Below are 54,299 nucleotides of genomic sequence, written 5' to 3' on the forward strand. Positions count from 1 at the left end.
CGTTGAAGGCTGGTTTCGGCACGAGGTTATCGCCGGGCAGGGGACGGGAGACCTCGTCGGGCGTTGCGCCCCAGCTGCATGTCCCCGGCGCCTGTGCTTCCTGGAACCAGGGCATCGGCGCTACTATCTCCCAGCACGCCGCGACGCAGCGGCGTGGGCCAGCGGGTGAGGGGAGCGTGGACGTGGGCGGAGGCAGGGGAACTAGCGGCCCGCACTGGCGGCGTGTGCTGGCGACGCTTGGCAACAACGATGCCAGGACCGCGTACGCCCAAATCGTGCTTGGAGCTGCGGCGCCAGACGTACTGCCCAACGTGAAGGAACAGCGGCGAAACCGGGCCATCGATAGTCTGCTTGAGTCCGGACTCGTGGAACAGCACGCGCCCGGGCGGCTGGTGGCGGCCCAGACGATTTTTCGCGACCTTCTCGCCCAACAGCCCAAGCGTCAACCACAAATCGGGACAGATCGGTTCATGCGGCTTGGACGCATCGAAAGGTACCCGTCAAACTTGGCGCAACGGCGGGAACTCCTTGCCAGGATCGCGGACGAGGTCATGGCGCCTGGGGAAGAACTCACTGAGAGGCAGGTCAACGAACGGCTTCTCAGTTACACGGACGACGTGGTGCTGCTGCGAAGGTACATGGTTGACTTCGGACTGCTGCAGCGAACCCCCTCGGGCTCCTCCTACACCCGCCACGTCTAGTTCCGCCTAGTGTGGTGCTCCTCACCGGATTCCTGCCGTGCCGTAGGTGCAGGAGGTGGTAAGTTCGGCCGCATGGAATGCGTCGTCATCTACACCGTCCGTGAAGGCATCGACCGCTCGCGTGTCATGGAGACGTACCCGCGCCACAAGGCCTACTACGAGGCGTTCCACGCGGAAGGCGGGGGGCTCGTGGCCCTGGGTCCATTCCAAACGGCTGACCCGGAGCTTAGTTCCATGGGCATTTTCACTTCCCGACGGGAGGCCGAGCGTTTCGTCGCTGCAGACCCTTTTATTACCGAGGGACTGGCCGAATGGCGGCTCTTGGAGTGGAACGCTGTACACCTCGGGTAGTGGCGCTCCATGGCGTGTCGCACGCAGCCACATAAGAAGTCGCAGAGTCACCCGAAGGAAGCATGCCCAATGAACAAGAACCGGCTGGAAGCGTTCAGCGACGGTGTCCTGGCGATCATCATCACCATCATGGTGCTGGAACTCCATACCCCGGAGGAACCAACGTGGGAAGGTGTGGCCAGCGTCCTGCCCACCCTCTTCAGCTACCTGTTGAGCTTCGTGTATGTCGGAATCTACTGGAACAACCACCACCACATGATCCATTTGGCGAGCCGCGTTAATGGGGCCATCCTGTGGGCGAACCTCCATCTGTTGTTCTGGCTGTCGCTGTTTCCTTTTACAACCCGATGGATGGATGAGTCCGGCTTCGCGCAGGTCCCTGTGCTGCTGTACGGGATCAACCTGCTGTGCGCAGCAATCGCATACTTCATCCTGGAGCGCCGCCTGATTGCTGCTCAGGGCAAGGACGGGGCCCTCGCCAGTGCTGTCGGCCGGGACTGGAAGGGCAAAGCGTCGCCGCTGATCTATCTCCTTGGCATTGCGCTAACCCCTGTCCAGCCCCTGCTCGGGCTCGCCGTTTACACCATCGTGGCCCTTATCTGGCTGGTGCCGGACCGCAGGGTCGAACACTTTGTAACCCGGTCACATCAGAATGGGGCCCACGATTAGCCCGATGGAGATTGGCGCCAGATTCGATGGCCGCCTCCACCATTGGAGCCGTCATACCTCCGTGGTGCGCCTTGCCGAGAAGACGGCCGGGCCGGGTAGGCGAATTCCGCAGGGTCGTGGTTGATTTGAACCGCGGGCGTGGCCACCGTGGAACCGTGGAAACGAAAGGCCTCCGGCGCCGGCTCGCCTTTCCCCTGTGTGTGCTGGTAACGGCAGCCGGCACGGCAGGGTGCTCCTATGACTACCCCGATCCGGCACACGCCCCGGCAGCCGAAGCTGACCGCACGGCCGCACCTGAACCCTCCCGGATGACGGCATCCGCTACCCGCCCCACTGACCCCCTGATCCTTGAGCGGGAGGCCAGAAACTACCAGGACCTGGACAGCTTTCTCCTGGCCGTGCAGGGCCCGGTTCTCCTTTTTCAAAAGGGTCCGCTGGACGGCCCCGGCAGGGGCTTTGGCACGACGGAAGAAGTCCCCGCGGCGGGCACGTACACGGTCACTGCTGCGTGCGTCGGTGCTGCCAACGCCAAAGTCTTCATCCGGCAGGAGAATCCCAAGGTCATACTCTGGCCCGTCGAGCTCACAGTGGATTGCCCAGGGTCCACGTCCCAAGTCATCACGCTTCAACAGGGCTACGTTTCCGCACACCTGTCCCTGCCCGCGGCGGGAGACGCACCCTGGACGGGAGCTGTTGCCGGAGTACGGGTGACCGGCTGAGGCTGTCACCCCTGCCCGCCGTCAGCATCCCCGGCCTCCCCCGGGCGCCGATCCGTTCGGCTGGAGCGCTGCCCGGTGAGAGCTAAGAGCCTTGTCAGGCCATGGAGGCGCCTTTTATCTTCGAGCGGATGAAGTCGTGATCCTCACCGGAGACGAGCGCCTGCCCGTGCTGCCCTGTGGCCAGGTCCTCCCCGGTTTCCTTCGAGATCACCGCCGTGATGGTCCTGGGCAGCATCTGGCACCCCGGGTTGTCGATCAGCCACTTCTGCGTGGCAGGGTCAAGGCGGTCCCAACGGTCTTTGAGGTTCATTAGCGGGGCATCTCCGTGCTCGGTCCTGCAGAGCCACATCGCTCTGCAGACAGGCTTCGCCTGTCCCAACGCACCAGTAAACCCCGCCCTTCACCCGGAACACAGGGACCAAAGTCCCCACCTCAGGCGGGGCTTCCGGAACGCCTCCTTGTTGCCCGGCCGGTGCTGCTGTGGATACCCATCACTTGCCAACCTATTGGTAAGCATGCTTATTATGAGCGAAGCCGAATGCGAACGGCTGCCAACCAGAGGAGGAGACACCATGGGACTAGGCGACAAGATTGAAAACGCTGCCGAGAAAGCGGGCGGAAAAGGCAAGGAAGCTGCCGGTAACGCCACGGGCGATGACAGCCTGAAGGCGGAAGGCCAGGCGGACCAGGCCAAGGGCGATGTGAAGCAGGCCGGCGAAAAGGTCAAGGACGCATTCAAGCACTGACACCTTTTACGGGAAGGGCGCGCTCAGCGAACGGGGCGCGCCCTTCGTCGTGTCGGGGTGCACTCCAGCCACCCCTGATTGACCTGCGTGCTCGCCCCCTACGTGTTTGGTGCCGCCTGGCTTGCCTTGTTTCTTCACGGCCCGCCGGCTCCACTTGGCCAGCCGCGCACCGCCCCGAACCAGGCCGCCCCAGCTCCGACCCATGGGTGGCTTGTACAATCTTTCGGCTCTTCGGTGCGGAGTTGCTTCCGCAACTCCCAGTTGCGCCGTCCTAAACTTTGGCCATGCACCCCTTAGCGGCAATAGGGCTGGTTTTTCTCGCCGGGCTTGCCTGGTTGGGCACCGTCCTGACCCTGCTCGTTGCCTTGGCCAAAGCCCGACGCCGGCTGCCGGCTGACGTCGGGCAGGCAGCCCAGAGCGTGGAGACGCAAGGCTCCGCTGGCAGTGGGGCCATAACGTAAACGGCATGGCACATTGCTGCCGACGGCGACCTGTCGCCGGCCTGACGCGACCGCCCGGTATTACCTGGCGGCCGCGGCCCAGCAGTCAGCCATGCCCCGACGGTGGACCGGCGGGATCCCGGGGCTTCAAGGAGCCTGGGAGTCAATGGCCTTCCGGTCGATGGACTTGAGGGCGGCCAGACGTGCTTCCACTTCGGTCTGCTCTCCGAGGTCTTCCAGGGAGGCGAACTGGGCATCGAGGGATGAGGCTGCGAGTTCCTGCTGGCCGCGAACGGTGGCCTCTTGGCGTCGGATCCGCTCCTCATACCGCCCGATGGCCGACGTCGGATCACCGGCGTCCAGGGATTTGAGGGCATCGTGGACCTGGGACTGCGCGGCCGCCGTCCGGGATCTGGCTACCAGCTCGTTGCGCTTGGCCGTCAGCTCGTGCAGCTTGCCCTTCATCTGGTCGAGCCCGCCCTTGAGCTTGTCGACCACTTCGTTCTGGGCCGCAAGCCCGGGTACGGCGTCTTTCACGAGCTTCTCGGCGGCCATCTGCCGCTGCAGGGCAACCTTGGCGAGGTTGTCGAACTTCTGCGCATCGGCGAGGTTGCCGGCGGACCGGAACTCGTCGCCCTTCCTGGACGCGGCCAGAGCCTTGCGGCCCCATTCGTTGGCGTCGGCGACGTTACGTTTGTGGTCCTCCTCCAGCATCCGGAGGTTGCCTATGGTCTGGGCGATCGCGGCCTCGGCTTCGCGGATATTCTCCGAGTAATCCCGGACCATCTGGTCCAGCATTTTCTGCGGATCCTCCGCGGAGTCCAGGAGGGCATTGAGGTTTGCCTTGGCCAACTGGGCCACGCGGGCGAAAATACTCTGCTTCACGGGATTCTTTCTATCAGTAGTGGAATTCGCATCCTATGTGTTCGGCACCGCAGGGGACCAGATTCCCTACGCTATGCCTGCCACCCGCCCCGCCTACTTGGTGGCCAGGTCGTGGCGGCGGAAGGTTCCGGCGATGGAGAGTTTCCGGCCGTATTCGATGGACCCGTACCGGAACAGGTGGACAGCCAGCCGCAGGATAATAAGGCCGACGACGAAGAGTTCGACGATGACGATGGCGGATTCAACTGGGTTCAGGGTGCCGAACCCGTTGCGGAGCAGGGCGGTCACCGGAGCGGTCAGCGGGAAGTAGGTGAAGATCTGCACGACCAGCGCGCCCGGGTTGGAGATGATCAGGCTGAATGTGTAGAAGGGGATAAACATCATGGCCACAAGCGGGCCGAAGACGGTCCCGGCTTCCTTGGCGGTCGGCATGATCGCCCCTATGGCCACCAGGACCCCGGTAAAGACGGCGAATCCACCCAGCGTGAGAAGGGCCCCTGTGATCATGGGGCCGGGTTCGAAGACCAGGGATGACAGGTCCACCTCGGGCAGGGCAAGGCGGTTCCGGAAAAACAGGTAGGCCAATCCGACCGGGGCCAGGAACACCAGGATCTGGACCAGGCCGACGGCGAACAGCGAGATGATCTTGCCGGTGATCAGGGTGGTTGGATTCAGGGTGGTCAGGATCATTTCAGTGACCCGGTTTTCCTTCTCCTCCAAGGTGGAATTCAGCATCTGGTTCGAAAGAAGGATCATCGAAAAATAGAAGATGACCAGGAACAGCAGTGGTGGAATGATCCCGCCGACGCCCGCGGCGGCCTTGCCGTCCTTGAATATTTCGGAGTCAAATTTTACGGTCCCGGTCAGGGCCGCCGTCAGCGGGGGTGAGCCGACTTGGTGCTGGGCCGAGACCGCGAGCAGCTGCTTGGCCACGGCCTCGTACTTGTCGTTCTCAAACGTGCCTTTGTCAGCACCGTACACCTTCACCGGCTCTTTGGCCGGATCGGCAGGGTAGGCGAAGTATGCCTCCGAGGCGCCGTCCTTCACGGCAGCGATCGCGGCTTCGGGGTCGCTGGCAGTTGTTCCGCCGGCCAACTCGGCGGCAGACGCCATGATGATTCCAGAGGCGTCCGTGTACATGAAAGCGAACGTCGCACTCTTCTGGGCGGCGGCGCTGTCCTTTGTGCTGGCGTTGGACGCGTACACGAGGGCGAAGATAATGATGAGAATGACCGGCAGCGCCAGGGTTGCGATGACGAAGCCCCGTTTCTTGATGGTCCGGAAGAACTCGAACGCGATCACGGTCCCAAGGTTGTGCTGTCCCAATGCCCTGTTCAGCCTTCCGCCAGTTCGTGCTGTTCGCCGTACACCTTGATGAAGATCTCATCCAGGGAGATCCGGGCCGGCGTGAATGACCGGACCACGGCCCCGGCTTCGACCAGCTCGCGCAGCACCGCGGCCTCACTGGACCCGGGGCGCGGCGCCAGTTCGGCGACCCCGTCCACGTCGTCGACGACGTCGAACAGTGCCGATGCGGGCAACGGTCCGTCGTGGGTGACCCGGTAGACGGTGCCGCCGAACTCTTCCTGGACCTCTTCCACCGTCCCGTAAGCGTGGGAGACTCCGTCCTTGAGCAGGATTACCCGGTCACACAGCCGTTCGACTTCTTCCATCTGGTGGGTGACCATGATGACGGTGGCGCCGGCCCGCTTGTGCTCTTCGATAATGTCCATCAGCAGCCGCCGGTTCACGGGGTCAAAGCCCTTGGTCGGCTCGTCCAAAATAAGGAGTTCGGGATCGTTCATGATCGTCACGCCCAACTGGACCTTTTGCTGTTGGCCGCTGGAGAGCTTGTCCAACCGGGACTTTGCCTTGTCGGCCAGACCCACCCGCTCCAAGTAGTGTCCGGACCAGGACCGGGCCGCGGCCTTGGACAGGCCCTTGAGCCGGCCGAAGTAGACCATGACATCCAGGACGTGTTCCTTTTTGTACAGGCCGCGCTCTTCCGGCAGGTATCCGAGACGGGCCCCGTCGCGGGGCTCAAAGGCTTTGCCCCCTATGTGCAGGATCCCCGCGGTGGGCTGGTAGATGCCCAGCAGCGCCCGCAAAGTGGTGGTCTTCCCGGATCCATTGGACCCCAGGAAACCGAACGTCTCCCCCGCGTGCACGTCGAAGGACAGATCCCGGATGACCGTGGTGTCCCCGAAGTCCATCCGGAAGTCCTGAATGTGAACCAGCGGCTCCTGCGCTGCGTCCCCCATCGTCATGGTTTCAGACTAGCGGTTACCGATCTGCTCGTGTCGCGCAAGTGCCCGGTTGGGCTCAGACTCCGGACCTACCGGATCCCCGCGGCACGAAGGGTCCGGGCCAGTTCACCTGCGGCTGAGTGGAGCGTCTCCACGGTTTTCGAGATGACGTCGTCTGTGGCAAGTTCCACCGGCATGGAGCAGCTCATGGCGTCCGTCCCGGGGATGCGGTACGGAACCACCACGCTAACGCAGCAAAGCCCCACCGTGTTTTGCTCCCACTCAATGGCATGGCCCGTCTTCCGGAACTCAGTCAGCTCGGCCTGAAGCGCCTCGAAATCAGGGACGCTGTTCGGGGTCAGCTGGGGATAGGGCCCGCCGCCAAGCCGCTGCCGGACCTCCGTATCCGTGTACTCGGAGAGGATGGCTTTGCCCAGGGCCGTCACTTGGGCCGGAAGCTTGCGCCCTACCCTTGAGGACAGCCGGCGCCGGTCTACAGCCTGCCGGGTTGCAAGATAGATGACGTCGGACCGGTCGATGCGGGCGTAGTGGGTAGTGAAGGTCGTGGCATTGCGGACCTTTTCCAGAATGGCCGAAACGTGTTCCATCACCGGATCCCTGTCCAGGTACGCCGTACCGCACAGCAGGGCATGCGTGCCGATCCTATAGGCGCCCTCCGGTGTTTGCTCGATCCAGTTGAGTTCCAGGAGCGTCAACAGCAGCCAGTGCAGGCTGGAACGGGGATACCCGGTCTGCTTGAAGATCTCGGCGGTGGTGAGCGGCTGCGGAGCGGACGCCAGGAGCTCAAGGATGGCGATGGTCCGCTCTGCGGACTTGACCAGTTTGACGTCGCCGGGCGCGTCCCCCCGCGTGCCGGCCTGTACATCCAGCGGTGCCATTACCGCTCCCCCTTTCGCCGCACCGGACTGCGGCAGCTCATTTCGCGGCCAGGTGCGGGTAGTTGTCCATACCTACCCTATGACCATCGCTGGCCCAAAACCCGCCAAGGAGTCCCGTTTCAGCGTTCCCCCCGGAAGTATCGACCTCATTGGCATAGAGCTCCGCGTCGTCCTGCGGGTCGTAGCCGATGCGCCGTCCTGCCTGGAGGTTCGCCCAGCCGCGGGTGTTGGCCGAGACAGCCCACACCACGTGATGGCCCGGGGCACCGAGGTCGTTCAGCGCCGCCTCCACGAGCCTGAACGAATCCGCCGGGGAAAGCCACGAACCAAGGGTCCTGGCGTTGCCCGGGCGCTGGCCGCCGGTACCTATCCGGGCACTGACCACTTTCATTCCGTACTTGTCCGCATACAGGCTGCCGAGCGCTTCCGCGGCCACTTTGCTGACCCCGTAGTACGTATCGGGCCGCGGCGGAAGTACAGCATCCGCCGCGGCATCAGCAAGGTCGTGGAAGCCCACGGCGTGCGTGGAACTGGCCAGCAATACGCGTTCGACGCCGTTGCGGCGGGCTGCTTCCAGCGTCACCTGGGTGCCGGTGATGTTGGTGGCAACGATTTCCTGCCAGGTCATTTCCCGGTGGAGTCCGCCCAGGTGGACAACCCCGGATGTGGCCCTGAGGGACGTGTTCATGAAATCTGGATCAGTTACGGATCCCACCAGGGCAACCTCGTTGGGACGCAAATTCCGGGCTTCCACCAGGTCCAGCAGCCGGACTTCATATCCGGCATCAGCAAGGTAGGGACGCAGCAACGTGGCCATCATGCCGGCACCACCCGTCATGGCGATCGCCTGTGCTTTCTGTGCTGCCGGCAAGTTTCCTCCAATGGTTGACAGCCTGTGATGCTAATCATACTCTCATGAAGTATGTTTCACATGATAGCAGATGTTTATATATGTAAAAGGAGAATCAGAGTGGATTCGAAGCTCAAGGCACGCTCCCGTGCGGCTCTGGCGTTGGCGGTGACCTCAGCCACCCTGCTGACGGGCTGTGGCAGCGGGTCGTCCGCCCCTGCGGCCAAGGATGACGGCCAGCCCCTCGAGGTCTGGGCGCGCGCCGGCACCGACGCCTCCACGACCTACGCGGCGCTGTTCAAGGAATTCACGGCAAAGACCGGTATCCCGGTCAACTTTCAGGGGGTGCCGGACCTGGACCAGCAACTGCAGACCAGGGCGGCCTCCAAGAAGCTTCCGGATATCGTCATCAACGACTCCGCGGCTCTTGGCAACTACACTTCCCAGGGCTACCTGCAGAAACTGGACAAGTCAGCGGTGGACGGAGGCGACAAGATCTCCGACTCCCTGTGGAATGAGGCAGTGGGCCAGGACGGGGCTACTTACGGGGTCCCGTTCTCTCGCCAGACGATGGTGACCATGATCAGGAAGGACTGGCGCGAGAAGCTGGGTCTCCCCGTTCCCAAGACGCAGGAAGACCTCGCGGCGCTGGCCACCGCATTCGCTACACAGGACCCGGACGGAAATGGCCAGGCAGACACTTTCGGGATGACCGTTCCGGGATCCACCGAACGTGGATACCTGGGTTGGTGGGCCTCATCGTACCTTTGGCAGGACGGCGGCGCCTACCTGAAGGACAACGGCAACGGAAAGTACACCGCTTCCGCCGCAAGCAGTGAAAGCCAGAAAGGCGTCACCTGGATCAAGCAACAGTTCTGCACGCCCGGCAACACGCAGCCGGGCGCACTGACGGCGGCCACCAGCGCTGCGTCACCCTTTTTCCAGACCGGAAAGACCGGGATCATTCTCACCGGCCCCTACAACTTCTCCTCGTTTGATACGGCGCTGGGCAAGGACCGGTACGAAGTCATCGAAACTCCCAAGGGTTCGGTGGACAACACAGTCCTGGCCGAAGGCGAGAACATCTATGTCACTGCCACCAACGGCAAAAAGGACCAGACAAAGCAGGTTATCGACTACCTCGTGTCCGCCGACGGGCAAAAGGCGGGCATGACCGCCGGCAAGCAGCCGATTGTCCGCGTACCCGTCAATTCCGACGTCGATGCTGCCGCCGTCTACAACGATCCCCGGTGGACCGTCGTCCAGGACGCGCTGAAGAACTCGTCAAAGTCCTTCCCCTCGGCCATCAACTTCGTGCCGATCAAGCAGGCAGCCGCCGAATCCCTGAACAAGATCTTCTCGGACTGCGCGGCGGATAACGTGGCGTCCGGCCTTAAGGATCTCGACTCGGCCATCACCAACGAACTGACAAGCCAGAACGCCAAGTCATGACCGCAACACCAACGAAACCGGCAGGTGCCTTGACGGCGGAGCCGGAGTCAGCGCCACCGGCCCCCCGCAGCAAACGCCGCAACGGCAGACAGACCATGGCCATCTGGTTGTTCCTGGTGCCGGCCGCCGTCCTGGGCCTCTACTTCAAATTCATCCCCATGGCCGAAGGCATTCGGCTGAGCTTTTTCAAAGTGCAGCCGTTCCTGGGTGACGTTTTCGTCGGCTTCGACAACTATGTTGGCGTGCTGACGGATGCACGCTTCTTGGAGGCCCTCGGACACACTGTGGTCCTGGGCGTCACCCAGACCCTCGGCGCACTGGTGGGGGGCTTTCTTCTGGCCCTGCTCCTGGAAGGGCAGGCACGGTCACTGTGGATCCTCCGCACCACCATTTTCCTGCCTGTCGTCACGGCGCTGGCTGTGGTGGGCGAAATCTGGCGCCTGTTGTACTTCCCCACACCGGACGGACCCCTCAACAGCATCCTGGGCTGGCTAGGACTCGGCCCGCTGCAGTTCCTCAACGGTACGGACACGGCACTGTGGTCCATCGCCGTCGTCGGCATCTGGAGCGGCGCGCCCTACAACATGGTGATCATCCTTGCCGGGCTCACCGGGGTGGACCGCTCCCTATATGAGTCTGCGGGCGTGGACGGAGCCACGGTCTGGCAGCGACTGCGGTACATCACGCTGCCGGCCCTTCGTCCTTCACTGGTGATCGTCCTGACGTTGGCAGCCATCCGCAGCCTGCGCAGCTTCACGGAAGTGTACGTACTTACCGGAGGCGGCCCGGCCGGCTCAACAGAGGTGTGGATGACCCGCATGTATTCCCTGGGATTCCAGCGGAACGATATTGGCGTGGCCTCTGCCGCGGCAGTCCTGCTCTTGGTGGCCACCCTGCTCCTGACCGTTGGAACCCAGCTCCTGGCCAAAAGGAAGGCAGCACGATGAGCCAGACACTGACCCGAAAGAACTCCCGCACGGCCAGGCCGTCGTCCTCCGCCAGGTTCGACACGGCCCTGGGATGGTCGCCCCGTTTTGGACCCAACATGGTCCTGCGGATGCTGCTCTGCGCACTGGTGTTCTGCATTTTCGCCCTGCCGTTCCTGGCCATCATCTCCGGCGCTTTTGACCGGAACTCCAGCCCGACCGAGATTTCGCTGCTGCCCAAGACATTCACGCTCCAGAACTTCCAGGCAGCACAGCAGCAGGGTCTGTGGGGTTACCTGCTGAACTCCCTGGTGGTGGCCGGCGGAGGGCTCCTGCTCCAAATGACCGTTTCCGTGTTCGCCGCCTACAGCCTCAGCCGCAGGAAATTCCGGGGACAGGCCCTGGTCCTCCTGCTGGTCCTGATGACCATGATGCTCCCCGAGGAGATCATCGGCATCCCCCTGTCCCTGGTGTTGGGTGACCTCCCGCTGCTGGGCATCAGTTTGCGGGGAACCGTCCTTGCCGTCATCCTGCCGGTGGGCATCTGGGGCTTCTCCATCTTCATCATGAGCGAATTCATGAAGGAGATTCCCGCGGAAATCGAGGAGGCTGCCCGGCTTGACGGGGTGGGTGAGTTCCGCATGCTCTTCACCATCATCCTGCCTCTGTGCAAGCCGGCGCTGGGCGTCATCGGGATTTTCGGCTTCATGATGGTCTGGGACCAGTACCTCCTCCCCCTCATCGCGGCCAATGACCCCGGAGACTACACCCTGACCGTGGCACTGGCGGTACTTCGCAACGACACCACAGTCGGACCCGGCGTGCTGCTGGCGGGTGCCCTGATGGCCATGATTCCCAGCCTCCTGGTGTACCTCTTCCTGCAAAGCTCCATGATCCGCGGCATCACCTCGGGCGCAACCAAGGGCTAGGGAAGGCCCGGCCTCCCCAACCCTCCACGAAAGAATTTCCATGAATATCAGCTCAATTGTTCCTGCCACCGCGGCAGACCTGACGATCAACGACATCACCATCACACCGATCGCTTTTTCCGATCCGCCGCTCCTGAACGCCGTCGGCGTCCACGAGCCCCTGGTCCATAGGGTGGTCATTGAAGTCCGCACCGCCAACGGGCTCCTGGGCCTGGGCGAATGTGCCGGCGGCCAGAGCCGCCTGGACAACCTCGCCGCCGGCGCCAATGCCATCAAGGGCGTCAGTGTCTTTGAAACCTCCACAATGGAGCGGCTCATCAACCAGGCGCTGGACCCAAATCTCTCTGCCTTTGAACGGGCTGCTGTCTTCTCCGCCTTCGAAGTCGCTGCCCTGGATATCCAGGGGCATGCAACGGGCAGGACCGTGAGCGAACTGCTCGGCGGCACTGTGCGGGACGAGGTCCCCTTCAGCGCCTACCTCTTCTACAAGTGGGCTGAACACCCTGCTCACGATGGACGCCCGGCCATTTCCGACGGCTGGGGCGAGGCGCTGGATCCGGAGGGCATCGTCCGGCAGGCTCGCCGGATGATCACCGAGTACGGATTCAAATCCATCAAACTCAAGGGCGGCGTCTTTCCACCCGCCCGTGAAATTGAAGCTATCCGGGCTTTGCGTGAAGCGTTCCCGGACCTTCCGCTCCGGCTGGACCCCAACACTGCCTGGACGGTGGAGACCTCGAAATGGGTGGCGGCCGAAACGAGCGGGCTGCTTGAGTACCTGGAAGATCCGACGCCGGGCCTGGAGGGAATGGGCCAGGTCGCGGCTGCTGCCCCCATGCCGCTTGCCACCAATATGTGCGTCGTGGCCTTCGACCACATCAAAAAGAGTGTGGAACTCGATTCCGTCCAAGTAATCCTCGGTGACCATCACTACTGGGGCGGCCTCCGCCACACCCGGGAACTGGGCACCATCTGCGAAACCTTCGGAATAGGATTGTCCATGCATTCCAATTCCCACCTTGGCATCAGCCTTGCTGCCATGGTCCACGTCGCCGCCGCAACGCCTGCCCTGACGTACGCCTGTGATACCCACTATCCCTGGAACGGGCACAACGACGTGGTCAAGCCCGGAGCCCTGAAGTTTGTGGACGGCAGCGTGCCGGTTCCCACCGGCACCGGCCTTGGCGTGGAGCTGAACCGGGAGAAACTGGCTGAACTCCACCAGCAGTACCTGGACGCCCGCATGACGGCGCGGGATGACACGGGCTACATGCAGCGTTTTGTCCCCGACTTCACGGCTGCCCTCCCCCGGTGGTAGGTCCGCAGGTGATGCAGGTTCCCGGCTATCTCTATCCGTGGGATGTACTGGGCGACCCGAAGGCGGTGTCATGGGTCAGGGACACCGGCGTTGACCGCGTGGCGCTTGCGGCCGCATACCACTCGGTGCGGGCCGGAACCCCACGGCATCCCACCCGGCGCGTCGTGGACGCCCGGTCGGCAGCCCTCTACGTTCCGGATGGCGGTGCTTTCGCAGGCCGGCAGCTGATACCCGGCAACGCGAGGGAATGGACCGGGACGGAGAACGGATTCGGCGAGGCCGCAGCGGCATTTCAGGCGGAGGGCCTTCCCGTGGACGCGTGGACGGTGCTGACCCACTCCAGCGCAGTGGGCGGAAACAGCCCCGGCCTCTGCGTACAAAATGCCTTCGACGAGGTCTACAGGTACGCGCTGTGCCCGTCGCAGCCTCAGGTCCGCTCCTACGCTGCGTCCCTGGTGCGCCAAGTCCTGGAGATGGGACAGCCGGACGGGTTAATCCTCGAAGCGGCGGGTCCGCTGGGTTTCAGCCACCAGAACCGGCATGAGAAGACCGAGGGAGCCGAGTACTCAACCTGGGTGCAGGCGCTGTTGTCGCTGTGCTTCTGCGATGCATGCGCCACCGGGTACGAGGCCCGCGGGTTGCCCGCCGCCGGGTATCAAAGCCGGGTCCGCTCTGCCGTCGCGCAGGCCGATGATGCCCGAATGACAGCTGCATTTGCGTCCGGGGCAGCGGCGTTCCTTCCCCTCCTGGAGGTCCGGTGGGATGCCACGGCGATGCTGCTGGATGAGTGCTTGGCAGCGATCGAAGCCACCGGCTCCCGCCCCCGGCTGTCGCTGCACGCCACGCCGGACCCCTGGGCCACGGGGCCCTTCGTTCCGGTGGAGGCGCTCCGCAGGAGCAGGCTCTGGGGGCACCGGGGTGACCTCACCGCCGTCGTACCTTGCTGGGGCGAGCCCAGCGAAGGCGCCGTGACGGTCGAAGCCATGTTGGCCGCCGGCTTGCGGGTGGGTGCGTATGTCCTGGCGCTGCCGCCGAAGACGGCCGACGGCGGCAGGCTGGCAAGCGAGTGGCAGGTGCTTTGTGCGGCGGGAGCCAGGGAACTGCACGTGTATCACCTCGGGCTTGCCTCCTCCCGGCGCCTCTCCGCTGTTGCGGGAGGACTGATGAGTCTGCGCTGAGGTTTTCAGCGCTGCCGATCAGGCTCACGCCGATGGAACGGGACCCCGGGAAGAAGTCGCCGAACGGGAAAGTCCGAGTGCCCATCCGCCGGCAACTCCAATGGCAAGAAGCATGGTGACGAAGCCGATTGCGGGGGCGCTCTGCCATGCCAGGGCACCGCCGTACCGCAGCAAGGCAAGCGCCTGCAGAATGACGAAGACAACGGAGGTCAGGGCCACGGGCCGGACGGTATGGAGGTAGCGGCTCGACTGGCCCTGCGCGGCAGACCACCCAAGACCGATCAGCCACGCCCCGATCGCCCTCGCAGTGAGTTCGGACAGTGGCCACGGCCACCACTTCGCGGCAGGAATGGGTGCCGCCAGGAGTGCCAGGCCGTAAATGAGCAGCACCCCGGCAATACCCACCATGAGCATTCGGAGCGCAGGCGGCAGTACTGGCAGTCCCGCCGTTACGGATTTGGGGGCAGGACGCCGGGACCGGATCTGTATCCAGCTGGTGACGGCCATTGCCACGGGCACGATGGCGTAGATTGCCAGCCACGCCGAGGTGGCTATTTGGGCGGTGGGGGCCGTGTCCGGTGACAGGTGGAAGCGGTTGAGATGCAGCAGGGTGACTCCCAAGGTCAGTGTCGTGAAGACGAACACGGGCCATACTGCCAGCCTCGCCGACTCCCAACCTGCCGAACGGGCGCCCGCCACCTCCAAGCCGGCGCTCGACCAGTATGCCGCCCCGAGGAAGACCGCCGTCATGGGCGGATTGACCGTCCATGCAAAGAATTCATCGGTCCGGAGCGGAAACACGAACAGCACGAGCCCGGCAAGAAACACCAGGAATGCAGCGACGTAGAGCAGCCACCGCATCGGTGCAATCAGTGGAATGGCCTCAGTTGAAGCGGACATCACCGGGCTGCTCCTCGGGTGCGGCCGGCCCGCCAGCGGCAGGGGGCGAGGCCGGGAGGGGGTTTTCGGCCAGGTAGGCGTGAAGCATTGAGACCACGGTGGCACCGTCCCCGACTGCGGTGGCCACTCTTTTGATGGAACCGGCCCGCACGTCACCGATCGCGAAGATGCCGGGCATGCTGGTTTCCAGCGCCAGCGGAGCCCTGTCCATCCCGGCGTCACTGACAGCCCTGGCACCTGTAAGGAGAAAACCGGCCGGATCACGCTCTACGGTGTCGGGCAGCCAGGAGGTCCGCGGCACTGAACCGATCAGCACGAACAAGCCGCCCGCTTCGATCTCCTCGCCCGCGATTGCTTCGGCTGCTCCGGATGCGGCGACCCTGACGGCGGCAAGGAATCCGTCCTGGTCCCGGGCCCCCACGATTGCGGTGCCAAAGCGGATCGCGACGTTCCGGGTGGCTTCAAGTTGGGAAATGAGGTATTCCGACATGCTGGCGGACAGGGTGGGTCCACGCACCAGCAGCGTCACCTTTTTCGCATACCTCGCAAGGTGCAGAACCGCCTGTCCGGCCGAGTTGCCGCCCCCCACGACACAGACATGCTTTCCGGCCATCGACGGCGCTTCGGAGACGGTGGCCCCGTAGAAGACGCCTCTGCCCACCAGATCCTCCAGTTGGGGTATGCCGAGGCGGCGGTAGTCCACACCGGTGGCCACCACAACTGCGCGGCACCGCACCGCACTCCCATCGGAAATCGACACAATGTACAGCGGGCCGTCCGCGCTGAGCCCCGCCACCTTCCGCAGGAACAGGAAGTCAGCGCCCAAAGTCCAGGCCTGGTGAAATGAACGGTAGGCCAGGTGGGCGCCGCTCACACCGCGTGAAAAGCCAGGGTAGTTGCGGATCAACGAGCTGGTGCCGGCCTGGCCTCCCACAGCCTCCCCCTCCACCACCATGGTCGAAAGGCCCTCGGAGGAGGCATACACGGCGGCCGCGAGACCGGAGGGGCCTGCTCCCACAACCACCACATCGAAGATCTTGTCCGCCGGAGGAGGCCGCGTCACCCCCATCGCTTCGGCGATCTCCAGGTCACTGGGGTTCTCAAGGACAACTGGTGAAGCAGTGAACTCCAGCACCAGGACCGGCAACGCGGGATGGCGCAGGCCCAGGCTCTCCAGCGTCCGTTCCGCCGTCTCGGACCCAACTGGGTGGAAGCCCACCGGGATGTGGTTCCGGCTCAGGGAGTCGCGCAGCGTATGCGTCCTTTCGTCGCCTATGTCCCCAATCAGCCGGACCGCCTCAAACCCCACCCCTTGGGCCAACTGCCAGTCATCAAGGGCGTCGGTTATCGCCCCATGGAATTCTTCGTCGCGTGAACGTTCCGGACGTATGATCACCAGCTCGGCGTACCCCTGCCCTACCGCCCGGAACACAGTCGGGGCGCTTTCGAAGTCACCCCATGTCACCACAACACCGCGTTTGGCGGCCGGGTGGAAGCCGTAGGCACGCCGCAAGAAATCAAGTCCCCCGCGGTCAGCCGGACCGTAGCACCCGAGAATGAGGGCGACCTGGCGGTTCCAGCGACGGAGCCCCTCCAGCACCGCCCGTCCGTGGGCGTGGCCGTCGCAGGCCACCACCTCGTAATCGGCACCGTACCGTCGGCGCAACTCATCTCCGAGCATGCGCCGGGAGGTCGCGTCGGTGGTGGCAATCAGCATGATCGGAACCGGGTCATCCATGGCCGCCGTCTTTCCGGTTCTATGGTTCGGTGGCGCTCACGATACTCGCGCAAGGACATTGGGGACAAGGGTTCTCCCTTGCCTCCCGGACGTTCCTTCGCCACCGGGGACGGAGTTGTCTGGGACCCCGTTTTACCTCGATTCTGTCATTCCGGGGGCGCGCGAATTCTGCCAGAATGGCTCCGACGGCAGGCAAGCAGGGACCCGAACTTGAGCAGTACCGGAGGGATGAAATGGAAGACCCCGAGGAAAACCGCCCTCCTCCTGGAATCAGCCTCGCCGCCAAGCCCAGCGGATCAGGGTGCCTGGACTGCCTCAACGGTGACGGCCAAGGCTGGTGGCTGCATCTTCGCCGCTGCGCCCAGTGCGGCCACATTGGATGCTGCGATTCATCTCCCTCGCAGCATGCCAGTGCCCACGCGCGCGCCACCGGCCACCCTGTCGTACGGTCTTTCGAACCCGGGGAGGAATGGTTCTACGATCACACCACGAAGAAGTTCTTCCGTGGTCCAAGGCTTCCGGATCCCCAGTCCAGGCCACCTGAGCAGCCAGCACCTGCACCGCCAGACAAGGTACCCGCAGACTGGCGTGAGCGCCTGCACCGGTAACCACGGACCGGGTATCACCCCTGCTGTCACCGGGGCCGGCGAGAATTCCGTTGAGGCTGGGTGGATGGCAACCTCTTTTGTGGCCCTCGAAAGGCACCAACATCGGCGATGCGCGGGTCGGCGGCGCCGCCGGGCAAACGGCGCACGAAGCCTGATGCGCCTAAACTACTGACATGCCCACACGTGTTCATGAGTTTGCCTGGCCTGACCGGGTCGTCATCGGCACCATTGGTGTTCCAGGGGCGCGAACGTTCTACCTGCAGGTACGTGCAGGTAGGCAAATTGTGAGCATCGCACTGGAGAAGCAGCAGTCTGCCCAGCTCGCCGAAAAGATTGACGAAATCCTCGACGAGCTCATCGCCCTTGACGGCAATCCCTTCAGTGTTCCCACGGGTACTCCCATCGAGCTCGTCGACAATGACCAGCTCGAGGCAGTCCAGGAGCAGTTCAGGGCCGGCGCCATGAGTTTGGGCTGGGACCCGACAACGGCGCAGGTTGTGATAGAGGCCTACCCGATCATTGAAGTCGGTGCTGATGAAGACGTCGAATTGCTTGCCGGGAACGCCGCTGACGTGGCCGAAATGTTGCTGGTGCGGATGCCGGTGGGCACCGCCCGCGCATTCGCCAAACGGACCCGGGAGGTAGTGGGTGCCGGGCGTCCGGCATGCCCGCTCTGCGGTTATCCCATGGACGCCGACGGGCATACCTGCACTCTTCCTGAAGTTTGATGCCAGGGAGCCTGGACGGTAACTGGCGGGTCTACCGCAAAGCTGTCCGCAGCCGTTCCTTGAGGTCTTCAAGTGATTCACGCCATTCCGGTTCGTCAGCGTTGTCCCACAGTTCAGCAAGGTCCGGCCATGGGGTGTAGACAATTCCGGGACCGTTCAGGGTCAGTGCGATGACCTGACCGTATGCTGCCACGTTTCAACCGCCTGCCCAATGACTGAAGTTGCCACCTCCTACGGTGCGCTCATCATCGTCCTTGCCGCACCGCCGGCAGCGCTTGTAGACACCACCGTCATCGGCGTGTTCGACATGCCAATCGTGCCGAATATTCAACCTGCACATAAGGGCCTGCAGCATGACACTTCTCTGATCCTCCACGGCTTTTCTTCGTACATTCAATAATGGCCTTCACAGATGAGATGAGGAACTGGCAGTTTTGACCTCCGGGCCGTTGATCAACCCCATCACGCCGCACTCAATGTGGGGAGAGGCGCTGCCGCCGCCAGGCCGGTAGCAGCGGGACGCTTCCGGGGACAACGAGGTGCTTCCCTTGTAAAAGGGTCGCTTGGCCGGTGTCTGCGCTGCGTGCTGGGCCGGGACTGCAAAGTTCTGGTCAGTCAGGGTGGTGCCTTTCGAGAGTGCGTGCTGTCATCGGGACACCCCCGCGCCCGCCACGGCGGCTATGCACGCGGCTCCTGTCGTGACGAAGGATCGTGGGCGCAGAGCGGCAGCCCGTAAAATGTCACACCCCCTTTGGATAATAAGTACATGGGAAGCGAAGAGGTGGTCGAGGCTTTTGAGGCGATCGACGCCTCGATTGCCCTGCTCCGCGCCGAGGTGGGTGAGTCCCGTAACGGGTTCCCCCAGCACACCGACCCCTTGGCCGCCGTCGCTGACGGGTGCCTGGACATCCTTGCCGGAATTTCACGAACCGAGGCCCGGGTCGCTGCGTTGAAGGCGGAGGCAACGGCCAGATATGCGGATTCCGCGCGATCTGCCGCGCCTCCTGGCATGCCCGTCCAGGCGCAGGAAATGGCAATAGCGGCCGAGGTGGGCTGTGTACTGGCCATCGGCGATCGGGCTGCGGGCATGCTGTTGGAGCAATCCCATGCTTTGGCTACGTTCTTGCCACTCACCCTGGCAGCATTGCAGGCGGGAACTGTCTCATGGCAACACGCCAGGGTGATGGTGGACGAGACCGCCACCCTTGACTGTGACGCAGCGCGGGCACTTGAGGCACACTTCCTCGGCGCTGACGCGGCCAATCCTGCCCGCGGCTGCCCGGCCGGCGAGATGCCCGCCTTCAGGTTCCGGAGGAAGGCCAGGACCTGGCGCGAACGGCACCACCCGGACAGCATCGAAAAACGCCATGCTAAGGGAGCGCGGGACAGGTGCCTGGAATATACCCCGGAGCAGGACGGCATGGCGCGGGTGTCTGCCTACCTGCCCGCGGACCAGGCGGTTGCTATCTGGAACCGCATTACCGCCATCGCCCGGGGCCTGCAAGGGCCCCACGAGAACCGAACTCTCACCCAGTTACGGGCAGACGTATTTGCTGCGGCAGTCCTGCGAAGCGACAACGGCATCAGCAGCGGCGGGGCTGGGGCCGGAGGACCCGGCATGGCCGATGTCCCTACGCCCCGGGCCGAGGTCCTGATCACCGTTCCCGTCTTCTCACTGCTGGGGCTGACAGAGGAACCGGCCACGCTGGACGGGTTCGGACCCATCCCTGCCTCCATGGCCCGGAATCTCCTAACCAATGGAACGGATTCGTTCCATCGGGTGCTCATAGATCCACGGGACGGGGCCCCGTTGGAAATCGGCCGCACGAGCTACCGGCTGACGAAGGCCATGCGGAACTGGCTACGAATGCGCGACGGCAGATGCCCGTTCCCCGGGTGCAGCAACCAGTCCCTGGACAACGAAGCAGACCACCTCCTGGCCTGGCATCACGGCGGAACCACCGGGATCAGCAACCTGGGACAGCCTTGTCCCCGGCACCACAGACTCAAACACGCCAGCGGCTGGACACCGACCCCCGCATCACATAACGAGCCGCCCGGCTGGATTTCACCATCAGGGCGGAGATACAAAAGCGAACATCAGGACTGGGAAGCACCTCACTGGCCGTGTTCGTTGGGGCAGCAGGCCACAGAACGGCAACATCCATATCCTCCTATGCCCACCGCAGTGAGGGGGACCGTGGACTATTTTCGGGAACCGCCATCTGCGGGAGAAGAATTCCCGCGCCAACGTACTTGGCCTTTTCTCTATAGGCGCGCTCCAAACTGACGTTCAGGAGGACTGCCAAAGTCTCCTCACCAAGGAAGTCTCGGAGGCACTCCAGCGGAGCACCCCCCTCCCGCCTTCTCCTGTTCCTTCATACCCCAAACTTAGCCGTAGGGCAGAGAGCAAGAAAGGCCGGTCCTCTCGGGGCACCTACCTACGGTTAGAGCAGGAGTGTCAAAGGTCCTAGGGTGTGGTTAGCGGAGTAATCGCGGCGTCGATGGCTGACTCGACTGAGGCCCGGCGCCCGTCGGTCGATTCGACAAGAAGCTCCTGAATTGCCTGGATCAGCGCCACAAGCTTGGGCGTTCGGATCGTTGCAAGGCGCCCTATCGAGGCGGCAATCGATTCCGTGACAAGGACGTCTGCGTCTTTTCCGAGGGCGCCCGTGTGAGAGCCACGCGGAGCCACGTAACTTCCTCCGATCGAGATGTCCCCCAGGAGTGCCAGGAGCTGTGTGCGGGTCACGTACGGCACATTTCCGGCCGCGACAGCCGCGATGTAAGGCACCGCATGGGCTGTTGCCTGATAGACAGTGCCCTGATGGCAGATGTTCGAGTACAGCGCGTGCATGGCCTGGGAATGATCGATTCGAAGAGCAGCCAGTGATCGCGAGACGTCACCTTCGAGGCCCAGCGGAACAACGCCTTTTCCATAGCAGTGCTCCACTTGGCTCCAATCGACCTGGCCGAGTTCGTTCAAAGCATCGAAGCCTGTCCATTTCGGCTGGTACAAAATATCCATAGGAGTGAGAGTAACCACTTAGCAGGTCACCGCATGGCGGACTTAGAAGAAGGGCCGGAACCCGTGCGCCACCCACATACGTTCGCCGCGGTTCTATCGTGGTCCTCGCGCTGCGCTGCTGAGTCGAGCATGGGGCACCTCGAGCCACTCGCAGTGCCCCATTTTTCCTCGAGCTACTCGAGGAGTTCGCAGACGTCCGTTACCTGGCCGCCTTCGGAGGTGAACAAAGTCCGCTCAGACCCATCAGGGTTGAGAGTCCAGTTGACCGTTCCACGAGTAAGGAACAATCCGGCGTCGTGGCCGTTAGCTTCGGGCACCAGAATCACGTTCAACCCTGTTGCCGTTACGGCGAAGCTGTCATCGGGCTGGGTTGCGACGTGGGTAACGCCCGTGATGAGGTAACGGACTGCTTCGCCTGTTTCTGGATTGGCGATCGTAACCCTCTGGTTCGGGGCGATAGCTTTGCTGCCACCAGGAAGCGAGATGGTGCCGCTCTTTCCGGTCACAGTCAGATCTGCCGTAAAGGTGGGGCACGGCCATTGAAAGGTTCCGCCAATTGGCTCTGGCGGCATGGCGGTTGCTGTGCCTGTTCCCGCTAAAAGTGCGGCCGCCAGGGCGAAGGGTGCTGCTTGGCGCTTCATATAAATCTCCCCTTTTGTGTTTTGCGAGTTAGTAGGTCCCGTGGACTATGCGGGACAAATAATCGGGACACAGTCCCTGACCGCGGGGCCCTGGATCCTGCAACGCGCTCCGCGTTGAGGGTGTCGGGAGCGTCTACCCTGCCTTGGGATCCGCTACTGCTCTTGAGGCTTTCCGCCTTATAAGCCCAGAATATTTACCTTGCTCATCGCGCCCTATACGCACAGTTACGTACACGGAGATCTACTACGAGGGTCCCCCCTAATGAGCATCTCGTTCTGTCACGCGCCTGCCTGCGGCTTTAGAATTCTGAGGTGGAGCGTAATGATGCGCAGTACCGCATGTGGCTCGAGCTGGTTGGGGAAATCCTTCAGCGGCCGCCAGGGCCCGCCGCGCGGTTCGAGGAGCAGCTCCTTGCGCTGATTACCGAGTCCTTCAATGGTGCATGCTCGACGCGAAACCATGTGGCACGGAAGTGGGACAATCGCATCATCGACTGCTGGCCTCCTAGGTACATTCCCAACGAACCGCCGGGGGACTTCGATTACAGGAACCAGCCGCTGTTGCGTTGGCATGCCTTCACAGGGCAGACCGGGCCGCAGTCGATCGGGCGGGTTCCTGAGGCTATAGCCGGCCGCAGCATGAAGCAGGCGTGGGACGACATGGCTCGGCCCTGGAATGTGAACCATGAGCTATCCATCCCGCTACAACTGGGCGGGGATGACATGGACTCCTATCTTGTCCAACGACCCGATGACTTCACCGAGCAAGAGTTCGAGTTGGCATCAATGCTTCAACCGGTCCTGACGGGCCTTGCGGCGCACCTTAGGCTTGCGCCAAGCAATCCTGCTGCCTTGACGAAAGACGCCACAATTGAATTGACGCTTCGCGAGATGGCCATCATGATGCTACTGAGTCAAGGGGCGACCGCCGAGAACATGGCCAGGAAGCTCCGTATCTCACCCCGCACCGCCGAAAAACATCTGGAACACATCTATCGCAAGCTCGATGTGGGGGATCGTCTAATGGCCGTCCAACGAGCATATGAGTTGGGCCTCTTGGCGCCAGCCGACGTCCTCGCCCATCCCAAATACACTAGCCGTCCAGGGCCGGTGTACCGCCAGGCATAACTGATGAAGTCCTGAAGAAGGATCCACCGCACGTGGCGCCCAGGGCCGAGGCCCTCTCTGCTCATGTCCAGAGTAGAAGGCGGGGGCTCTCCCAATCTGCCCACCCGTGGGCGTTCCCAGCGGTCAGTGTCACGGTCCTCTCCCTAACGCTCCTGTCGTATGACATGCGCTGGGACTCTGTCATCCAGCTGCTGCCCGAATATATAGCCGCCCACCTGCTGATCCGGGCGTGCATTTTCGGCCCAGTCGGGAAGCTCCCGTCGGTGTGGCAGTCCATGGCGTTCCTGCAGCCCGATGTCCTGCTCGTCCCGCTGGCGCTGCTGGACCTGGGATTTTGGGCCGGCCGCTGGCTGCTTGGCCTGCCGGCCTGGGGGCTGATGCTGAGCCGGTGGACCCGGGGAGAACCCGCTCAGGTGCTGCAGGTGCTGACGTTCCTGGGTCTGCTGGCGTTGGGCGGAGCGATCCTCACGTTCAACGTCATTTACCCGGTCTTCAGCCTCTACTTGTTCCTGCTGCCGACTATCCCCATGATCCGGCTCGCCTGCCCCGAGTACCGGACGAGGGAACTGCAGGCGGTCGTTGGGGTTCTTCTGGCTCTGGTCGCAGTCGTGGTGGCCTTCAACGTTCCCACCGCGGAAGGCTTGTGGTCCTCACCTTGGACCTTCGCCGGCGGCGCAGCAACCGCAGGACTCATGATCACATTCTGGGCCCAGGGACTCCCGCGGCGCTCACGGCGGCTGCAGCTCAACGACAGGACAATAGTCTAGGTCTGGCACATACGCGACACCTCCCAGCCAATTACATATTTGTGGCGATACGGCTACGAATACGCAATGCTCGCCAAACTAACTATCAGCATGCTTATGATGTTTTCATCGGATAGGGATCCGGTGCGAGGGGAATGAAGGGGGTGCGCTCAGCGAACGGGGCGCACCTTTTCCTATGCCCAGCACGAGGCTCAAAGGCAGCCGGGTACGCCCAAGAGTTCTCCATGCTGCGCGGGGGTTACGGCATCTGGACGGAACATCCGGACACAGTTCCCCGAACGGTTGATGAACACTCATCGAAGGCATGAATAACCGCGGTGTGTGGGAGGGTGCTATGACTTCCTGGCACTTTAGTGTCGATAACCATGATCAGCCCCAATAATCGTCACCGCCGTGCGGTAATCACCGCCCTGGCCGTGTCCGTCCCCTTCGCCTTCCTCACCCCCGCAGGCGCCTCCACCGCGGCGCAAACTGCACCCGCACCCGACCAGCAGGCGGCCGCACCGTCACAGACCGGCCATCTGGACCTCGGCGCGCAGGACCTGCCTGAGACGCGGAACGTGACCACGCTGGCTCCGGGCCTGACTCGGACCACGATCACCCGCGGCGCCCCGAACCAGGACTTCTTCTGGACCGCCGAAGTCGCGGTCCCATCCACCTCGCCGGACCCCGACGCCCCCGCCTCCGCCTTGTCCACCCAGGCCCAAGCCCAGAAGGTGGCCGACAAGCTCAATGCCGCCGGAGTCACCGCCCGTGTCGAGCACGTCCAGTCACCCCAGCTGGCCGACGCCGGCGGTGACCTCGGCTACCGGGTCCGTGTGGGCCAGTTCAGCTCGAAAGCCGACGGAACCGCCACCGCGGACCGAATCAAGGCCGCGGGCTACAAATCCTCGGTGATCTACACCGGCTGGGACGGCGACGCCGGCACCAGGGAGGACGACCGCGGACCCTGGAATCTCCAGGTGCTCACGATCGATCCGAAGGAATTCAAGGGCGACCTCACCTCCTCGTTTGGCCCCAACATCGAAGACCGTGAGACGACCAGCCAGCTCTCCGCAGCAGCAGGGTCCCTGGCCGGCGTGAACGGTGGGTTCTTCACCATGGACCCCGCGGCAGGTGCCGAGGGTGATCCCGCCGGGGCCGCAGTCCACGATGGCAAGGTCCTCAGCGAGCCCGTGGGCGACCGCCCCTCCCTGGTCCTGGACAAGAACGGCACCTCCATCCAGCGGCTGCACTGGCACGGCACCGTCACCGCGCCGGGCGCGGCGGAACTGCCGCTGGATGGCGTCGACCGGGTCCCCGGGCTGATCCGCAACTGCGGCGGCACCGACGACACCCCGACGAACCTGCCCCTGCACGACTTCACCTGCACCGACCCGGACGAGATCGTCTCCTTCACTCCCGAGTTCGGCCCCACCACCCCGGCCGGGCCCGGGCTCGAGGTCGTCCTGGATGCCCAAGGGACCGTCACCGCCGTCAACCACGCGCGAGGCACCGCGGTGCCCGCCGGCGGGCAGACAGTGCAGGCGATCGGCGCCGACGTCGACAAGCTTGCCGCCGTGGCCGTCCCGGGCAAGAAACTGAAGGTCGACACGGACCTGCTCACCGAGAACGGCAAGTCCCTGAAGACCACCCCGTCGACGGACGTCGTCAACGGTGGCCCGACCCTGGTTCAGAACGGGCAGATGGACGTCACCGCCAAGCGCGACGGCGTGGTCCGGACCAACGACAGCAACAGCTTCTTCTACGGCTGGGTCCACAAGCGCAACCCCCGCACCTTCGCCGGAGTGGACGCCGAGGGCCGCACCCTGCTGGTCACCGCCGACGGCCGCCAAACCACGTCCTTGGGCCTGAGCCTGAACGAAGAAGCCCACGTGGCGAAATCGCTCGGCATGGTCAACGCCATGAACCTCGACGGCGGCGGCTCGACCACCATGGTCCAGGGCGGCCAGGTCATGAACTCCCCCTCCGACGCCACCGGCGAACGCCCAGTCGGCGACGCCCTCCTCGTCTTGCCCGGCCGCAAGCCCTAGGCAGGAAGAAACGGACCAAGGCAGCGTCCGGGGAAAGGGTGCGCTCAGCGAACGGGGCGCACCCTTTCGGCGTAACCTGATCTGGGCCCGGCGCGGACGTAGCGTCGTCCGCTTGCCCGGCAAAGCAGACTAATGGCCCTACGCTTCGGTCTCTTCCGACGACTTACGCAGCCACGCCAGTGCCGTGTCTTCAGAGGTAAAGTACCTGATCGGGAATCCGGGCGGAGATACCGGCAGGCGGAGCCTGGCGACCACATGATCGGCGGGAGAGGCTACCAACAGCGCCATGCGCGAGACGCTGGACGGGTCAGGAAAGACGCTCCGTGCAGCCGCCGAGTGGGTCACACCGTGAACCTCGACCAGGATGGGCAACCTGTGGCCGCCGCCCAGAGTGGAGATGGTTTCGATTGCGGCTTTGGCTACGTCAATGCCAACGTTGGCCCCTTGCCTCCAGCGCAGCAGAAGGACCCCATCGCACAGCTCCATCGTTCCTTTGCCTTTGAGGTCCACCTTCTCCACGCTGTTCACCTCCCTCAGCTCCGAAGCCCCAGCCACCCCCTTTCATGGCAGTACCCAAAAGGCGTCAATGCGAGACGGACGAGGTTTCCTGGGCAGTGTCGCCTATCCACAAAACCCCCGCAAAGCCTTCCGCTCACGTAGCCTTGGGGCAACGACTACTTGGGGGTAGCAATGTTTAGTCTCAGTCCAGCCTTCGGAATCCTGGGCATCCTGTACCCAGTTTTCATGATCGTCGTGACTGTCCTGGCGGTGTACGCCTTGGTCCTTACCATTGTGTTCCTGCGGTTGCGGATCGCCGAGCTGAAACGGGCCGCACGTCCCCGAGGTGGCTCTCCGGAATGAGCTCGCGAACCAGCTGATGAGACAGACCAGGCGCAGCGCCACGGACCCGGAGGGGGTGCAGATGTACCGCAGCGGCATTCCGGCGCCGAAGATCGCCGCGGTCGTCGGCGCCGCAGAGACGACCGTCCGGTACCACCTGGCGGTTGCCGCCCGGAAGGATACCGAACTCCGGACGGCCCACGTGGCTGCCTTCTCCAAGCCCCAGCGCTTGACGGCCCCCGGCCAACGGAACCTGGACGACATCCTGGCTCTCTATGCGAATGAGGGCCGTCTGCCGGCCAGAGGCGGCACCGCCCGGGAACGCGCATTGGCCACGTGGCTGCAGAGGCGCCGGAAAGAGGCCGCGGACGGGGACCTCTCCCCTGTTTACGCCCAGGCCCTGGAGGCCATCCCGAACTGGCGGGAACAGCCCACGAAGCGGGACGCCGACGCGGCCCGGTGGCAGCAGCGTCTGGCAGCGGTCACTGCATGGCTGGTTGCCGGAGGCGACTCGCCCCGGCACAACAAGACCGACGAGCACGAGGAGCGCACCCTGGGTGTCTGGCTGCACACCCAGCGCATCGACCACCGGGCCGGGAGACTCGACCCGGTCAGGGAAAAGCTTCTGAATGAGACCATACCCGGCTGGCGGCACGGAAGGCAGCGGCGGACGCGAACAGCAGGCTGAGCGCTTAGCGTGTGGCGATGCGGGGCTGGGAACTCAAGACTCGAGAAGAAATCCGGTCAACGGGCTGAAGCTTCCTTGCCACAATAGCCAGCCGTAAAATTGAGCTGCTGGGACGGCGGTGCCGCCGCAGGTCTGGCCGGATGTGGTGCCGCAAGCGGCCGAAACCTGTCATCTCGTTCCGAGTGGATGCGGCAATGACCACGACGAATACCATCTGGAGTCGGGCGGCCCTCGCAGCCGTCCTCTTCGTATCTGGCTGTAGCTATTCCAACGATCAGCCCGCACCCTCATCAAGCGCACCGAGCGCCTTCGGTCCCCTCGAAAATCAGATCCAGCTCTTCCTTGACGAGGGCGCGGTGGCCGCCGTTGTTCAAATCCGCTGGCCCGAGGGCGAGTGGTCTAAGGCCTACGGCGTACGCGATCTGGAAACCAAGACTCCGGCGCAGACCAGGGACCGGATACAGATCGCCAGCGTCACCAAAACGATGACAGCCGTGGCCGTGCTGAAGCTCGTAGAGGACCACCTCATCGGTCTCGACGATCCCGTCAATGACGTGATACCCGGATTCACGTCCGCACTCAAGCCCCCCGGCGCCGATCACCGTCAGGCAACTGCTCAGCCATACGTCCGGCATGCCCGAGGTCAACGAGGCCGGGCCACAAGATGTCGACTTCCGACATGCGCTCTCTCAGAAGCTCACAATGGAGAGTGGATTGCAGTTGGCTGGGACGCTCCCGTGGCCCGCGGCCAGCGTGGGGACTTTCAAGTACTCAAATACGAACTACCTAGCACTCGGCCTCCTGATACAGGAACTGCGGCACAAGCCTTTCAACCAGGTCATGCAGGAGGAAGTCTTTGACCCGCTCGGGTTGAAGAACACGAGCCTGAAACCAGTCGACCCCACCTCGCCCGGACTTCTGCACGGCTACGCCACCATCCGGGGTGAACGGGTCGACGTCACAGACAACGCTGCCTGGGCGGGCAACCCGGCTGAAGGAGCGACGTCCACTGTCGAAGACGTGAACCTCTTTATGGCCGCCCTCTTCACCGGCCGGGCGGTCTCATCGACGTCCCTGAAGGAAATGAAGACCAGCTCCGGCTTCGCCCCCTACGGGTTGGGCATGTGGGAGCACTCGGACGGGTGCTCGAAAGAGTCGAGACACGAGGGTTTAGGCTCGCTCTGGGGCCATCAAACGACAGCGGTCAGCAGCGCAGATGGGCGGTACCAGGCAACGATGACGGTGACCGTGCCACCGCTGCCGACCGGACTCGAGGACCCAGCCGGCGAGGAGAAGCGGAATTTCATGAACGGCCAGATCGAATCGAGCCTCAACGATGCCTTGGATCGCCTCTGCAAGCCAGCCAGCTGACAAAGCACCTGATCCTGAGCGGCCGGATGCGGTCCGGGACTAGCAGTTCGTTGACGCAATCATCGACACACGGTGTCACCTGCTGCGCAGGACGGTGACGAGCCGACGTAGGACCACAGCTATGCCATTCAGGAGGCCGGCGGCCTAGATCCCGCCTCCGCCGACTGGTCCTACCCAGCCGCTGAACTCGCCGCCTCCCCTCTGGCGCTCGTCGTCGTCCTTTCCACAGCGGAGACAGCGCTTATACATGCTGCCGTCTTCGGCGTGTTCGACATGCCATTTGTGGCTGATATTGAGCTTGCACAGCAGGGCCTTCATGGGCTTCTCCCGTCCGCGTATCTCGCACTATTAATGATGGCCCTCGTGCGTCACGGACGGTACTGGCAGCTATCTCAACGCGACCCGCAGCCGCTCCGTGAGGTCGTCGAGGGACTCGCGCCATTCCGGTTCGTCGGCGTCGACCCACAGCTCGGCCAGCTCGGACTTCTCCCCCGCGACCCGTTCGCCCGCTTCCACGGCCATCTCCACGTCCTCGACGGTGATCTCAAGCCCGTGAGCAGTCACCCAGTCGGCGACGCTCTCCGGCAACTCCCCCAGCGGGTTGCCTTGGCTAGCAGAGGTCACTTCCGCGCGGCCATAGCAATCGCCCCATCGGGCGCCTCGACGTACCTGTTGTCGGCCTTCGCCAGCGCCTGGCGCCCGACGTCCGCTCCGCCGGCTTCGAGATCCTGCAGCCAGTCCAGCGCGTCGTCGTCCTCGAACGGAAGACAGCCCCACGCGCCCATCATCGCGCCTCCTGGTGTACGCTCACGGGCTGGCTCCAGCATGCCAGACCTTCCCCGGCATCGACACAATCCCGCCCAATTCCAGCTGAAAGCGCTCTTGGGCATGGAACGCCCAGGGGCATCGTAAGATTGCCCGTATTGGGGTGTCATTGCTGGTTCTTGCGCAAGGTGTTCCCGTCGAATATCAACGCTAGGCGAGCCATTGCATCCCGAACACACCGGCCAGCCACCAGTCCCCGCAAACAACCCCCAGGCTCCTGCCGACTACTAACCCCCGTCCGGGTACTGGCAGCAGCCCAAGCCGCCCCGTTCAACGGGTGGATGAACGTCTTTCTGATCGTCGGCTCCATCGGCTGCCTCGTGACCGGCATCGTCATCCTGGCCAAGCAGCGCAAGCAGGGCGGGGTGACGCCATGGCTGGTGACGTCCTTCTCGGGCCTGATGATGCTCGGCTGCCTGGGCTTCATGGTGGCCGGCAACTCAGGGCTGCCCGGCGCGCCGCTTATGGTCTTGCCGCTTGCCCTCGCCACCCTGGTGCTGGCCATCCTGGTCGCGGTGAAGGGCAAGCCCAAGGGGCCGATTCAGCGGAAGTGACTGTCCCAGGGGTACCCGCTAAACAGGGCGCGGCATGGGGGTTTCGGGTGAACCGCCCGGAGACTCCCAAATCTTGAGGGTAATCTCGTCAAATGTTTAGCGTTTCCAAGATCCCTTTGGGATAAAGTCCCCTTGTGCGTCTCCAGACGCAGGCCAGTGCGGGGCGTCATTGGCATGATTCTCCAGGGGGTGCCATGGGCAAGATGAAGGGTAACCGGCTGAACACCGCGGCGAATGTCGGCAGCTTCATTACCGGACGGCAACAGCTGAACGTCCAACGAACCATCGCACAACAGACCGCCGTCCAGGCCCAACTGGCTGCCGTCCAACTCGCCCAACTCCAGCGTCAGCAATTGGACGCGGAGTATCAGCGGATGCGCGCTTGGGCCGATGCGGAAGTGTCGGCCGGGCGGCTTAGCCAGGCGGACGCAGAGATGCAGGTGACAACCCACATGCACAATCTGGTGTCCCCTCCACCAAAAGCCTCCGATCGGATCACAGCACGCTTCACGGAGTTCCTCATCGCAGGCCTCAACGCCGGCGGGGCTGCGGCAGGCTGGTACAACCAAGGCGACGGAAGTGCCCGGTACTGGGACGGGCGGATGTGGACCCACCACGTCACGTCCCTCCAGGTAGCAAGACAGCTAGTCCAGCGGCTATCTGATGAGAACTACAAGGGCCGTCGTCAGGAAGTCGGACAAGCAGATCATGGAACGCTCGAAGGCTCGTCAGCGACGCACATTTCAACTCCGACCCCTGGCCCGGTCCAGCTGCCGCAGCAGCCAGCCCTGCCGCCGGCTGGATGGTATCCAACGGCAACACCCGGAGTGCTTGGATACTGGGACGGCCAGGCGTGGACGGGCGAATCCAGGCCTGACCCCAACAGCTTCCCGGGATAGGCAACGTTCCAGCGCGAGGGCTGCTGCATCCTTCAGCTACTCAGTCCGGCAACGTGAAGAAGCACTTCGGGTCGTCGGCGCCCAGGAGGTCATGGCGGAAGACGGTTCCCGGGATGCTGGGGCCAGGTCACGATCTTCCTGAAACCTCTGCTGGTTCGTGATGGCCTTATCAAGGATCCATACAGCGGTTTCAGGAACATAATGGAAAGTGGGCTGGGCAACACATTCCTGGAAAGGAGCGGTCATGATCCAGGCCTTGCTGTGCAGGCTCAATATTGGGCACCACTGGCTCGCAGAAACTGACTCAGATGGCGGGTTCCGCCGCCGCTGTACTAAGTGCGGGAAGTATGACCCGAGCGCCAATTGGTCGGGGCACCTGTCGGCCCAAGACCGCCCGGGCAATAGATGGGGTCCAGTTCCTGATTAGACAAGCACGCTGCAGTCCTGGCCGTGACCCGACCGAGTCAGCCCTCAGCGAGCCCCTCGACCGACTCTGCAGCCCCGAAAGGGTGTTAAAGGGTTTGGGGCGACGTCGCCGCTGAAAGTCTGGCCGGATGCCGCGGGCGGCCCCGACAACTGTCATCTCGTCCCGAGCGGATGCGGCAATGACCACGACGAATACCATCTGGAGTCGGGCGGCCCTCGCAGCCGTCCTCCTCGTATCTGGCTGTACCTATTCCATCGATGAGCCCGCACCGACGTCAAGCTCACCGAACCTCTTCGCTTCCCTCGAAAATCAGATCCAGCTGTTCCTGAACGAGGGCGCGGTAGCCGTCGTCGTTCAGATCCGCTGGCCCGAGGGCGAGTGGTCCAGGGCGTATGGCGTGCGGGACCTTGAGACCAAGACCCCGGCGCAGCCAACGGACCGTGCTCAAGTCGCCAGTGTCACCAAGACGATGACGGCCGTGGCCGTGCTGAAGCTCGTGGACGACAACCTCATCGGCCTTGACGATCCCGTCAATGACGTCATCCCTGGATTCACGTCTTCGCTCAAGCCGCCGGCGCCGATCACCGTGAGGCAGCTGCTCAGCCATACGTCCGGAATGCCCGAAGTCAACGATGCCCTGCCAAAGGATGTTGACTTCCACTCTGGGCTGGCCCAAACACTCACGATGGAGCAGGGCCTGCAACTGGCAGGAACCCTCCCCTGGACCGCGACCGATGTCGGGTCATTCAAGTACTCGAACACGAACTACCTCGCACTCGGCCTCCTCCTCCAGACGCTGCGGCACAAGCCCTACGTCCAGATCATGCAGGAGCAGGTCTTTGACCCTCTCGGCTTGAAGAACACCAGCCTGGATCATGTCGATCTCAACGAGAACGGGCTTTTGCATGGCTACGTGACCCTGCACGGTGAGAGGGTAGACATCACAGACAACACCTTCACGGTCGGCAACCCGGCAGCCGGCGCTGTATCGACCATGGACGACCTGAACCTCCTCATGGCCGGAATCTTCCAAGGACGGGCACTCTCAGCGTCCTCCCTGCGGGAAATGAAAACCAGCCCCGGCTTTAACCCATACGGGCTCGGCGTGTGGGAGCATGCAGACGGATGCTCGAAAGACTCGCGGCACGAGGGCCGGGGCACGTTCTTGGACTACCAGACCGTCGCGGTCAGCAGCGGAGACGGGGCGTACCAGGCCGCCATGACAGTTACAACACCACCAATGCCCACCGAGCTCGAGGACCCCTCAACCCAGGACAAGCGCTACTACCTGAACGACCGGATCGAAACCTCACTCAACGAAGCCCTGGACCGCATCTGCACACCGGGTCACTGAGAAAAGCACTGCCTAACCCACCCGTCCCCTCCGGTCCAGGCTTAAAAGGTGGCGTCTGAATGCTGCAATTCTGCAGAGCGGCGCATCTTGGAAAGGTCGCGGTTTCCGTGGTCAAAAACCCATTTCATCACTCCACTCGGACTGACGGCACGGAGAAAAAGCCGGATGAACACAAGCTTTCCTGGCTCCAGCGGGAAGGCGCCGCCGTCAGCCACGGCAAGAGCAGTCTCTTCTTCACCACCCACGACACCCCTGTACCCCCTGCCGTGACCTGCCTCCAAGGCCATGACATCTTGCCCGGCGAAAGCACCTGCAGGGAGGGCCATCCAATCGGCTGAGCAGCACTGATAGCGAGTCGTTCGGGTTGGCTTCCCCACCGCGCATGGTTCTGGGGGTCTGCTTTAGACCGGAACGTTGAAGAAGCGCTTCGGATCGTCGGCGCCCAGCACGGTGTACCGGGTGAGGTCTTCGACCCAGGAGTGGATGCCGGTGTACTCCTCGACAAACAGTCCGTCACCGAGCAGCCCCCGCTGATCGAGCAGGTCGTAGACAAGATTCCAGGCGAGATCCATGAGTTCATGGATGGCCGCCTCCACCGTTGGAGCCGTCATGATTCCATGGTCCTCCCGGGCACCGACAGATTTGCGGACCAGGGCAGGTGTGTCCCTAATGTGCCTACATCAGAAGGCCGGGAAACTACTCCGGCCTGCGGCCGCCAACTTCTCGATGCCAGTACCTGGCGTCCTCGCTCCCGGTGCTGAGTATTGCATCGAGCTGCCACGGCGCCGGCCACAGCTGCAGGAGATACTCGTCGACGGCGCCCTCGGCAAACTCCCCGAGGTGCCCCTCATCCCGGCCCTTGGCGCTAACACGCAGCCTGTAGGAACCTGGCGGAAGTCCTACGGGCCCGGTGTGGCCCCACCAGTCACTCCAGACCATCTCATGCCGGTTCGGCAGCGCGATAGATACCTCGACGACGTCCTCCCACTGCCCGTAATCGCTTCCCGGTGGTGCATCCAGCAGAACCATGCGAACGGGCGAGCCGCCCGAGCGCCGTGCAAGGTTAACATGAACCCCTTGCCAGTTGGCTGCGCCCACTAGACCGTTGATCTGTCCCCGGTAGAAGCGGTCAAAGTCTCCGTCAAAGGTGCCCTCCTCACCCCAGGAAAGATCGAACTGGCCGTAATCAGTCTCGATCACCTGGTCAAGGAGTACCTGTTCCACAGCCCCAGCGTAGCGCCACTATTGCCGGTCATCGTTCCAAGCGTCGTTCGGGAACCGTTCCGGGTGTTTGGGGTCCGTCCCTCCCCCGTTCCCGCCAGTACTCGTCGCGCTGCCAGAGCAATAACCGCACCGCCGCGGTCCCGTAGACGATGACGAAGACGACCTCGACCGCCAGCATCCCGGCCCGCCACGGCCATGGGACGTTCGGGATCAGGTTCAGCACAGCAAAGACCCCGACGAATGGCAGTGACCAGTACCTCAGGCGGTTGATCCTTCGCCGGGCTTCCTCTTTGGAGGCCGGAGGTTGGCCGCCTTGGGGTTCTTTCGCCGGTGCTGGCATGGATGAACTGAATCACCGGCCGGCGGCAGGGGCAAGGTGCTTGAGCTGATCTTTCGGTGGGCGGCTATGGAGAGGCTGGCTCGACGACTTCCTGGATCTTCTGGACCGTGTCAGGGCTGGCTGCGATTTCGATGGGACCACCGTCTGAGTCGAAGCTGATGACCTGGAAGCCGTACGGCACTGCCTGCTTGTTATCGTGGCGGTCAGCCTTGCGCGGAGGGGATGGAGCGCCAAGGAGTCCGGTGAGGGCCCTGCTGCGGCCGATGGGGACCAAGTCTTCGTAGACGACCGGCTGGAAGTCGATCCGACCCGGCGCCGGCGTCGCGACGCCCATTTGCCAGACGCCGCTCAAAGATCCCAGCCTGGAGTCCGGGTACCGCAGGAACATGAGCGACTGGCCGTGCTCGTCGAGCCTGGCCTTGGTCTTCCGAGTGCGCTTTTGAGCGAAGTAGCTGCTGCCCCAGAAAAACAACATCCAAAACACTGTATTCGCAACAGCGGTATCCAGCTTTCGTCCCAGGAGTATGTCAACGATTAGGACGACGACGCCGGCGAAGACGGCGAAAAGGGCGGACGACAGGACTGGATGCTCAGCGGCCCACTTCCTCATGGCCAGAGTCTAAGGGCGAACGCGGTCCGCCACTATGGCTCTTCGTCTTCCGGCCCGGCGTCCTCGAGCTCACCGGTGGCGATCCGTTCGGCGGTACGCCGGTACGCCTCGGCGATGTAGTCCTCGACGTACTGCCGGCCGATGCGCCACATACCGCGGCCACCCACCTGAAACGCACGAAGCTCGCCTGCCTTGATCAGGGCATGGACCTGGTTCGGTTTCACGTTGAGCTCGTCCGCGACCTGGGTGGGGGTCATGAAGCGCAGTGTTGGTTCGTCAGTCACCCGGCAATGCTATGTGTGGCGGCCGTCTCGATGCCCGGCCTCAGAACGGAAGCTCAAGATCGTGCCAAGAAAAAGAGGGAGGCATTCCGCACCCTCCTATGACTTCCTACAGTGTGGGTAGGAGGTCGTATGAGGACGCGGGCAATCACGCTTCACAAGAAGGTGGCCGCTGTACTGGCGGCTGTGGCTGCGCTGATGAGTGTCAGCTCCTGCGGCGCGCAGGCCAAAGAAGTGAATCCGCAGTCGTGCGTCGATGCCATCAACCAGTAGACCAAAGTCGTCGATCTGGTTGCCCAACGGATCTCGTTGGAAATCTACGCCAGAAACCAGCGGATAAGCAGTACCGCACCCCTGAGGAAGATGTACGATCTTCGGCCCGAATCGAAGGCGCCACCGACGCATGGCTGGCAGCTAGCCAAGAGTGCAGGCCGAGCGGTACGACAGACGAATGGTTCGACCTCCATCCCATTTGGTCAAGGGAGGACGCAGTCTTTCCAACCAACACCAACTGGTCCCCACCGTAGGGACCGAGAAATAACCACCGCACAAGGAGACCCAACATGCGAGAACCGGAACGGCCAGGCGAAGAATTGGCCTGGTACATCGATAAGTTTCATTGGAACCAAGCGATGTTTTCCGAGGTAATCGGCCGACCCGTTCAGTTTGTCAGCGACGTGGTCAACGGCAAGACGCGAATCACCCGAACATCGGCAGCACAGTTCGCCGCAGCTCTCGGCACGACTGCACAGCACTGGCTGGACCTTCAAAATGAGTACGAGCTGTGGGTGCTCTCCCGTGATAAAGAAATGCAGAAGATGCTCCGAGGCATAAAACGCAGGGCCAAGGCCTACACCGTGCACATGCCCGCCACCTAACTCGGCCATGCCATGCATTGATGCGTGGCGCACCCTACCAACGTTCGATCAAGATCAAGGTGGACTCAAGAGTTCCCGAGGATTCCGCATTCCCCTTCCCTCACGTCCTCCTGAGTTCCTACAGTGATTTCAAGGCAGGCAAGGACGACGTTTGGGGGACGTATGAGCACGAGCAGAATCCCGTCCGCAAAAGAAGCAGAAGCCTCGCCGGCGATTGTCCCTTCTCCGCCACGGGGCCCCCTGGCAAAGCCACGGCCAGTGCAACTGGCTCCGGCACTCACGGGCCGAGAGCACGAAGTGCGGCGGCTCATCCGCGACCTTGCCGAACTTGCCGCGGCTCGCCATGGGAAAACGGCATGACCGCCGGCGTCGATACGTCCTTCGACTACCACGACGATGCTGGCGGGAAGGATCCCGACAAGTACAGCCCGACGCTGCGCCGGCACCACCAGCTCTTGTGGAGCAAGGAGCTGCCTATCGGAGGACGCTTCGACTTAACATATGAAGGCAGATTCCATCTAGCGCATAGGTCCTCGCTGGGAACCTTCCATGTTTCTAGCGATGCCATCACCACCAGGCTCCTGGGAAAGGCGTCGCGGGCAATTCGCGAAGTCCATGAAGGCGACATCCCGGAGTACCTTGGCTACACGGCCGGGAGCACGATCGTCTTTCCAGGAAACAAGATCAACAAACAGATGACCATTAACGGCGCACGCGGCTGCCATCCCCGCATCGCCGATCGCTTCGACCTGACGCTGGAGTGCATTCGGCTCCACTATCTTGGGCGGCCTAACCCTCTGGCGAAACCCCTGCTCAGGTACGAGAACTTCTTCGCCCTGTTCCAGGATTTCAACGGGTATGTCGAGTTCTTCCTGCTGCAGGACCTCGTAAAAAAGAACGGCACAATATGCTTCTTCCACCCGTCCACTACTGACTTCAGCACACACTCTGCTGTCCCTCGGACCGGGAAAGAATACCTTGGGTATTTGGCGAAGAAAAACGGCTTCATGACGGCGAGGAATGCGAGGATCGACCGGGAGCCGTAAGAACGGAACCGGTCCAAAATGATGCAGGTAGCGCCCTAGTAGTCGATGGCTTTCCGGTCCATGGACTTCAGGGCCGCAAGCCGGGCTTCCACTTCGGTCTGCTCGCCGAGGTCTTCGAGGGATGCGAACTGGGCGTCCAGGGATGAGGCTGCGAGTTCCTGCTGGCCGCGGACGGTGGCCTCGTCGCGGCGGATCTTTTCTTCGTACCGGCCGATGGTTGAGGTGGGGTCTCCGGCGTCCAGGGCACGAAGCGCGTCGTTGACCTGGGACTGGGTCGCGGCCACCCGGGCCCGGTTGACCAGCTGCTTGCGCTTGGCGGTCAGCTCACCGAGCTTGCCGCGCATCTGGTCCAGGCCGCTCTTGAGCTTGTCGACGACCTCGTTCTGGGCTGCGAGGGTCGGTTCCTGGGCCTTTGGCGGTGGATTCGGCGGTCATCTGCCGGCCGATGGCGACCTTGGCGAGGGCGTCGAACTTGTCGGCGTCCACGAGGTTTCCGGCTGCACGGAACTCGTCGGCCGCGTGGGACGCGGCGATGGCCTTGCGGCTCCAGTCCGTGGCTTCGTTGATGGCGCGGTGGTGGTCCTCTTCGGCCATGCGGAGTTTGCCGATCGTGGTGGCGACGGCGGCCTCGGCCTCATGGAATGTTCTCCGAGTAGTCCCGGACCATCTGGTCCAGCATCTTCTGCGGGTCTTCGGCGGAGTCCAGGAGGGCGTTCAGGTTGGCCTTGGCGAGCTGGGCGACACGAGCAAAATACTCTAAGGGTGTGTCGCGGGTTGCCCTTTAGCCCTCTAGACGCCTGCCGTGCTTGCCCCCTTCAATGCTCGAACAGGCCGCATTAGTTGGCGCCGAATTCAGCCGACGACGGCGGGGGCCCAGCACGCGTGGGTGTTGAAGACGGGGCTGCCACCAGGATGGGCGCAATTCTGCCAAGAGGGGCTATTTGAATTACTCGTACATCGTCCTACAGCCGATCGGCGCAGAAGTGCAGCTCTTCCGATGTACCCGTACCCGCTGAGCTCGATGCCGGCCGATGCGCCACATACCGCGGCCACCCACCTGAAACGCCCGAAGCTTGCCCGCCTTGATCAGCGCGTGGACCTGGTTCGGCTTCACGTTCAGCTCTTCTGCGACCTGGGTGGGCGTCAGGAAGCGCGGCTGGTTCGGTTCGTCAGTCACTCGGCCATCCTATGTGTGACGAGAGGCGAGCCCAGGGCCGTTTTAGATTCGGTCTGTGAGAACAGGCTTGATGAGCCTGGAACGGTTTCCAGCCAGCACTAGCGGCGACGCCCCTTGCCCATTCTCAGGGAGCGTTTTGGTAGCTGTAGCACAGCCACGCCGCTGCGGCCTTGGCTTGATCATTTCCAGTCCTGGCGATCCTGACCAGCTTCTCGTTTAGGTCCTTGGTGGAATCCATGAAGTTCTTGGCTTTGTTTGGGCCCAGCCCCTGAACGGCACCACCCAATGAGGTGTAGAGGGTGTCTTGGCTCGTAAGTTTCCCGGTCAGGCCGTCGCAACCCACGCTAACAGCCAGCTGGACTGTCTTGGAGTCCTTGCTTTGCCGGTAGAGGTTGTTGATGTCCGTCAATGGGTCGGACCAACCCGACTGGGTGTTCACGCTGTCCGCTACCGAGGACATCGCATCAGCGCTGACCCCGTAGAGCCGCGACTGCCGGGATACTTCCTCGGCGGACAGGGCAACCTCACTGGATGCTTTTCCAACCGCCTGGAGCTCGTGGACAGCCGTGGCGCCAAGTTTGACTGAGCGGCTGCAGCCGGTGCCAACAGTAATGATCAGCGGCACACACAGGCTTGCGACGACCCATGGCCGGAACGTCTGCTTCATGACGGGCTCCCTTCATCGAAAGGACCCCAGTTCCGTCTTGGCATTGTGGCACCCTCGGTCAGGAGCTGCAAGGGTTCAGCCCTCAGCACGAGTTGCTGCATCTGCACTGCGGCCTTGGCAGCGCTAAATGCCCCGACCGGGCGAGCGTCCGGTGTCTCCGGCGATGAATCTTAGTAGTCAATGGCTTTGCGGTCCATGGTCTTGAGGGCGGCGAGCCGGGCCTTCACTTCGGTTTGCTCTCCGAGGTCTTCGAAGGAGGCGACCTGGGCGTCCAGGGATGAGGCGGCAAGCTCTTGCTGGCCGCGGACGGTGGCCTCCTCGCGGCGGATCTTCTCCTCGAACCCGCCAATGGCCGATGTCGGGTCGCCGGTGTCCAAGGCTTTGAGGGCGTCGTTGACCTGGGACTGGGCGGCGACAACGCGGGAGCGGCTGACCAGTTCGTTGCGCTTGGCGGTCAGTTTACCGAGCTTGCCCCGCATCTGGCCCAGGCCGCCCTTGAGCTTGTCGACGACCTCGTTCTCCGCGGCCAGAGACGGCTCCTGGGCCTTGGCGGTGGATTTGGCGGTCATCTGCCGGCCAATGGCGACCTTAGCGAGGGCATCGAACTTGTCGGCGTCCACACTGTTCCCGGCGGCCCGGAACTCGTCGGCCTTGTGGGACGCGGCGATGGCCTTGCGGCTCCAGTCCGTGGCTTCGTTGATGGCGCGGTGGTGGTCCTCTTCGGCCATGCGGAGGTTGCCGATCGTGGTGGCGACGGCGGCCTCGGCCTCATGGATGTTCTCCGAGTAGTCCCGGACCATCTGGTCCAGCATCTTCTGCGGTCTTCGGCGGAGTCCAGGAGGGCGTTCAGGTTGGCCTTGGCGAGCTGGGCGACGCGGGCGAAAATACTCTGCTTCACAGTGGTCTTTCTATCAGGAACGGGTCTCAGGCTTCATGTGTGCGGCAGCGTCTGGAGCCAGACACAACGTGCAGCCCCGCCGCCGGCTACTGATTCAGTGCATAGCTGCAGTGATGCGTACCGAGGCGAATGCCCCCGTTCCCCACTCCGACTCATCGACTTCTCCGTTGATGACATCGACCGTTATCCCGCCAGACTTCAGGTCAACAGTCTGGACAGCGGGCGTGCCGCATGTGAAATCGAAGGAGTGGTTGAGTGAGGATCCTCCAGGCTTGCGCTGGTCCAAGACCATCCTGGCTTGCGAAGTGCCAATGCAGGCCATTGTGATGTCGTAGCTTCCGTCAGCGGGAACCCGACCGTTCACGACGAAGGAATTCATTCCGCCACTGATCATCTCGGTCACGGCCATATAGGTGTCCGAAGTCGGGACGCCCAGCACCTCGTTCAGCTTTGCCCGGTTGCCCTGCTCAAGCTCTACAACATGAGTTGGCTTTTCATGAGAAACCGTCGGTGGCTGAGCATTGACAGTGGCAGTCGCGTCGCCGGCCGGCTCGTTGGATCCGTCGTGGTATTCGCAGCCGGCGAGTCCTCCGCCACCTAGGACTGCTGCTGCCAGAGCTGCCGTGTACCGCCAATGTCGTACTCCCCCAAGACGTGACATGCCCTTGAGCCTACGCCAACCAGTGATCATGACGGAGCACCGCTTCAGGCTGATTGCCCAGGCTGGCTCTCCTCGCCTGGCGTTATCCCCGCTGCCGGCGGCCGCGCGCCCAGATGACGTGCGCCGGACCAGACGGCAGCCCCGAGCGACAGCGCGCAGCCGGCGTAGATGAAGAGACTGCCGGTCCAGACCTCTCGCTGTTCTGCCGGAGAAGGAAGCCGGATGTGCCAGCCGGCGCGCCATATGCCGTAGCCGATCAGGAGTATCGAGGCGAGAACGAGCAGGATCCAGGTGCCCATCCCCGCCCGGCGCCTGGCCTTAGCCGACTCGGGCCTGGTCCAAGGCATTGAGCAGCCCGTCGGTGTCCGCAACGTCGTAAAAGGCCACCGCTTGCCCGAGCCCGGCACTGAAGAAGTCCATCCCCGTGTTCTGATACATTCCCATCCCCATCCCGAAGAGTCCTCCCTGAGGCCCGAAGGTAATACTGACATGCCGTCCGTCCTTGGACCGGTCAACCTTGGTTGGCATGCCACTCACGGGCGACTCTGAAACGGATCTATCCCCCACGCAGACAATCGCGCGGCGGTCAGTGAGCCCGTAGGCCGTGCGGAGCTTCCGCCGCTTCTTGACGATGAACCGGCCAAAGATGAAGTAGAGGCCGACCAGGACGAAGGGGATGCCCCAAAGTGCGAAGAAGGGCTGTTGCTTGGCGGTGGTGACAGCCATGAACTCCCAGAAGATCGCGAAGCCGCCCCAGAGGATGCTGAACGGCACCAGGAAGGCGTCCGCACCGGTAAATCGGACCTTGGGGTCCGGTTGCCCAATCCATAAAAGGTGTTCACCTTGGCGGAGGAGCGGCAGAATACGGCTTCGCGGGTCGTCCATGCCGGAAGTCTTGCACAGCACCTCCGGCCTGAACAGGGCAGACTCCGCAGATACTCCACATCACTTCGCTGCCAGCTCTTTCCGGCGGAAGGTGCCGGCGATGGAGGAAAGCTCCTGGGAGTCAATTGTCTCCTCGAGCCATCGCTGAGTGCGAACCCGGTCGACCACCTCCACGGCCATCTCCACGTCCTCGGCGGTGATCTCAAGCCCGTGGGCGGTCACCCAGTCGGTGACGTTCTCCGGCAGGTCCCCCAGCGGGTTTCCCTGGCTGGCGGCCGTGACCTCGGCGGCGGCGAGGGCAGCGGCCCCGTCCGGCGCCTCCACATACCGGTCGCCGGCCTTCGCCAACGCCTGGCGGAAGACGTCCGATCCGCCGGCTTCGAGCTCCTCCAGCCAGTCCAACGCGTCGTCGTTCTCAAACGGCAGGTAACCCCATACGCCCATCAATCGCCCCTCTCGGTGTCTGGTCACGTGGCACCAATATGGCAGAACTTCTTTGTCGGCACAGCATGTGCGCCGCACTCACAATCAGCCCGGCAGCGTGAAGTAACTGGCCGGGTCGTCAGCGCCCAGGATGTCGTGATGGAAGGGGATGGCGTCCACCGGCCGTGTGTCCACGAATAGGACGGCCACGTTGCGGAGTGGACGACCGTGTACTCCTCGACGAACAAACCGGCCTCGAGCAGCCCCCGCTCCTGGAGGAGGTCGTAGACAACATTCCAGGCGAGATCCATCAGCTTGTGGATCGCCGCCTCCACGGTTGGAGCCGTCATACCTCCATGGTGCTCCGGTGGTGCCACATCCTGAGGGAGGCGCGGGGGGTGTCCGGCCTGGCAGAAACCAGCAAACAGGACGCCACGAGTCCTGTCCAAAATTTGGCCGCTAGCGGACCCTCCCAAAGCGGGGCCCTAGCGGCGGCTTCCAACTTCTTGATGCCAGTACCTGGCATCATCACTCCCAGTCCGGAGGATGGCGTCGGGCTGCCACGGTGCGGTCCAAAGCTGAAGCAGGTAGTCATCGACCGTGCCCTCGGCGAACTCCCCTGCGTGACCTTCATCCCGGCCCTTGGCACTGACACGCAGCCGGTAGGAACCAGGCGGAATGTCTATGGTCCCTGTGTTCTCGCCAGCCCAGGTACTCAAGGCCACTTTGTGTCCCTCAGGAAGCGTGATGGATACCTCGACGACGTCCTCCCACTGCCCGTCATCGCTTCCCGCCGGAGCGTCCAGAAGCACCATCCGAACAGGCGACCCGCCCGACCGGCGAGCAAGGTTGACGTGTACCCCCTTGGGAAGGGCGGCACCCACCAACCCGTTGACCTGGCCTTGGTATGAACGGTCAAAGTCACCGTCGAAGCAACCATCCTCGCCCCACGAAAGGTCCAGTTGCCCAGAATCGGTCTGGATCACCTCGTCCAGCAGCACGCGTTCCACAGGCCCAGCGTAACTGCACTCGCCCCGCTGGGCAGCCTGTTACCCTCTGTCCGACTCGCCCTCGTCCTCGAGCTCGCCGGCGGCGATCCGTTCGGCGGTGCGCCGGTACGCCTCTTCGATATAGTCGTCGACGTCCAGCCGGCCGATCCTCCACATGGCCCCTGTTATCTTGGCACGATGACCGCTGCAGGGCTTGTCGTTCAAGCTTTCCAACAATTTTTCGCTTACATTTTCCAGTTGCTTGTGAGGGTGGTGCGCCTGCCTCTATTTGCCGGACCCACACGCGGCCTGAGTGGCTGCAGCAGCGCTTTCGGACTAATTGCAGCCGGGTGAATGGAGCAAGTGACCAGGCCGAGCCGTGCCCCGGTGCCCTAAGCCGGGGGGAACCAGTGCCCCAAGTCTTTCCAAGCACAGGTCTCGAGTCCTGCCGTCCTGCTCCGCTGGTGATTACCGCGCTCGATCGGTGCCGCCACACGTCGTCATCAATGCGCACGGACTCGGGCCTGGCTCTGGAACTGCCTACACTTCCGGTATGGCTGAACGGCGGATGAACCGCACTCTGAAGATCACACTGATCGCCCTGAGTCGTTTGTGGCTATCGCGGTCGCCGTGGGGGCCATCATGGCAGGAGTCATTGAGTCGGGCCGTGCATCAGCGTCCGATAAAGCCTCCCTGACGCGGGCGACTGGCACCGCGTCCCTTGAGGTGCGCCGGCAAACAACGTCACCCAAAACCGTTGCTGCGGTACCCTCACCAACTCCCACGCCTACCCCGACACCAGCAGCACGACCGACTGCCTCTGTCCCCGGGGCGCCCCAGTATGTTGAAGCACCAGCACCAGCACTAGGACAGACGGTGCCTGCCCAACCCCCAACACTCGCTCCACAGCCGCGCAACAGCTGCCCTTCAGGGTCCGTGACCGCGGCTCTGGACTCCATCACGTTTGAGTGGCCTTACTCCACGCTTCCCAACGAAGTGACCATCGTCGGCCGGGGCACTCTTCACAATGGAAGCAGCGCGGCAATCAGGATTTCCGAGCGGGACGTGCCGAACCTGTACGGACTGGACAGCAAAGGGCGGATTGCCACCATTGAACTTTACGGCGAATACGATTGGGCGCCGCCGCCAGGTATCCCTAGTCGGGGGAACGTCGTGCTCCAGCCTGGGGAAACCGTCACGTACGAGGTCCGGGATGCAACCCTGGCATCAATGATCATTCCGGTCACCCATTGGTACTCAGGGACGGAGTCCGGTTCAGTCCAGATGTATTACGACACCGCCAGCAGCCTGTGTAATATCACCGGCATGGCAGACGGCACGGGCAAGTCCATCGCCAACACCTTCACCCCTAAGTCTTAGCGGGAGACTCGGATTCCAACCCCCCTTCATCGTCGAGGTCACCGGCAGCAATGCGTTCATCCTATGTCCGGAGGCAAACGGCTTCACGGGCAGGGTGCAGCACCGGCGGCGCCCAGGCCGACGCGTAGCTAAGACGGGTCAGCTCATGGCCTCACGGTGGACCGGCATCGGGCATGGTCACTGGACCGGCCCACTTGCCAAGCAGAAGTTTGTTGGCCTCTCTGAGTGCATCAAACCCGCTTTCGGGATAGCCTTCCCGCCGACCCCACCAGGCACTCGGGTCCCGAGAAATGATCATGCGCTTACCGCCGGTGAGGGGGAAAGTCTGCCAAGCATCCCCCGGTTTCAACTCGGGGTGGCCGGGTCCTAAGACCTGAAAGGCGAAAATCCCTGGCGCCGAGGTCTTCACGAAAGAATGATCAGCTGCGAACTCAGAGTCTGAGGGACCTGGAACAGGCGACCTCACCATCACGCTGTTGGGCGTGACGGCCCCAAAATGGTTGAGTGTGACGGCGGCGTAGTCGTATAACGGCTCCAGCTCCTGAAGCAACGTAGTGAGAGCGTTGAGACCCTCCGGCGCCCCGTCCTGGTACTCGACCCCGATGTGAAGCCACCCTTCACGTGAAAAGTTCACGTACCAGTCACCGTACTTTGTGGGGACGAGCAAATTGGCCCATCCGACGTCACCACAACACTGTTTGAGTACTGCGGCGGCCTGCTTTGAATCGCACCTGATCATCGTGAAGTGGAGCCCGGCGAGGATCGGGCCTTTGGTGTTGTCGGCAGCCCACCCTGTCAGCCGATCCACCAAGGTCGAGAACGCCGACGATTCAGTAGCCCAACACGACTGGTTATCTTTCACCTCCCGGAATGCCAGAGGCATCCAACTCTGATCGATCGCGGCATCAACTGAGCAGATGGAGGCGTTGTAGGCATATCGCGGCTTTTTGCGTGGCCGTGGACCTGATCTGTCCGCGCATGCGGTGATGGTTCCAGTGAACCCCAATGGCTGCAGAGCTTGGGCAGTTGCCTGGGCGAGGCGAATCGCGAAGCTGGGAGAGATCGGAGAAACGAAGAATGCGATTCCCTCACCGACCTCTACGGCGTGGAACCGCTGATGTGGCGCCGAGGGAAGGGTGATTCCAGCAATAACATCGTTGACATCGGCGAGTGAGGGCAGAACGGATTCCGGGGCAGGTGCACAGAGGAATCCCAGATCCAGTATGGAGTCCATGTTCTTCCGGCGGATCTTCCCAGCCTCTATGGTTACGGAGCCAACTGTCAGCCGGTTGCTCGGCGGAGTCCTCATGAAGCGATCCAAGCGGGAACGTCTGCCGGGAGCAAGGGATTCGACGAGCCTTGATCGAAAATTCGGGTACCACCGGCACTCAGACGAACACGTCTGCCCAGTGGCTCCCTGAGCCGATCCCGCCAGGCCCCGGTCCGATGTGAACTGCTCCCCGAAAGTTGGACTGAAAATTCAGTTTCGACTTCCGGGGAGCAGTTTTGCGTTCAAGTAGTTCTTTGTCGGCCGATCAGCGCGCAACGGCTGTAGCGTGGTTTGAGAAAGGCCTTGCTTACACGGCGACAGCCACCATGCTGGGTATGTCTCGTGAGGCTCGTGGGCCTGTTAAGAGGCTGTATCAGCGGTGGAGGATCCATGGTCAGGGTGCGCTGGTGACGAAGCCTGCTCAGTCGTACACGTTCGAATTCAAGCTCGCCCTGGTTCAACGTTTCCTCGCGGGCGAGACCGCGCCGGACCTGGCGGAAGAGGCCGGCTTATCATCGGCCGTGCTCCTCAAGTCGTGGGTGCGTACCTACCGTCGTGAAGGCGTTGACGCCCTACGCCCAAAGCCCAAGGGCAGACCCCGGAAGCCCGATTCCCCGCCGCCTGCCGAGGTATCCGGGCTGGAACGGCTACGGCGGGAGAACGAACGCCTGCGGGCCGAAGTCGCATATCTGGGAAAATTGCGAGCCTTGAGGGCTCAAAAACAAAAGTGAAGGTCCAGGCCCTCATCGCCCTCAAGGCTGACTTCCCGCTGCCGCTTCTTCTTCAGGTCTCAGGCCTTGCACGATCCACGTTTTTCTATCACCAGGCGCGCCTTCAAGCCCCTGACCCGCAAGAGGAGCTCAAGGCCTCCATCAGGGACATCTTCAAGAAGAACCATGGCCGGTACGGGCACCGGCGTGTGCACAGTGAACTGCTCAATCTTGGCTGGGCGGTGGCAAAAAAGACCGTGCTGAAGTTGATGCGGACACTCGGCCTTTTCTGCAAGGTCCGGCGCAGGAAACGCTACAACTCCTACCAAGGCGAGGCGGGCATCATCGCACCCAACCTCCTGAACAGGAAGTTCGACGCCCCTGCCCCAAACCAGAAGTGGGTAACGGACGTGACCGAGTTCAGTGTCGGAGACCGCAAGCTCTACCTCTCGCCGGTCATGGACCTCTTTGACCGGCAGATTATTGCCCACAGCATCAGCACATCCCCGAACCTGGATCTAACTAACAGCTCCTTGCGTGCAGCCTTGGAATGCTTGGAGCCTAGGCAGCAGCCACTCGTGCATTCGGACCAGGGGTTCCAGTACCAGCACATCTCGTGGCGGGGCCTCCTGGCGAACGCCGGCGCGGTTCAATCGATGTCCCGCAAAGCCAACTGCTACGACAACGCCGTGATGGAAAACTTCTTCGGACACCTCAAGGAAGAACTCTTCCACCGTGTCCGCTTCCTCAGCACCGATGCACTCACCACGGCGCTGAACGAATACATCCACTGGTACAACACCGAAAGAATCTCGACGAAGCTCAACGGACTGAGCCCGGTTCAATACCGCCGCAAAGGCCATCGCCGCCTGAGTCACTCGAACGACTCGTCGTCCAACTCTGAGGAGTAACGGATGATCCAAGAATTTGCTCGGTTTGGTGATCAGTCCCCGTTCTCAGGGCTCTCTTCCCTGAAAGATTCTGAGTCTGCGCGGGGGGCTCGGTTCTCCACTGGATGTGCATCACGATGATCGGCGCAAGGGCGCTCCCAAAGCCCAAAAGTGCCGCGTCCGGCCCGCCGAGGAGAAACCCAACGAGCGCTCCTAGACAAGGGGCGATGAAGGTGACTGCCCATATCCATTTAGCTCGCCGAGTCACAACTGACTCCCTCCCACATGGCGCCCGGGGCCACCGCCCTGGTGGGTGGGGCTAGCGGACTGCGTGACGCCGAAGCTGCTCGAGGCTTTATCAGGCAGAGCGTAGCTGATCGGTGGAACAGTGAGAATACCTACACAATGACGTTGTTAGTCACGACTGCGTGTGTACTGCCGCCCCGAAGAAGGCTCCGTCCCGAGTGGGACGGAGCCTTCTTCGATGACCTGATCAGTGGCCGCTAAAGTGAAGACATCGCATTGCAGGTCTAACTTTCGGGGACCACTTCAATGAAGGTCCGGGGCCCTTGGGCAAAATGTTGTCCCAGCATTGTTAATGTTCACCCGCACTGGACATGGACACACGCTTAGCCCGATCGAGGTGAAAGGCAAGGTTGAAGTAGGGCAGATATAGCAACAGGGACAAGACCATCAACATCGAGACGCTATACATGGCAGCAGAACGAGCTGTCCGTGCAGGACCAACGGAGCCACACCGAAGATGAGGGGCCATGGGAGGCGGAGAGGGGCAGCTTGGCTTGACCCTTTGTCGCGAGATGCAAGAACACCGGCGCTTGCATGGTGGTAAAGGATACAGCTGTGCAGCGCGCACCTTTTCCCAACGCATCCGGGCCATTGACCCTCTGCTACGTGACCATAAGCGTGATGTCAGATGGGCGCCACGCCGGAAGTCCCCCGGTTGGGTAGTGCAGGATGCCAGGCTAGTTGGATGACTTCCATGTACCTGTCCCAAGACTTCCAAATAAGAACTGGTTCTTCTACTTAGATCTACGTCTCACAACGTCCTAGAAGTCCCAGTCCTCGTCTTCCGTGTTGACGGCCTTGCCGATCACGTAGGACGAACCTGACCCCGAGAAGAAGTCGTGGTTCTCGTCAGCGTTCGGGGACAGGGCCGACAGGATGGCCGGGTTCACGTCGGTGACGGACGCCGGGAACATCGCCTCGTAGCCCAGGTTCATGAGGGCCTTGTTGGCGTTGTAGTGCAGGAACTTCTTGACGTCCTCGGCCAGGCCCACGCCGTCGTAAAGGTCGTGGGTGTACTGGACCTCGTTTTCGTACAGCTCGAACAGCAGTTCGAACGTGTAGTCCTTGATCTCCTGGCGGCGTTCCTCGGAGACCTTTTCCAGGCCCTTCTGGAACTTGTAGCCGATGTAGTAACCGTGAACAGCTTCGTCACGGATGATCAGGCGGATCAGGTCGGCGGTGTTCGTCAGCTTGGCGCGGGAGGACCAGTACATGGGCAGGTAGAAGCCCGAGTAGAACAGGAAGCTTTCCAGCAGCGTGGAGGCCACCTTCCGCTTCAGCGGATCGTCACCCTGGTAGTAGTCCATGACGATCTGCGCCTTCTTCTGAAGGTTCTCGTTCTCGGTGGACCAGCGGAATGCCTCGTCGATTTCCTTGGTGGAAGCCAGGGTGGAGAAGATGGAGGAGTAGCTCTTGGCGTGCACTGACTCCATGAAGGCGATGTTCGTGTACACAGCCTCCTCGTGCGGAGTGAGGGCATCCGGAATCAGGGACACCGCACCGACCGTGCCCTGGATGGTGTCCAGCAGGGTCAAGCCGGTAAATACGCGCATGGTGAGCTGCTGCTCGGCCGGCGTCAGCGTGTTCCAGGACTGGACGTCGTTGGACAGCGGCACCTTTTCCGGCAGCCAGAAGTTGTTGACCAGGCGGTTCCAGACGTCGACGTCCTTGTCGTCCTGGATGCGGTTCCAGTTGATGGCCTCGACGTGGCTGAGCAGCTTGACCTTCTCGGTCATGTCATCCCCTATGCGTTGGGTGGGTTTTCTCTAAGTTAAAGCGTACGACGGCGGGCGGGCGCCCGCCGTCGTACTGTCGCGTTGGTTGAAGCTACAGCATGCAGCTGACGCAGCCCTCAACTTCGGTCCCTTCCAGCGCGAGCTGGCGGAGACGGATGTAGTAGATGGTCTTGATGCCCTTCTTCCAGGCGTAGATCTGGGCCTTGTTGATGTCGCGCGTGGTGGCGGTGTCCTTGAAGAACAGCGTCAGGGACAGGCCCTGGTCCACGTGCTGGGTGGCGGCGGCGTAGGTGTCGATGACCTTCTCGTAGCCGATCTCGTACGCATCCTGGTAGTACTCCAGGTTGTCGTTGGTGAGGTACGGCGCCGGGTAGTACACGCGGCCCAGCTTGCCTTCCTTGCGGATCTCAATCTTGGACGCCACCGGGTGGATCGAGGAGGTGGAGTTGTTGATGTAGGAGATCGAGCCCGTCGGCGGCACGGCCTGCAGGTTCTGGTTGTAGATGCCGTGCTCCATGACCGAAGCCTTCAGCGCGCGCCAGTCTTCCTGCGTGGGGATGTGCACGTTCTTGAAGAGCTCGCGGACCTTCTCGGTCTGCGGAACCCATTCCTGCTCCGTGTACTTGTCGAAGAACTCCCCCGACGCGTACTTGGACTTCTCGAAGCCGCCAAACGTCTGGCCGGTTTCGATGGCCAGCAGGTTGGAGGCGCGGACGGCGTGGTACACCACCGAGTAGAAGTAGATGTTGGTGAAGTCCAGGCCCTCTTCAGAGCCGTAGTGGACCCGCTCCCGCGCGAGGTAGCCGTGCAGGTTCATTTGGCCCAGGCCAATCGCGTGGCTCTGGTCGTTGCCCTTGGCGATGGACGGCACCGAGGTGATGTTGGACATGTCCGAGACAGCCGAGAGGGAACGGATGGCCGTCTCGATGGTCAGGCCGAAGTCCGGCGAGTCCATGGTCTTGGCGATGTTCAGTGAACCAAGGTTGCAGGAGATGTCCTTGCCGGTGTCGGCGTAGGACAGGTCATCGTTGTACGTGGTGGGCTGGGAAACCTGGAGGATCTCCGAGCACAGGTTGGACATGATGATCTTGCCGTCGATCGGGTTGGCCCGGTTCACGGTGTCCTCGAACATGATGTACGGGTAGCCGGATTCGAACTGGATCTCGGCGAGGGTCTGGAAGAACTCGCGTGCCTTGATCTTGGTCTTCTTGATCCGGGAATCGTCAACCATCTCGTAGTACTTCTCGGTGACCGAAACGTCCGAGAACGGCATGCCATAGACGCGTTCGACGTCATAGGGCGAGAACAGGTACATGTCCTCGTCCTTCTTGGCCAGTTCGAACGTAATGTCCGGAATGACGACGCCCAGGGAGAGGGTCTTGATGCGGATTTTCTCGTCCGCGTTCTCGCGCTTGGTGTCCAGGAACCGGTAGATGTCCGGGTGGTGCGCGTGCAGGTACACGGCGCCGGCACCCTGTCGGGCACCGAGCTGGTTGGCGTAGGAGAAGCTGTCTTCGAGGAGCTTCATCACGGGAATGACGCCGGAGGACTGGTTCTCGATCTGCTTGATGGGCGCGCCCACCTCGCGGATGTTGGTCAGCGCGAAGGCCACTCCGCCGCCGCGCTTGGACAGCTGCAGGGCGGAGTTGATGGAGCGTCCGATCGACTCCATGTTGTCTTCGATGCGGAGAAGGAAGCAGGAGACCAGCTCGCCGCGCTGCTTCTTGCCCGCGTTCAGGAACGTGGGGGTGGCCGGCTGGAAACGGCCTTCGATGATTTCATCCACCATCTGCAGGGCCAGCTGCTCGTTGCCGCGCGCCAGGTGCAGTGCCACCATGCAGACGCGGTCCTCGTAGCGCTCCAGGAAGCGCTTGCCGTCGAACGTCTTCAGCGTGTAGGAGGTGTAGAACTTGAAGGCACCCAGGAAGGTCTCGAAGCGGAACTTCTTCTTGTAGGCGCGGTTGAACAGCTCACGGATGAAGTTCATCGTGTACTGGTCCAGCGTCTCGCGCTCGTAGTACTGGTTCTTCACCAGGTAGTCGAGCTTCTCCTCCAGGTCATGGAAGAACACCGTGTTGTTGTTCACGTGCTGCAGGAAGTACTGGTGCGCGGCCTCGCGGTCGGCGCCGAACTGGATTTCGCCGTTGGGACCATAGAGGTTCAACATGGCGTTCAGCTCGTGATAGCCCAGCCCCTTATACGCGGCGGGCATCTCAGGCTTCCGGGACCTGGTTACTTCTGTGTCTGCGACAGTCGTGTCCAAAACGTGTCCAATCCTTGGTTGACCCGGGTAACGTCTTCCGGCGTTCCCATAAGTTCGAATCGATAGAGGTGGGGTACGTGGCATTTGGCGGCGATGATGTCCCCGGCCATGCAGTAGTTGTCCCCGAAGTTTGTGTTTCCGGCGCCAATCACGCCGCGGAGCAGTTTCCTGTTCTGCGGGTTGTTGAGGAACCGGATGACCTGCTTGGGAACGGACCCCTCTCCCCCGGTGCCACCGTAGGTGGGCACCACCAGCACGAATGGCCGGGTAGCGAGGAGGGGTGCGTCCTTTGGATAGAGCGGGATCCGGGCAACCTCACGGCCAAGCTTCGCGACGAAGCGGCTGGTGTTCTCGGATGCGGAGGAAAAGTAGATGAGCTGGCTGCCGGTGCGGACCGGTTCAACCTGGTCCTGCGGCCCGGCCGGCGGGGACACCTCCACGCGCTGAGCCGCGTGGATCGAAACAACCTGGTGAATTGGTAAGGCCTCGTGGTCATGCTGTGCTGCTGGTGCTGCCACGTGAGTCACCTCAGCTGATTGATGGTTGCCGGCAGGAAAAGCAGAACTCCTAGGCCACGGAGGAAACGGCGGAAAGCGCCAGTTCCTCGATCTTGTCGGGGCGGAAGCCGGACCAGTGGTCCTGGTCGGTGACTACAACGGGAGCCTGCATGTAGCCAAGTGCCTTTAGGCGCTCGAGTGCCTCGGCGTCCTGGGAGATGTCAACGCTCTGGTAGGTGATGCCCTTCTTGTCGAGCGCGCGGTAGGTGGCGTTGCACTGAACACAAGCAGGCTTCGTGTAAACCGTTACGGTCATTTGTCCCTGTCCCCTTAGTTGAAATCTTGCCGGCCCGGTGTCCCCGTCCAGCTGTATGTAGATACTACATGTAGTGCAGACGCCTCTTTGGAACCCCAAGATGATGTATTACAAGTATGTCATTTAATGCACCGTTAATCCACAGGCAGGGGCGGGAAAAATGCCCGGAATCGCGGGTTTTTTGCGGGCTGGGTCCACACCCTGTGGAGTACTTAGCCACATTTAAAGGACCGCGTGTCGCACGGCTGCGGCGTGTCGCGCCCTGTTTCCTTCCGCATGAAAAGGGTCCGTGACCACTACATGTAGTGGTCACGGACCCGGGTTCCGCTCCCTGCGGCGAAGGTGTGTCCAGCTTGCCCGGGGTTTCCTACCGCTTGGCGGAGTTGAGGTTGGCGATGGCGGTGGACAACGCCGTGGCGAAGCCGCACCACGCCGCGTAGGGAGCCAGCGATACCCCGGCCGCACGGTTCAGCCGATAGGTGCGGCGCACCAGATCGGCGCTGCTGGCGGCGAGCAGGGCGGCCTCGGCCGCCGCAAGCCAGGGCCTGCGTGAGCGCCAGAAGAACCAGCTCCACGATGCATTGAGGACCAGGTTGGCAGCCAATGCACTCCGGTAGGCGCGGAGCTCCCGGCGGGAGCCCTTGCCACCCGGGTCGGATGTGCCGGCCGGGGTGGCAGCAGCCCGGTCCAGTTCAGCAGCCCGGTCCAGTTCAGCAGCCCGGTCCAGTGCGACGGCGGACGTCACCGCGAGGTCTGCATACAGGGCCGTCCACACCAGCGGGAAGGCGATGGCCGGCGGCTGCCAGTCCGGCTTGCGCAGCCGCAGGTACCAGCTGCCCTGCGGATCCGTGGCCACTCCGCCCGCGGCGGCTGTGGCGGCCGTCGCCGCCGTCGTCCATGCCACTGTCTTCAGTTTCATGCCTGAACCCCCGATTCCCCTTGCTTCTGCCGAATGCTATAGCTGCGCCTCCCGGCGGTCCAGCACGATCTGCTGGACATCCAGGTAACCGGACTGGAAACCGGCGCGCGAGTAGCAGAGGTAGAACAGCCACATCCGCTGGAACACTGCATCGAAGCCGAGCTCCCCCACTTCCCGGGACCGGGAAAGGAACCGTTCCTCCCACAGCCGCAAGGTGGCGGCATAGTGGTCACCCATCCCCATGCGCTCCCTTACCCGAAGGGTGGTGTGCTGCTGGGTCACGCTCTCGATGGCACGGACGGACGGCAGGAACCCGCCGGGGAAGATGTACTTGTGCACCCAGGTGTAGGCGTTGCGGGTGGCCAGCATGCGGCCGTGCGGCATGGTGATGGCCTGGATGGCCACCTTTCCGCCGGGTGCCAGCACGCGGTCGATGGTCTGGAAATAAATGGGCCAGTACTCGTACCCCACGGCCTCGATCATTTCCACCGAGACCACGGCGTCGTACTCGCCTTCCACCGCCCGGTAGTCCTGCAGGGCAACGGTCACGCGGTCCGCGAATCCGGCATCCTCAATGCGTTCCTGCGCCAGCGCCTGCTGCTCGCTGGACAGCGTGACGCTGTAGACCGTGGCGCCGCGGGCGGCGGCACGCAGGGCAAGCTCGCCCCAGCCGGTGCCGATTTCCAGCAGCCGCGTCCCCTCGCCCACGCCGGCCTTGTCCAGCAGCCGGTCGATCTTGGCCCGCTGGGCCTCGGCCAGGAACTCCCATGCAACGGTGGACAGCGGACCCGCCTTCTCCGGGAACAATGCCGAGGAGTAGCTCATGGTGGAATCCAGAAAGTTGAAGAACAGGTCGTTGGACAGGTCGTAGTGCCGGGAGATGTTGCTGCGGGTGTTTTGTTCGGCGTTGCGTTCCTGGCGGGGTGTCCGGGGCAGGTACAGCGAGCGCAGCTTCTGCAGCGGCATGGGGATCAGCGTGTCCACGGAGGCAGCGAAGACTTCGAGCAGCGCGGCGAGGTCCGAGGCTTCCCAGTCGCCGGCCATGAAGGATTCGCCCAGACCGATCAGGCCGTTGTCTCCGATCCGTGCCTCGAA

General features: G+C 62.7%; 65 protein-coding genes and 3 pseudogenes (1 of these 68 running past the window's edge). 30 read left to right on the forward strand and 38 right to left on the reverse strand.

All coding sequences use genetic code 11. The features are described 5' to 3' along the window. The first annotated feature begins 506 nt into the window (after positions 1-506). From LDO14_RS11080 to LDO14_RS11095, 4 genes are all read left to right on the forward strand, one after another. The gene (locus LDO14_RS11080) at positions 507-701 is read left to right on the forward strand and encodes a DUF2087 domain-containing protein (protein WP_263422472.1); all 195 of its coding nucleotides are present in this window, start codon (positions 507-509) and stop codon (positions 699-701) included. A gap of 72 nt (positions 702-773) precedes the next feature. Then, positions 774-1,052 carry a YciI family protein gene (locus tag LDO14_RS11085; RefSeq protein WP_134164675.1) on the forward strand — a complete coding sequence of 93 codons (279 nt, stop codon included), beginning with the start codon at positions 774-776 and terminating at the stop codon, positions 1,050-1,052. A gap of 69 nt (positions 1,053-1,121) precedes the next feature. Further along, a complete protein-coding gene (locus tag LDO14_RS11090; RefSeq protein WP_018769411.1) occupies positions 1,122-1,721 on the forward strand; it encodes a TMEM175 family protein in 600 nt (199 codons plus the stop codon). A 155-nt stretch (positions 1,722-1,876) separates the two neighbouring features. Next, on the forward strand, positions 1,877-2,440 hold the full coding sequence (locus LDO14_RS11095) for a hypothetical protein (RefSeq protein ID WP_018769412.1): 564 nt from the start codon (positions 1,877-1,879) through the stop codon (positions 2,438-2,440). Positions 2,441-2,534: 94 nt separating this feature from the next. Here LDO14_RS11095 and LDO14_RS11100 read toward each other — a convergent pair whose 3' ends face one another. Continuing rightward, a complete protein-coding gene (locus tag LDO14_RS11100; RefSeq protein ID WP_018769413.1) occupies positions 2,535-2,750 on the reverse strand; it encodes a hypothetical protein in 216 nt (71 codons plus the stop codon). Between the two features lie 262 nt (positions 2,751-3,012). Between LDO14_RS11100 and LDO14_RS11105 the strand changes: the two genes are divergently transcribed. After that, positions 3,013-3,186, forward strand: a complete 174-nt coding sequence (locus tag LDO14_RS11105) for a CsbD family protein (RefSeq protein WP_018769414.1) — start codon at positions 3,013-3,015, stop codon at positions 3,184-3,186. 284 nt (positions 3,187-3,470) lie between these two features. Next, positions 3,471-3,647 carry a hypothetical protein gene (locus LDO14_RS11110; RefSeq protein WP_018769415.1) on the forward strand — a complete coding sequence of 59 codons (177 nt, stop codon included), beginning with the start codon at positions 3,471-3,473 and terminating at the stop codon, positions 3,645-3,647. Positions 3,648-3,773: 126 nt separating this feature from the next. Here the strand turns inward: LDO14_RS11110 and LDO14_RS11115 are convergent, their stop codons facing one another. The 5 genes from LDO14_RS11115 to LDO14_RS11135 all read right to left on the reverse strand — a co-directional run bounded on the left by LDO14_RS11115 (position 3,774) and on the right by LDO14_RS11135 (position 8,527). Next, complete coding sequence (locus LDO14_RS11115; RefSeq protein ID WP_056390588.1) at positions 3,774-4,511, reverse strand: PspA/IM30 family protein; 738 nt, start codon at positions 4,509-4,511, stop codon at positions 3,774-3,776. Between the two features lie 93 nt (positions 4,512-4,604). Beyond that, entirely contained in the window at positions 4,605-5,813 is a 1,209-nt protein-coding gene (locus tag LDO14_RS11120; RefSeq protein WP_223991746.1) for an ABC transporter permease, read from the reverse strand. Positions 5,814-5,845: 32 nt separating this feature from the next. Beyond that, positions 5,846-6,772, reverse strand: coding sequence for an ATP-binding cassette domain-containing protein (locus tag LDO14_RS11125; protein ID WP_223995186.1), 927 nt, complete (start codon positions 6,770-6,772; stop codon positions 5,846-5,848). Positions 6,773-6,846: 74 nt separating this feature from the next. Next, positions 6,847-7,656, reverse strand: a complete 810-nt coding sequence (locus LDO14_RS11130) for an IclR family transcriptional regulator (RefSeq protein ID WP_018769419.1) — start codon at positions 7,654-7,656, stop codon at positions 6,847-6,849. Positions 7,657-7,693: 37 nt separating this feature from the next. Further along, positions 7,694-8,527: an NAD(P)-dependent oxidoreductase gene (locus LDO14_RS11135; RefSeq protein WP_082581728.1), complete on the reverse strand. Its 834-nt coding sequence runs from the start codon at positions 8,525-8,527 to the stop codon at positions 7,694-7,696. A 99-nt stretch (positions 8,528-8,626) separates the two neighbouring features. Here LDO14_RS11135 and LDO14_RS11140 point away from each other — a divergent pair, with 99 nt between their 5' ends. The 5 genes from LDO14_RS11140 to LDO14_RS11160 are packed head-to-tail and all read left to right on the forward strand — an operon-like array spanning position 8,627 to position 14,309. Further along, complete coding sequence (locus LDO14_RS11140) at positions 8,627-9,958, forward strand: extracellular solute-binding protein (protein ID WP_223991748.1); 1,332 nt, start codon at positions 8,627-8,629, stop codon at positions 9,956-9,958. Next, positions 9,955-10,905: a sugar ABC transporter permease gene (locus LDO14_RS11145; protein ID WP_223991750.1), complete on the forward strand. Its 951-nt coding sequence runs from the start codon at positions 9,955-9,957 to the stop codon at positions 10,903-10,905. Before LDO14_RS11140 ends, LDO14_RS11145 begins: the two co-directional genes overlap by 4 nt. After that, positions 10,902-11,813 (forward strand): carbohydrate ABC transporter permease, encoded by a 912-nt coding sequence (locus LDO14_RS11150; protein ID WP_018769423.1) that lies wholly within the window; start codon positions 10,902-10,904, stop codon positions 11,811-11,813. Before LDO14_RS11145 ends, LDO14_RS11150 begins: the two co-directional genes overlap by 4 nt. A 40-nt stretch (positions 11,814-11,853) precedes the next feature. Next, positions 11,854-13,131, forward strand: a complete 1,278-nt coding sequence (locus tag LDO14_RS11155) for a glucarate dehydratase family protein (protein WP_223991752.1) — start codon at positions 11,854-11,856, stop codon at positions 13,129-13,131. Between the two features lie 11 nt (positions 13,132-13,142). Next, on the forward strand, positions 13,143-14,309 hold the full coding sequence (locus LDO14_RS11160; RefSeq protein WP_223995188.1) for a hypothetical protein: 1,167 nt from the start codon (positions 13,143-13,145) through the stop codon (positions 14,307-14,309). A gap of 24 nt (positions 14,310-14,333) precedes the next feature. Here LDO14_RS11160 and LDO14_RS11165 read toward each other — a convergent pair whose 3' ends face one another. After that, positions 14,334-15,209 (reverse strand): hypothetical protein, encoded by an 876-nt coding sequence (locus LDO14_RS11165; RefSeq protein WP_223991754.1) that lies wholly within the window; start codon positions 15,207-15,209, stop codon positions 14,334-14,336. Beyond that, entirely contained in the window at positions 15,193-16,947 is a 1,755-nt protein-coding gene (locus LDO14_RS11170; RefSeq protein ID WP_223991756.1) for an FAD-dependent oxidoreductase, read from the reverse strand. Before LDO14_RS11170 ends, LDO14_RS11165 begins: the two co-directional genes overlap by 17 nt. A 233-nt stretch (positions 16,948-17,180) precedes the next feature. On the opposite strand from LDO14_RS11170, the gene LDO14_RS11175 reads away from it, so the two are divergent. Together LDO14_RS11175 and LDO14_RS11180 are read left to right on the forward strand one after the other, a co-directional pair. After that, the gene (locus tag LDO14_RS11175; RefSeq protein WP_082581721.1) at positions 17,181-17,555 is read left to right on the forward strand and encodes a UBP-type zinc finger domain-containing protein; all 375 of its coding nucleotides are present in this window, start codon (positions 17,181-17,183) and stop codon (positions 17,553-17,555) included. 173 nt (positions 17,556-17,728) lie between these two features. Next, positions 17,729-18,283: a DUF3090 domain-containing protein gene (locus tag LDO14_RS11180; protein ID WP_056390609.1), complete on the forward strand. Its 555-nt coding sequence runs from the start codon at positions 17,729-17,731 to the stop codon at positions 18,281-18,283. 31 nt (positions 18,284-18,314) lie between these two features. Here LDO14_RS11180 and LDO14_RS11185 read toward each other — a convergent pair whose 3' ends face one another. Next, positions 18,315-18,476: a hypothetical protein gene (locus tag LDO14_RS11185; RefSeq protein ID WP_223991758.1), complete on the reverse strand. Its 162-nt coding sequence runs from the start codon at positions 18,474-18,476 to the stop codon at positions 18,315-18,317. Between the two features lie 18 nt (positions 18,477-18,494). On the opposite strand from LDO14_RS11185, the gene LDO14_RS11190 reads away from it, so the two are divergent. Further along, entirely contained in the window at positions 18,495-18,683 is a 189-nt protein-coding gene (locus LDO14_RS11190) for a hypothetical protein (RefSeq protein ID WP_223991760.1), read from the forward strand. 366 nt (positions 18,684-19,049) lie between these two features. After that, entirely contained in the window at positions 19,050-20,573 is a 1,524-nt protein-coding gene (locus LDO14_RS11195; protein WP_223991769.1) for an HNH endonuclease signature motif containing protein, read from the forward strand. Between the two features lie 180 nt (positions 20,574-20,753). Here the strand turns inward: LDO14_RS11195 and LDO14_RS11200 are convergent, their stop codons facing one another. After that, positions 20,754-21,311 (reverse strand): hypothetical protein, encoded by a 558-nt coding sequence (locus tag LDO14_RS11200; protein ID WP_223991771.1) that lies wholly within the window; start codon positions 21,309-21,311, stop codon positions 20,754-20,756. A gap of 173 nt (positions 21,312-21,484) precedes the next feature. Next, positions 21,485-21,952 carry a hypothetical protein gene (locus tag LDO14_RS11205; protein WP_223991773.1) on the reverse strand — a complete coding sequence of 156 codons (468 nt, stop codon included), beginning with the start codon at positions 21,950-21,952 and terminating at the stop codon, positions 21,485-21,487. Between the two features lie 312 nt (positions 21,953-22,264). Between LDO14_RS11205 and LDO14_RS11210 the strand changes: the two genes are divergently transcribed. The 3 genes from LDO14_RS11210 to LDO14_RS11220 all read left to right on the forward strand — a co-directional run bounded on the left by LDO14_RS11210 (position 22,265) and on the right by LDO14_RS11220 (position 25,880). Then, positions 22,265-23,080: a helix-turn-helix transcriptional regulator gene (locus LDO14_RS11210; RefSeq protein WP_223991775.1), complete on the forward strand. Its 816-nt coding sequence runs from the start codon at positions 22,265-22,267 to the stop codon at positions 23,078-23,080. Between the two features lie 164 nt (positions 23,081-23,244). Beyond that, on the forward strand, positions 23,245-23,847 hold the full coding sequence (locus LDO14_RS11215) for a hypothetical protein (protein WP_223991777.1): 603 nt from the start codon (positions 23,245-23,247) through the stop codon (positions 23,845-23,847). Positions 23,848-24,212: 365 nt separating this feature from the next. Continuing rightward, positions 24,213-25,880, forward strand: coding sequence for a phosphodiester glycosidase family protein (locus tag LDO14_RS11220; RefSeq protein ID WP_223991779.1), 1,668 nt, complete (start codon positions 24,213-24,215; stop codon positions 25,878-25,880). A gap of 138 nt (positions 25,881-26,018) precedes the next feature. Here LDO14_RS11220 and LDO14_RS11225 read toward each other — a convergent pair whose 3' ends face one another. Then, a complete protein-coding gene (locus LDO14_RS11225; RefSeq protein ID WP_223991781.1) occupies positions 26,019-26,399 on the reverse strand; it encodes an STAS/SEC14 domain-containing protein in 381 nt (126 codons plus the stop codon). A gap of 358 nt (positions 26,400-26,757) precedes the next feature. Between LDO14_RS11225 and LDO14_RS11230 the strand changes: the two genes are divergently transcribed. From LDO14_RS11230 to LDO14_RS21585, 3 genes and pseudogenes are all read left to right on the forward strand, one after another. Further along, positions 26,758-27,408 (forward strand): helicase associated domain-containing protein, encoded by a 651-nt coding sequence (locus tag LDO14_RS11230; protein ID WP_223991783.1) that lies wholly within the window; start codon positions 26,758-26,760, stop codon positions 27,406-27,408. Positions 27,409-27,602: 194 nt separating this feature from the next. Beyond that, positions 27,603-27,932: pseudogene (locus tag LDO14_RS21580) on the forward strand (serine hydrolase domain-containing protein); the annotation flags it as partial. A 109-nt stretch (positions 27,933-28,041) separates the two neighbouring features. Continuing rightward, complete coding sequence (locus tag LDO14_RS21585) at positions 28,042-28,779, forward strand: serine hydrolase domain-containing protein (protein ID WP_263422473.1); 738 nt, start codon at positions 28,042-28,044, stop codon at positions 28,777-28,779. Between the two features lie 144 nt (positions 28,780-28,923). Here LDO14_RS21585 and LDO14_RS11240 read toward each other — a convergent pair whose 3' ends face one another. From LDO14_RS11240 to LDO14_RS21595, 3 genes are all read right to left on the reverse strand, one after another. After that, a complete protein-coding gene (locus tag LDO14_RS11240) occupies positions 28,924-29,097 on the reverse strand; it encodes a hypothetical protein (RefSeq protein WP_223991785.1) in 174 nt (57 codons plus the stop codon). A 69-nt stretch (positions 29,098-29,166) separates the two neighbouring features. Continuing rightward, a complete protein-coding gene (locus tag LDO14_RS21590; RefSeq protein WP_263422474.1) occupies positions 29,167-29,403 on the reverse strand; it encodes a DUF4259 domain-containing protein in 237 nt (78 codons plus the stop codon). Then, positions 29,400-29,567: a DUF4259 domain-containing protein gene (locus tag LDO14_RS21595; protein WP_263422475.1), complete on the reverse strand. Its 168-nt coding sequence runs from the start codon at positions 29,565-29,567 to the stop codon at positions 29,400-29,402. The genes LDO14_RS21590 and LDO14_RS21595 overlap by 4 nt, the downstream gene beginning before the upstream one ends. 318 nt (positions 29,568-29,885) lie before the next feature. On the opposite strand from LDO14_RS21595, the gene LDO14_RS11250 reads away from it, so the two are divergent. The 3 genes from LDO14_RS11250 (at position 29,886) to LDO14_RS11260 (ending at position 32,838) form a co-directional block, all read left to right on the forward strand. After that, the gene (locus LDO14_RS11250) at positions 29,886-30,158 is read left to right on the forward strand and encodes a hypothetical protein (protein ID WP_223991787.1); all 273 of its coding nucleotides are present in this window, start codon (positions 29,886-29,888) and stop codon (positions 30,156-30,158) included. Positions 30,159-30,352: 194 nt separating this feature from the next. Next, on the forward strand, positions 30,353-31,057 hold the full coding sequence (locus LDO14_RS11255) for a DUF2510 domain-containing protein (protein WP_223991796.1): 705 nt from the start codon (positions 30,353-30,355) through the stop codon (positions 31,055-31,057). A 605-nt stretch (positions 31,058-31,662) separates the two neighbouring features. After that, positions 31,663-32,838 carry a serine hydrolase domain-containing protein gene (locus LDO14_RS11260; protein WP_223991798.1) on the forward strand — a complete coding sequence of 392 codons (1,176 nt, stop codon included), beginning with the start codon at positions 31,663-31,665 and terminating at the stop codon, positions 32,836-32,838. 41 nt (positions 32,839-32,879) lie between these two features. On the opposite strand, the gene LDO14_RS11265 is transcribed toward LDO14_RS11260, so the two are convergent. The 6 genes from LDO14_RS11265 to LDO14_RS11290 all read right to left on the reverse strand — a co-directional run bounded on the left by LDO14_RS11265 (position 32,880) and on the right by LDO14_RS11290 (position 35,296). Beyond that, a complete protein-coding gene (locus tag LDO14_RS11265) occupies positions 32,880-33,083 on the reverse strand; it encodes a hypothetical protein (protein ID WP_223991800.1) in 204 nt (67 codons plus the stop codon). A 156-nt stretch (positions 33,084-33,239) separates the two neighbouring features. After that, complete coding sequence (locus LDO14_RS11270; RefSeq protein ID WP_223991802.1) at positions 33,240-33,449, reverse strand: hypothetical protein; 210 nt, start codon at positions 33,447-33,449, stop codon at positions 33,240-33,242. Between the two features lie 85 nt (positions 33,450-33,534). Beyond that, the gene (locus tag LDO14_RS11275) at positions 33,535-34,062 is read right to left on the reverse strand and encodes a hypothetical protein (protein ID WP_223991804.1); all 528 of its coding nucleotides are present in this window, start codon (positions 34,060-34,062) and stop codon (positions 33,535-33,537) included. A gap of 28 nt (positions 34,063-34,090) precedes the next feature. Then, positions 34,091-34,402 carry a hypothetical protein gene (locus LDO14_RS11280; protein WP_223991806.1) on the reverse strand — a complete coding sequence of 104 codons (312 nt, stop codon included), beginning with the start codon at positions 34,400-34,402 and terminating at the stop codon, positions 34,091-34,093. Positions 34,403-34,466: 64 nt separating this feature from the next. Continuing rightward, on the reverse strand, positions 34,467-35,012 hold the full coding sequence (locus tag LDO14_RS11285; RefSeq protein ID WP_223991808.1) for a hypothetical protein: 546 nt from the start codon (positions 35,010-35,012) through the stop codon (positions 34,467-34,469). Between the two features lie 32 nt (positions 35,013-35,044). Then, complete coding sequence (locus LDO14_RS11290) at positions 35,045-35,296, reverse strand: helix-turn-helix domain-containing protein (protein ID WP_346656229.1); 252 nt, start codon at positions 35,294-35,296, stop codon at positions 35,045-35,047. A gap of 129 nt (positions 35,297-35,425) precedes the next feature. On the opposite strand from LDO14_RS11290, the gene LDO14_RS11295 reads away from it, so the two are divergent. From LDO14_RS11295 to LDO14_RS11305, 3 genes are all read left to right on the forward strand, one after another. Continuing rightward, on the forward strand, positions 35,426-35,566 hold the full coding sequence (locus tag LDO14_RS11295) for a hypothetical protein (RefSeq protein ID WP_223991810.1): 141 nt from the start codon (positions 35,426-35,428) through the stop codon (positions 35,564-35,566). A gap of 290 nt (positions 35,567-35,856) precedes the next feature. Further along, a complete protein-coding gene (locus LDO14_RS11300; RefSeq protein WP_223991818.1) occupies positions 35,857-36,171 on the forward strand; it encodes a HigA family addiction module antitoxin in 315 nt (104 codons plus the stop codon). A 356-nt stretch (positions 36,172-36,527) separates the two neighbouring features. Next, entirely contained in the window at positions 36,528-37,217 is a 690-nt protein-coding gene (locus tag LDO14_RS11305; protein ID WP_223991820.1) for a hypothetical protein, read from the forward strand. A gap of 35 nt (positions 37,218-37,252) precedes the next feature. Here LDO14_RS11305 and LDO14_RS11310 read toward each other — a convergent pair. The 10 genes and pseudogenes from LDO14_RS11310 to LDO14_RS11355 form a co-directional block, all read right to left on the reverse strand. Further along, positions 37,253-37,935: pseudogene (locus tag LDO14_RS11310) on the reverse strand (PspA/IM30 family protein). 228 nt (positions 37,936-38,163) lie between these two features. Next, a complete protein-coding gene (locus tag LDO14_RS11315; protein ID WP_223991822.1) occupies positions 38,164-38,394 on the reverse strand; it encodes a helix-turn-helix domain-containing protein in 231 nt (76 codons plus the stop codon). A gap of 124 nt (positions 38,395-38,518) precedes the next feature. Further along, on the reverse strand, positions 38,519-39,061 hold the full coding sequence (locus LDO14_RS11320; protein WP_223991824.1) for a hypothetical protein: 543 nt from the start codon (positions 39,059-39,061) through the stop codon (positions 38,519-38,521). A gap of 170 nt (positions 39,062-39,231) precedes the next feature. Next, positions 39,232-39,959, reverse strand: a pseudogene (locus LDO14_RS11325) (PspA/IM30 family protein). 94 nt (positions 39,960-40,053) lie between these two features. Further along, positions 40,054-40,620, reverse strand: coding sequence for a hypothetical protein (locus LDO14_RS11330; RefSeq protein ID WP_223991826.1), 567 nt, complete (start codon positions 40,618-40,620; stop codon positions 40,054-40,056). Positions 40,621-40,664: 44 nt separating this feature from the next. Further along, entirely contained in the window at positions 40,665-40,919 is a 255-nt protein-coding gene (locus LDO14_RS11335; RefSeq protein ID WP_223991828.1) for a hypothetical protein, read from the reverse strand. Between the two features lie 19 nt (positions 40,920-40,938). Continuing rightward, positions 40,939-41,505 carry a hypothetical protein gene (locus tag LDO14_RS11340; RefSeq protein WP_223991830.1) on the reverse strand — a complete coding sequence of 189 codons (567 nt, stop codon included), beginning with the start codon at positions 41,503-41,505 and terminating at the stop codon, positions 40,939-40,941. Between the two features lie 60 nt (positions 41,506-41,565). Next, a complete protein-coding gene (locus tag LDO14_RS11345; protein WP_223991832.1) occupies positions 41,566-41,949 on the reverse strand; it encodes a DUF4259 domain-containing protein in 384 nt (127 codons plus the stop codon). Between the two features lie 464 nt (positions 41,950-42,413). Beyond that, the gene (locus LDO14_RS11350) at positions 42,414-42,938 is read right to left on the reverse strand and encodes a hypothetical protein (protein WP_223991834.1); all 525 of its coding nucleotides are present in this window, start codon (positions 42,936-42,938) and stop codon (positions 42,414-42,416) included. 39 nt (positions 42,939-42,977) lie between these two features. Beyond that, the gene (locus LDO14_RS11355; RefSeq protein ID WP_223991836.1) at positions 42,978-43,142 is read right to left on the reverse strand and encodes a hypothetical protein; all 165 of its coding nucleotides are present in this window, start codon (positions 43,140-43,142) and stop codon (positions 42,978-42,980) included. Between the two features lie 771 nt (positions 43,143-43,913). Between LDO14_RS11355 and LDO14_RS11360 the strand changes: the two genes are divergently transcribed. Continuing rightward, on the forward strand, positions 43,914-44,297 hold the full coding sequence (locus tag LDO14_RS11360; RefSeq protein WP_223991838.1) for a hypothetical protein: 384 nt from the start codon (positions 43,914-43,916) through the stop codon (positions 44,295-44,297). Between the two features lie 151 nt (positions 44,298-44,448). Here the strand turns inward: LDO14_RS11360 and LDO14_RS11365 are convergent, their stop codons facing one another. Next, the gene (locus LDO14_RS11365) at positions 44,449-45,606 is read right to left on the reverse strand and encodes a hypothetical protein (protein WP_223991840.1); all 1,158 of its coding nucleotides are present in this window, start codon (positions 45,604-45,606) and stop codon (positions 44,449-44,451) included. A 368-nt stretch (positions 45,607-45,974) separates the two neighbouring features. On the opposite strand from LDO14_RS11365, the gene LDO14_RS11370 reads away from it, so the two are divergent. Continuing rightward, positions 45,975-46,298, forward strand: coding sequence for a helix-turn-helix domain-containing protein (locus LDO14_RS11370; protein WP_223991842.1), 324 nt, complete (start codon positions 45,975-45,977; stop codon positions 46,296-46,298). Then, positions 46,295-47,188 (forward strand): IS3 family transposase, encoded by an 894-nt coding sequence (locus LDO14_RS11375; protein WP_223991844.1) that lies wholly within the window; start codon positions 46,295-46,297, stop codon positions 47,186-47,188. The genes LDO14_RS11370 and LDO14_RS11375 overlap by 4 nt, the downstream gene beginning before the upstream one ends. Positions 47,189-48,234: 1,046 nt before the next feature. Here the strand turns inward: LDO14_RS11375 and nrdF are convergent. The 6 genes from nrdF to LDO14_RS11405 form a co-directional block, all read right to left on the reverse strand. Further along, a complete protein-coding gene (gene nrdF / locus LDO14_RS11380; RefSeq protein ID WP_018769429.1) occupies positions 48,235-49,209 on the reverse strand; it encodes a class 1b ribonucleoside-diphosphate reductase subunit beta in 975 nt (324 codons plus the stop codon). A gap of 91 nt (positions 49,210-49,300) precedes the next feature. Next, the gene (nrdE, locus tag LDO14_RS11385) at positions 49,301-51,421 is read right to left on the reverse strand and encodes a class 1b ribonucleoside-diphosphate reductase subunit alpha (protein ID WP_018769430.1); all 2,121 of its coding nucleotides are present in this window, start codon (positions 51,419-51,421) and stop codon (positions 49,301-49,303) included. A 20-nt stretch (positions 51,422-51,441) separates the two neighbouring features. Continuing rightward, complete coding sequence (gene nrdI, locus LDO14_RS11390; protein WP_144600040.1) at positions 51,442-51,912, reverse strand: class Ib ribonucleoside-diphosphate reductase assembly flavoprotein NrdI; 471 nt, start codon at positions 51,910-51,912, stop codon at positions 51,442-51,444. A gap of 127 nt (positions 51,913-52,039) precedes the next feature. After that, positions 52,040-52,285: a glutaredoxin-like protein NrdH gene (gene nrdH, locus LDO14_RS11395; RefSeq protein ID WP_013601222.1), complete on the reverse strand. Its 246-nt coding sequence runs from the start codon at positions 52,283-52,285 to the stop codon at positions 52,040-52,042. Between the two features lie 367 nt (positions 52,286-52,652). Further along, on the reverse strand, positions 52,653-53,204 hold the full coding sequence (locus LDO14_RS11400) for a TspO/MBR family protein (RefSeq protein ID WP_223991846.1): 552 nt from the start codon (positions 53,202-53,204) through the stop codon (positions 52,653-52,655). 36 nt (positions 53,205-53,240) lie between these two features. Continuing rightward, positions 53,241-54,299: the 3' portion of a class I SAM-dependent methyltransferase gene (locus tag LDO14_RS11405; protein ID WP_223991848.1), read on the reverse strand. The gene runs 318 nt beyond the window's last position; the window shows 1,059 of its 1,377 coding nt (coding positions 319-1,377); its start codon lies off the right edge, out of view — the gene reads right to left on this strand; it ends in the stop codon at positions 53,241-53,243.

The organism is Arthrobacter sp. NicSoilB11 (assembly GCF_019977375.1).
GTDB lineage: Bacteria > Actinomycetota > Actinomycetes > Actinomycetales > Micrococcaceae > Arthrobacter.

Bases quoted from the DNA above. Each gene is read 5' to 3' on its own strand.
- LDO14_RS11090 (WP_018769411.1), top strand. From the start codon at position 1,122: ATGAACAAGAACCGGCTGGAAGCGTTCAGCGACGGTGTCCTGGCGATC.
- LDO14_RS11280 (WP_223991806.1), bottom strand. From the start codon at position 34,402: ATGCCAGCACCGGCGAAAGAACCCCAAGGCGGCCAACCTCCGGCCTCC.
- LDO14_RS11085 (WP_134164675.1), top strand. From the start codon at position 774: ATGGAATGCGTCGTCATCTACACCGTCCGTGAAGGCATCGACCGCTCG.
- LDO14_RS11345 (WP_223991832.1), bottom strand. From the start codon at position 41,949: ATGGGCGTATGGGGTTACCTGCCGTTTGAGAACGACGACGCGTTGGAC.
- LDO14_RS11255 (WP_223991796.1), top strand. From the start codon at position 30,353: ATGGGCAAGATGAAGGGTAACCGGCTGAACACCGCGGCGAATGTCGGC.
- LDO14_RS11230 (WP_223991783.1), top strand. From the start codon at position 26,758: ATGAGACAGACCAGGCGCAGCGCCACGGACCCGGAGGGGGTGCAGATG.
- LDO14_RS11190 (WP_223991760.1), top strand. From the start codon at position 18,495: ATGACTGAAGTTGCCACCTCCTACGGTGCGCTCATCATCGTCCTTGCC.
- LDO14_RS11105 (WP_018769414.1), top strand. From the start codon at position 3,013: ATGGGACTAGGCGACAAGATTGAAAACGCTGCCGAGAAAGCGGGCGGA.
- LDO14_RS21585 (WP_263422473.1), top strand. From the start codon at position 28,042: ATGCCCGAGGTCAACGAGGCCGGGCCACAAGATGTCGACTTCCGACAT.
- LDO14_RS11330 (WP_223991826.1), bottom strand. From the start codon at position 40,620: ATGTCACGTCTTGGGGGAGTACGACATTGGCGGTACACGGCAGCTCTG.
- LDO14_RS11100 (WP_018769413.1), bottom strand. From the start codon at position 2,750: ATGAACCTCAAAGACCGTTGGGACCGCCTTGACCCTGCCACGCAGAAG.
- LDO14_RS11250 (WP_223991787.1), top strand. From the start codon at position 29,886: ATGAACGTCTTTCTGATCGTCGGCTCCATCGGCTGCCTCGTGACCGGC.
- LDO14_RS11270 (WP_223991802.1), bottom strand. From the start codon at position 33,449: ATGACGGCTCCAACGGTGGAGGCGGCCATCCATGAACTCATGGATCTC.
- LDO14_RS11155 (WP_223991752.1), top strand. From the start codon at position 11,854: ATGAATATCAGCTCAATTGTTCCTGCCACCGCGGCAGACCTGACGATC.
- LDO14_RS11300 (WP_223991818.1), top strand. From the start codon at position 35,857: ATGCGAGAACCGGAACGGCCAGGCGAAGAATTGGCCTGGTACATCGAT.
- LDO14_RS11170 (WP_223991756.1), bottom strand. From the start codon at position 16,947: ATGGATGACCCGGTTCCGATCATGCTGATTGCCACCACCGACGCGACC.
- LDO14_RS11400 (WP_223991846.1), bottom strand. From the start codon at position 53,204: ATGAAACTGAAGACAGTGGCATGGACGACGGCGGCGACGGCCGCCACA.
- LDO14_RS11240 (WP_223991785.1), bottom strand. From the start codon at position 29,097: ATGAAGGCCCTGCTGTGCAAGCTCAATATCAGCCACAAATGGCATGTC.
- LDO14_RS11305 (WP_223991820.1), top strand. From the start codon at position 36,528: ATGACCGCCGGCGTCGATACGTCCTTCGACTACCACGACGATGCTGGC.
- LDO14_RS11195 (WP_223991769.1), top strand. From the start codon at position 19,050: ATGGGAAGCGAAGAGGTGGTCGAGGCTTTTGAGGCGATCGACGCCTCG.
- nrdH (WP_013601222.1), bottom strand. From the start codon at position 52,285: ATGACCGTAACGGTTTACACGAAGCCTGCTTGTGTTCAGTGCAACGCC.
- LDO14_RS11295 (WP_223991810.1), top strand. From the start codon at position 35,426: ATGAGGACGCGGGCAATCACGCTTCACAAGAAGGTGGCCGCTGTACTG.
- LDO14_RS11215 (WP_223991777.1), top strand. From the start codon at position 23,245: ATGCGCTGGGACTCTGTCATCCAGCTGCTGCCCGAATATATAGCCGCC.
- LDO14_RS11205 (WP_223991773.1), bottom strand. From the start codon at position 21,952: ATGAAGCGCCAAGCAGCACCCTTCGCCCTGGCGGCCGCACTTTTAGCG.
- LDO14_RS11260 (WP_223991798.1), top strand. From the start codon at position 31,663: ATGACCACGACGAATACCATCTGGAGTCGGGCGGCCCTCGCAGCCGTC.
- LDO14_RS11200 (WP_223991771.1), bottom strand. From the start codon at position 21,311: ATGGATATTTTGTACCAGCCGAAATGGACAGGCTTCGATGCTTTGAAC.
- nrdE (WP_018769430.1), bottom strand. From the start codon at position 51,421: ATGCCCGCCGCGTATAAGGGGCTGGGCTATCACGAGCTGAACGCCATG.
- LDO14_RS11365 (WP_223991840.1), bottom strand. From the start codon at position 45,606: ATGAGGACTCCGCCGAGCAACCGGCTGACAGTTGGCTCCGTAACCATA.
- LDO14_RS11160 (WP_223995188.1), top strand. From the start codon at position 13,143: ATGCAGGTTCCCGGCTATCTCTATCCGTGGGATGTACTGGGCGACCCG.
- LDO14_RS11110 (WP_018769415.1), top strand. From the start codon at position 3,471: ATGCACCCCTTAGCGGCAATAGGGCTGGTTTTTCTCGCCGGGCTTGCC.
- LDO14_RS11340 (WP_223991830.1), bottom strand. From the start codon at position 41,505: ATGGACGACCCGCGAAGCCGTATTCTGCCGCTCCTCCGCCAAGGTGAA.
- LDO14_RS21595 (WP_263422475.1), bottom strand. From the start codon at position 29,567: ATGATGGGCGCGTGGGGCTGTCTTCCGTTCGAGGACGACGACGCGCTG.
- LDO14_RS11285 (WP_223991808.1), bottom strand. From the start codon at position 35,012: ATGAGGAAGTGGGCCGCTGAGCATCCAGTCCTGTCGTCCGCCCTTTTC.
- LDO14_RS11320 (WP_223991824.1), bottom strand. From the start codon at position 39,061: ATGAAGCAGACGTTCCGGCCATGGGTCGTCGCAAGCCTGTGTGTGCCG.
- LDO14_RS11180 (WP_056390609.1), top strand. From the start codon at position 17,729: ATGCCCACACGTGTTCATGAGTTTGCCTGGCCTGACCGGGTCGTCATC.
- LDO14_RS11130 (WP_018769419.1), bottom strand. From the start codon at position 7,656: ATGGCACCGCTGGATGTACAGGCCGGCACGCGGGGGGACGCGCCCGGC.
- LDO14_RS11125 (WP_223995186.1), bottom strand. From the start codon at position 6,772: ATGGGGGACGCAGCGCAGGAGCCGCTGGTTCACATTCAGGACTTCCGG.
- LDO14_RS11165 (WP_223991754.1), bottom strand. From the start codon at position 15,209: ATGTCCGCTTCAACTGAGGCCATTCCACTGATTGCACCGATGCGGTGG.
- LDO14_RS11175 (WP_082581721.1), top strand. From the start codon at position 17,181: ATGGAAGACCCCGAGGAAAACCGCCCTCCTCCTGGAATCAGCCTCGCC.
- LDO14_RS11150 (WP_018769423.1), top strand. From the start codon at position 10,902: ATGAGCCAGACACTGACCCGAAAGAACTCCCGCACGGCCAGGCCGTCG.
- LDO14_RS11145 (WP_223991750.1), top strand. From the start codon at position 9,955: ATGACCGCAACACCAACGAAACCGGCAGGTGCCTTGACGGCGGAGCCG.
- nrdF (WP_018769429.1), bottom strand. From the start codon at position 49,209: ATGACCGAGAAGGTCAAGCTGCTCAGCCACGTCGAGGCCATCAACTGG.
- LDO14_RS11335 (WP_223991828.1), bottom strand. From the start codon at position 40,919: ATGGGCACCTGGATCCTGCTCGTTCTCGCCTCGATACTCCTGATCGGC.
- LDO14_RS11220 (WP_223991779.1), top strand. From the start codon at position 24,213: ATGATCAGCCCCAATAATCGTCACCGCCGTGCGGTAATCACCGCCCTG.